This window comes from Streptomyces sp. NPDC041135 (assembly GCF_055592085.1).
In genome coordinates, this window is sequence record NZ_JBVIYZ010000002.1 from 617647 (window position 1) to 673517 (window position 55871).

The following is a 55871-nucleotide window of genomic DNA, read 5'->3' on the forward strand; positions in this document are numbered from 1 at the left end:
TTTTTTTTTTTTTTTTTTTCCTTTTCCTCTTTCTTTTCTTTTTTCTTTTTCTCTTCCTTTTCTCCTCCAGTTCCCTTCTTGCTTCCCCCCTATGGCTGGGGCGGCCCCCCGGCCCAGGGCCGGCTCAGGCCGGGAGGCGCTCCGCGAGCTGCTTCGCCTTCGCGGCCGCCTCCGCGAGGGCACGGTCGCGGGAGGCCTCGAACAGCGGGACCAGCTCGGCCATCGCGGGTACGTGCGGGGCCATGGTCAGCTCCGGGACGATGAAGTCCACCGACAGGCCCATGGCGTCGCCGAGGACGGCCTTGAGGTAGTTCTGCACGTACTCGTACGGCTCGCGCGGGGTGCCCGGCGCGTAGGAGCCGCCCCGGCTGGCGACGACGGTCACCGGAGTGCCCTTGGCGGACGGGGACTCGCCCGCGGTGCGGCCCATGAGGATCACGTTGTCCAGCCAGGCCTTGAGGGTCGAGGGGATCGAGTAGTTGTACATCGGGGCGCCGATCAGCACCGCGTCGGCCTGCTCCAGCTCCTCGATGAGCCGTATGCGCTCGGCGAAGGCGGCGGCCTGCTCGGGCGTGTGCGCGGCCGGGTCGGCGAAGCCGGCGGTGTGTCCCGCGGCGGTGATGTGCGGGACGGGGTGCACCGCCAGGTCGTGGTGGACGACCGTGCCCTGCGGGTGCTGCTCCTCCCAGTGCGTGCGGAACGCCGCCGTCACGGCGCGCGAGGCGGAGGCCTCGCCCGGGAACACGGAGGAGTCGATGTGCAGCAGGGTAGCCATGTGGATCTCCAGGGGGAGGGACGGGCGGCCGACACCGGCGGGGGAGCGGCCGCTGTTTCGTACTCGACTATGTCTAACACAGGAGCTTACTTTTTTTCAGCCACCTACGGCGAAGGAGTATCCTGATCACATGGCGGCGGAGCGGAATCACGACAGCGCGGCGTGCAAGAGGGTGGACGACGGCATCACCCGTGTCTTCCAGCTGCTCGGAAAGCGCTGGAGCGGCCCGATCGTGGCCGTCCTGGTGGAGCAGCCCGTGCACTTCGCCGACCTGCGCCGGGCGATCCCCGGCATCAGTGAGCGCATGCTGTCCGACCGGCTGGCAGAGCTGGGCGCCGCCGGGCTCGTCCTGCGCGAGGTCGACGAGGGCCCGCCGCTGCGCGTCGCCTACCGGCTGACCGAGGCCGGGGCCGCCCTGGAGCCCGCGCTCAGCGAGCTGGCGGCATGGGCGAAGACCCACCTGCCGGACACCGGGCCGTGCCCCGGCACGCTTCCGCAGCGCCCGGCCGACGCGCAGGTGTGACCGGCGCTCCGGCACTCCCGCCGTACCGGAACCGGAACCGGAACCGGAAAGCCGCGGGGCCGGACGCCCGCACACCGCCCGCCGGGCGAGGTGGCCGGAAGTCGATGCCACTCCGGAGTGAAGCGACGCCGAAAGCCCGCCGACGCTCCCGCTCCGGAGCCAGACTGTGCCGCAGTCGCCCGACATTCCGGAACCAAAGGCGGTTTCATGGTGCAAGGTACTGTGCTGCTGGCATTACGGGAGAATCCGCTGGCTGGGGGTGTCAGTACCGAGCAACTGCGCCGTATCGGCAAGGAGCTGGAGAACAAGGGGCTGGAGCCGCGCTGGGCCGGCAGCGGCGCCGAAGCCCGCGCCGTCCTGCACACGGAGGCCGGACTGGCCGCCGCCGTGGTCGCCTGGGACCTGCCGAGCGGTACCGGCACCGACGCTGAGAGCCCGGGCGGGGCCGAGGTCCTGCGCCGGCTCCAGCGGCGCTTCGAACGGCTCCCCGTCTTCCTGCTCATGAACGACGAGTCCGATCACGACCTCGAACGGCTCCCGCTGTGGGTCTCGGAAGCCGTGGTCGGCTACATCTGGCCGCTGGAGGACACCGCCTCCTTCATCGCCGGACGGGTCGTCGCGGCCGCCCGTGCCTACAACGACAGCGTCCTGCCGCCCTTCTTCAAGGCGCTGCGCCGCTTCGACGACGCACACGAGTACTCCTGGCACACCCCGGCCCACTCCGGCGGCGTGGCCTTCCTCAAGTCCGCCACCGGCCGGGCCTTCTTCGACTACTTCGGCGAGCGCCTCTTCCGCAGCGACCTGTCCATCTCGGTCGGGGACCTCGGCTCCCTCTTCGAGCACAACGGGCCCATCGGAGCCGCCGAGCGCAACGCCGCGCGGGTGTTCGGCGCCGACCGGACGTACTTCGTGCTGCACGGCAACTCGACCGCCGACCGCATGGTGGGCCACTACTGCGTCACCGGCGACGAGATCGCGCTCGTCGACCGCAACTGCCACAAGTCCGTGCTGCACGGACTGGTCATCTCCGGTGCCCGCCCCGTGTACCTGGTGCCGACCCGAAACGGCTACGGCCTCGCCGGCCCCCTTCCGCCCGAGACGATCGGCGCGCGGGCGGTGGCCGACCGCATCGCCGCGAACCCGCTGACCACCGGTGCCGTCTCCCCCCGCGCCGAGTACGCCGTCGTCACCAACTCGACGTACGACGGCCTGTGTTACGACACCGTCGCGGCCGCCCACGCCCTCGCGCCCAGCACGCCGCGACTGCACTTCGACGAGGCCTGGTTCGCCTACGCCCGCTTCCACCCGCTCTACCGTGGCCGGTTCGGGATGGCCGTCGGACCGGACACCTTCGCCGGGCCCGACCGCCCCACCGTGTTCTCCACCCAGTCCACCCACAAGCTGCTGGCCGCGCTGTCGCAGACCGCGATGGTCCACGTCAAGGCCTCGCCGCGGGCGCCCGTCGAACACGAGCGGTTCAACGAGGCGTTCATGATGCACGGCACCACCTCGCCGCTCTACCCCGCCATCGCCTCCCTCGACGTGGCCGCCGCCATGATGGACGGCCCGCAGGGGCAGTGGCTGATCGACGAGGCGGTGACCGAGGCGATCCGCTTCCGCCAGGCCGTCGCGCGGACCGCCCGCCGCGTCGCCCAGGCCGGCGACCGCCCCGGCTGGTTCTTCGGCGTCTGGCAGCCGGACGCCGTCACCGACCCCCGCACCGGCGAGCGCGTCCCCTTCGCCGACGCCCCCGCCGACCTGCTGCGTGAGGACCCGTCCTGCTGGCAGCTCGAGCCCGGCGCCGACTGGCACGGATTCCCGGGACTGACCGAGGGCTACTGCATGCTGGACCCGGTGAAGGTCACACTGACCTGCCCGGGCGTGGACGCGACCGGGCGGACGGCGCCCTGGGGGATTCCGGCGCGGGTCCTGACCGCGTACCTGGCCGACCGCGGCATCGTCGTCGAGAAGGTCGACAGCTACACGACGCTCATCCTGTTCTCCATGGGCATCACCAAGGGCAAGTGGGGGACGCTCCTGGACGCCCTGATGGACTTCAAGTCCCTGTACGACGCGGACGCACCGCTGGAACGCGTGCTGCCCCGCCTCGTCGAGCAGCACCCCCGCCGGTACGGCGACGGCGGCCTGCGCGGCCTGTGCCAGGAGATGCACGAGCACCTCACCCGCAGCGAGCTGGTGGAGGCGCTCGACGCCGCCTTCCAGCAGCTGCCCGAACCGGTCGAGCCGCCCCAGCGCTGCTACCGGCAGCTGGTGCGCGGCAACACCGAGAGGCTGCCCCTCACCGAGGCCGCCGGCCGGGTCGCCGCCGCGATGGTCACCGTGACCCCGCCCGGCATTCCGGTACTGATGCCCGGCGAATGCGTCGGCACCCCGGACGGCCCACTGCTGCGCTACCTCAGGGCACTGGAGGCCTTCGACAGGCGGTTCCCGGGCTTCCACAGCGAAGCCCACGGCGTGACCGTGGACGCCGAGACGGGGGACTACCGGATCGAGTGCCTCCGCGGGCCCGGCTCCTGAGCGGCGTGCACCGCGCGGCTGAGCAGGCGCTGCCCGGACACCCGTACCGTCTGCTCAGCCGTCCGCTCAGCCGCTGATGGAGCCGGGCCCCGCGTAACCTCTTCCCGTGTCAGCCTCTCGTCAGCATCGTGTCGCCGTCCTCGTCCTGGAGGGTGCGAAGCCGCTCGACGTCGGGATTCCCGCACAGGTCTTCACGACGCGCGCCAGCATGCCGTACGAGGTGCGGGTGTGCGGGGCGACGCCCGGGCTCGTGGCCGGCGGCGACGGCCTCGCGTACTACGTCGAGCACGGCCTCGACGCCCTCGCGTGGGCCGACATCGTGTTCGTCCCCGGCTACCGGCACCCGGACCGCGACGATCCGCCGAGGGCCGTCGTCGACGCGCTGATCGCCGCCCACGCCCGGGGCGCACGGCTCGCCGCGATCTCCACGGGAGCCTTCGCGCTCGCCGCCACGGGCCTGCTCGACGGCAGGCGCGCCACGACGCACTGGCACTACACACGCGCCCTCGCGGCCAGGCATCCCCTCGTCCGGGTCGACGAGAACGTGCTCTTCGTCGACGAGGGCAGCGTGCTCACCTCCGCCGGCGCCGCCTCCGGCATCGACCTGTGCCTGCACATCCTGCGCGGCGACCTCGGAGTGGCCGCGTCCAACCACGCGGCGCGGCGCCTGGTCGCGGCCCCCTACCGCAGCGGCGGCCAGGCCCAGTACGTGCCGCGCAGCGTCCCCGAGCCGCTCGGCGAGCGCTTCGGCACCACCCGGGAGTGGGCGCTGCACCGGCTCGGCGAGCCGCTCACCCTGGACGTACTGGCGCGGCAGGCCGGCGTCTCGCCGCGCACCTTCTCCCGGCGCTTCGTCGAGGAGACCGGCTACACCCCGATGCAGTGGGTGATGCGCGCCCGCATCGACCTGGCCCGCGAACTGCTCGAACGCTCGGAGCGCGGCGTCGAGCAGATCGCCGCCGACGTCGGGCTCGGCACGGGCGCGAACCTGCGCCTGCACTTCCAGCGCATCCTCGGCACCACACCCAGCGAGTACCGGCGCACCTTCACCCGGGGCGAATGACCGCCCGCAACCGCGTGGCGAGATACTTTCGAACCATGGCGATCGCGCCACTGTCAGCGGCGTGAGCCGCGAGCGAGCCTGGTGGGGAACGGAAGGGACACCATTCATGACTCGCATCGCCATCAACGGATTCGGCCGCATCGGACGCAACGTGCTGCGCGCACTGCTCGAGCGCGACAGCGCCCTCGAGATCGTCGCCGTGAACGACCTGACGGAGCCCGCCACGCTCGCCCGGCTGCTCGCCTACGACAGCACGGCCGGCCGGCTCGGGCGCCCGGTGACCGTCGACGGGGACGTCCTCGTCGTCGACGGCCGCCGGATCACCGTGCTGGCCGAGCGCGAACCGGCGCAGCTGCCGTGGGCCGACCTCGGCGTCGACATCGTCCTGGAGGCCACCGGCCGCTTCACCTCGGCCAAGGCCGCCCGCGCCCACCTCGACGCCGGCGCGCGCAAGGTACTGGTCAGCGCCCCGTCGGACGGCGCCGACGTCACGCTCGCCTACGGCGTCAACACCGACGCCTACGACGCCGAGCTGCACACCATCGTCTCGAACGCCTCCTGCACCACCAACGCGCTCGCTCCGCTGGCCGCGGTCCTCGACGAACTCGCCGGTATCGAGCACGGGTTCATGACGACGGTGCACGCCTACACGCAGGAGCAGAACCTCCAGGACGGTCCGCACCGCGACGCCCGTCGCGCCCGGGCCGCCGGCGTCAACATCGTGCCGACCACGACCGGCGCCGCCAAGGCGATCGGCGTGGTGCTGCCCAACCTCGACGGCAAGCTGTCGGGCGACTCGATCCGCGTGCCGGTGCCGGTGGGCTCGATCGTCGAACTCAACACGACCGTCGCGCGCGACGTGACGCGCGAGGACGTGCTGGCGGCGTACCGCACCGCCGCGGAGGGACCGCTCGCCGGCATCCTGGAGTATTCGGAGGACCCGCTCGTGTCGTCCGACATCACCGGCAATCCCGCGTCGTCCATCTTCGACTCGGCCCTCACCCGCGTCGACGGCCGCCACATCAAGGTGGTCGCGTGGTACGACAACGAATGGGGCTTCTCCAACCGTGTGATCGACACGCTGGAACTCCTCGCCACCGGCTGACCGGCAGCCGAGGCGGCACCCCGCCGCCGGCGACCGCGCCGCGCGTCGCTACGGCCTGCGGCCGTGGAAGGTGCGGCGCAGGTCGCTCACCCAGGCGTCGGGGTTCTCCCAGGGGATGAAGTGGCCGCCGCGGTCGTGGGCGTTGACGTTGACGTGGTGGAACCAGGCGGCCTGCGGCCCGGCCACGAACGCCCGGACGCGCTCCTCGGCGGTGTGGATGCCGGGCGGGTTCTCGTACGTGACGAAGGTGAGGCCGACCGGGGCCTGCACGACCGGGGTGCGGTCATGGGCGGGGACCCAGGGATAGCGGTTGGCGTTGGCGTAGTAACGCATCGACGTGGCGATGGAGTTGTTCACCCAGTAGATCGTGGCGTGGGTGAGCAGGTCGTTCTTGGTGAAGACGGACTCTACGTCGCCGCCGTTGTCGCTCCAGGCGTGCCAGCGCTCCAGCAGCCAGGCGAGCAGTCCGGCGGGGGAGTCGCTCAGCCCGTGGGCCAGGGTGGCGCCGTCGAGCATGTGCACGGCGAGGTGGGACGCCGAGCGGTGGTCCAGTTCGACGATCCGGTCGCGGACGTCGGCGGGCTGGTCGTCGGTGAGGGGCCGGTTGCGGGCGAGGTCCCAGGCGCGGGGGCCGGTGAAGAAGTCCAGCGGCACCCCCGAGCCGATGTGGATGCCGTACAGCGCGTCAGCGTACTTGTGGCCGAGCTGGCTGGAGACGATCCCGCCGATGTCACAGCCCCCGGCCGCGTACTTCTCGTGGCCCAGGGTCTCGGTCATCAGGGTGTGCCAGAGGTCGGCGACCTTCCAGAAGTTGACGTCCGGGAAGCCGGTGAGCGGGCCGGGGAAGCCGAAGCCGGGCAGGGACGGCACGATGACGTCGAACGCGTCGGCGGGGTCACCGCCGAACGCGGCCGGGTCGGCGAGCGGGTCGATCACCTTCGACCAGTGCCAGAAGGTCCACGGCCAGCCGTGGGTGAGGATCAACGGGATCGGTCGGGGACCGCGGCCGGGCTTGTGCAGGAAGTGCACCGGGACTCCGGAGACGCTCACCCGGTAGTGCTCGTAGGCGTTCATGGCGGCCTCGGCCTCACGCCAGTCGTAGCCGTCCCGCCAGTAGGCGATCAGCTCACGGAGGTAGCTGTCCGGCACCCCGTAGGACCAGTCCTCGTTCCCCTCGTCCAGTGGCGGCCGGGTCGACGCGAGACGGGCCCGCAGGTCGTGGAGGACCTCGTCCGGCACATGGATCGGGGTGGGCTCCAGGGGGAAGGCGTGCGGGGCGGTCATGTCCTGCTTCCTCACCGGGTAGGGGCGGCGTCGTCGGCCTGCCGGGTGGTGCGGCGCCACCCGGGTTCCGACGGCCACTGCTCGCGATCACCTGACACCCCGCCACCCTACGCAGCGCCCTGCCTGCGACGACAGCCTCGGTCCGGCCGCCCGGGACACCACGGCCGGGTCAGGCGAGTGCCGGGGCGGGGGCCGTCAGGTAGGGGCTGATGTTGCGCCAGGCGCGCTCGACGTACTCCTCCTTCTCGCCGACCGGGGCGACATAGTGCAGCGCGTTCTCGGCGGCCTCGGCGCCCTGGAGGCGGGCGATGATCCAGGCGGCCAGGTAGTGCGAGGCCAGGCAGCCGCCGGCGGTGGCGATGCTGCCCCGGGCGTAGAAGGGCTGGTCGAGCACCTCCACGCCCGCGGCGACGACCCATGGCCTGGTGATCAGGTCGGTGCAGGCGGGGATGCCGCCGAGCAGGCCGAGCCTGGCCAGCACGAGCGCGCCGGAGCACTGCGCCGCGATGAGCTGACGCGAGGGGTCCAGGCCCCGCAGGACCTTCATGATCGCCCGGTCCTCGACGACCTCGCGGGTGGCGATGCCGCTGCCGACGATGACGGCGTCGGCGGCGCACGCCTCCTCGAGCGTGGACATCTGCTCGATGACCACCCCGTTCATCGACGTCACCGTGCGGCCGGGGGTGGCGATGGTGACGCGCCAGCCGTCGGTCCTGACGCGGTTGAGCACACCGAGGGCGATCAGGGAGTCGAGTTCGTTGTAGCCCTCGAAGGTGAGGATGGCGATGTGCACGGCGGCTGTCCTTCCGACTGGCTGGTGGGTCCTGACGGTAAGGAGCCGTGAACAGGACAGTCAAAGAATTGTCATGGATACAATTCCGCGCATGGCAGCCTCGCGGTACAAGACGCTGGTCGACGCGCTCGCGTCCGACATCAGGAGCGGGCGGCTCGCCGCGGGCACGCGGCTGCCGACACACCGGAGTCTCGCCGCCCGCGCGGGCATGGCCGTGGTGACCGCGACCCGGGTCTACGCCGAGTTGGCGGCGATGGGGCTGGTGAGCCGGGAGCAGGGCCGCGGCACGTTCGTGCGCGACATCGCCGTGCCCGCCGGTCACGGCGTCGACCAGCAGGTCGTCGCCACCGACGCGGTCGACCTCAACTTCAACTACCCCTCGCTGCCCGGACAGGCCGATCTCCTGCGGCAGGCCCTGCGCGAGGTCGCCACCTCGGGCGACCTCGACTCGCTGCTGTGCTACCAGCCACACCGCGGACGCCCACAGGACAGGGCGTCGATCGCCCGGCACCTGAGGCGTCGCGGACTCACCCCGGACGCGGACCAGGTCCTCATCGTCAACGGCGCGCAGCACGGCCTGACCATCACCCTGATGGCCGCGCTCGACGCCGGCGACGTCGTAGCGGTCGACGCACTCACCTACCCGGGATTCAAGGTCCTCGCGCAAGCCTTCCACCTGGACCTGGAGCCCATACCGACGACCGCCGACGGGCCGGATCTCGACGCCCTCGACACGCTGTGCGCGACCCGCCCGGTGCGCGCCGTCTACACCATGCCGACGCTGCACAACCCGCTCGGCTGGGTCATGCCCGCGACCGACCGTGCCCGCCTGACCGGGATCGCGCGCAAGCACGGCTGCCTCATCGTCGAAGACGCCTCCTACGCCTACCTGGTGGAGAACCCGCCACCACCGCTGGCCGCGACCGCACCGGACATCACCGTCTACGTGTCAGGCCTGTCCAAGAGCGTCGCCACCGGCCTCAGGGTCGGCTTCGTCGTCGCCCCGCCGCCTCTGGTGCCGGCCCTCGAACGCGCCATCCGGGCAACGACCTGGAACACCCCGGCCCTCACCACCGCGATCGTCTGCCGCTGGCTCGAGGACGGCACCGTGGACCACCTGGAAGCACGGAAACGGGACGACGCCCGGGCCCGCCAGGACATCGCCAGGCAGGAGCTCGCCGGCCTGCCCCTCGTCAGCCACCCCTCGTCCTATTTCACCTGGCTCCCGCTGCCCGACGACGCACGCGCCGATCGCCTCACCGCCGCCCTCGCCCGCCGGCACATCTCGGTCAGCACGGCGGAACCCTTCACCACCTCGACGCACCCACCACAGGCCCTCCGCCTCGCCCTCGGCTCGACCGACCTCCACCGCCTCCGCTCGACACTGCGCACAGTGCGACACGTCGCGCTCGAGGACGCGTACACGTGAACTCCCCTGGACCCGCCACACGGAGGCGGGTGACGGCCATGGCGGCGGCGCTCCGGCGGGCGGCGGCTCGTGTGGGATCGTTTGGTTCATGAACAACGACTACGACCGTCTCCGTACCGGCATCGAGTTCATGACGGCCTACGTGTCCGGGGACGAGTTGCTGACGGCGTACGTGAGCGAGCGGCGGCGTGAGGACCTCGCGGCGAACGAGGCCCTCATGGACGGTGCGGCCGCCCTCTGTGCGCTGCTGCTGCGCAAGATGGCCCGGGACACCGGGAAGACCGAGCACGAGCTGCTGCAGGAGCTGGCCCGCGGCACGCACCGGCACGAGCAGCAGTCCGAGGACTGACGGAGCGCTGCGAGCCCGGCTCGAGAGGAGAAGCCCATGGCGACGTTCGTCCTCGTGCCCGGCGGCTGGCACGGCTCGTGGTCGTTCGACCCGGTGGTTCCGCTGCTGGAGCGCGCCGGTCACACCGTGCACGCCCTGACGCTGACCGGTCTGCGGCCCGGCGACGACGCCGCGACGGTGGCGGCGGCCAACCTGGACACCCACGCCGACGACGTACTGCGCCTTCTCGATCGCACTCACCTGACCGGTGTGACGCTGGTCGGGCACAGCTACGCCGGGATAGTGATCTCCGCGGCCGCCGACCGTGCCGGCGGCCGGGTCTCACGACTCGTGCACCTCGACGCCTACGTGCCGCGGAACGGCGAGTCGTGCTGGTCGTCGACCACCGAGCGCTACCGGCAGGCGTTCCTCGCCGGGGCCGCGAGCACCGGCTACGCCGTGCTTCCGCCCGCCGGCGGTGATCCCCGGCTGCGTCCCCATCCGCTCGCCTCGTTCCTGCAGACGGTCCGGCTCACCGGTGCCGTCGACCGGGTGCCGCGCCGGGAGTTCGTCCACTGCTCGGGATGGCCGGACCGTACCCCCTTCACCGCGCTCCGCGCCCGGCTCCAGGCCGATCCGGACTGGCAGGTGCACGACCTCCCGACCGGCCACGACGCCATGCGTGAGGCCCCGGAAGCCGTCGCCGGAATTCTGACGCGAGCAGCCTGAAGCAGGCGGCCCAGAACCCTTCGACCCCGCACCCGATCGTTACCCGGCCCGACCAATCCGCCGACGGCGCAGCACCGGATTCCCTGAGCGACGTGCCGGGCGTCGACCTGGCGCCGTCCTCACGGGTAAGCCGCTGTCGACGTCCCGCGCTCGCGGAGAGTGACGGTCACAACCTCGTGGACAGGGACGGACTCAGTAGTGGAAGAGCCTGTATTCATCGGCCGCAATCCAGTGCGGCAACCGGATCCGCAAGCGCTGCTGCAATCCGTGGCCTGCGGCGACACCGATGCCTTCGCGCTGCTCTACGACGCCGTGGCCGCCCCTGTGCTCGGTGTGGTGCGAGCGGTGCTGCGTGACGTGGCGCAGTCCGAGGAGGTCGCCCAGGAGGTGCTGGTGGAGGTCTGGCGCACCGCACCGCGCTACCGGCCCGAACGCGGCACCGCCATGAACTGGGTCCTCACCCTCGCCCACCGCCGGGCCATCGACCGGGTGCGCTCGTCGGAAGCGGCCGCGGCGAGGGACCACAAGGCGGCGCTGCTGGAGCGGCTGCCGGAGTACGACGAGGTGAGCGAGCAGGTCGAGCACCGCCTGGAGCGGGAGCAGGTACGCCGCTGTCTGCGTACGCTCACCGAACTCCAGCGCCAGTCCGTCACCCTCGCCTACTACCGGGGGCTCACCTACCGCGAGGTGGCCGCCCAGCTGTCCGTTCCGCTGGGGACGGTCAAGACCCGCCTGCGCGACGGACTGATCCGGCTGCGCGACTGCCTGGGAGTGAGCGCATGACCGTCCGCACCGATCCGCACACCCTCACCGGCGCGTACACCCTGGACGCCCTGCCCGACGAGGAGCGCACGGCGTTCGAACAGCACCTGACCGGATGCCCGTCCTGCACCGAGGAGACGGCCGGCTTCGCGGGCGTGGTCGCCAAGCTGGCGGCGGCGGCCGCGATCGAGCCGAGCGCGGAGATGCGGCGGCAGGTCCTGCGGCGGGTCACGACGGTCCGCCAGGCGCCGCCGCTCGCCGGGCTGCCCGCACCGGCCGCCAGGCTGCTGCGACGGCTTCCGCGCCTGGCACTGGCCGCCTGCCTCGCGGCGGCGGTCGCTCTCTGCGGCGGCGCCGTCCTGGAGCACCGGCGAGCCGAGGACGCCGCCGCCCGGGCGGAGCACGCCCGGCAGGAGACCGACGCACTGGCCGCCGTGGCGGGCGCCCCCGACGCCGTCGCACGTCGCCTGCGTCTCGAGGGCGGAGGCAGTGCCACGGTCGTCGTCTCGCACGTGCGTGACAAGGCGGTCCTGCTGGCCGCCGGCATGGACGCCCCGCCTCCGGGCAAGGTCTACCAGCTGTGGTACGACCAAGGCGGCACCATGCGGCCCGCGGGCCTGATGGACGCCCACCGCGCCACTCAGGCGGTCGTACTGGCCGGCTCGGCGAACACGGCCTCAGCCGTAGGGATCACCGTGGAACCCACCGGCGGCTCCCCCCGGCCCACGTCGGCGCCGCTGGCTCTGGTGCCCCTCCAGACGTGACCGACGTGGCGGCCGTTCGGCGGACACGCGCGCCGCTGACCGGCGTGCCCAGTGATCCGTGGCCGACTCAGTGATCCGTAGCCGATGAAGGTGCGGATTGGTCCGGAGAAATGCTCCACTCGATCGGGTTCCCGGCCAATCCGCGCCCCCCTCAGGCACCGGATCACCGGTGTGAGCAAGGGAATCGAGAAACCGCGACGGTCCGGGCGAGCACTACGGCTCGGGCTCGGCGGGCTGAGCGGTCTGCTGGCCGGTTTCGCCGCGCTCGGCGTCGCCGAGCTGGTGACGGCGGCGGTACGGCCGCAGGCCAGTCCGGTCGTCGGGGTCGGCGGCGCCGCGATCGACCACACGCCGGCCGCCGTGAAGGACTGGGCGATCCGCCACTTCGGCACCCACGACAAGGCGCTGCTCCAGCTCGGCATCCTCGCCGTACTGGCCCTGTTCGCGGTGGCCCTGGGCGTACTGGCCCTCCGCCACCGCAGGACCGGCGCCGCGGGGGTGCTGCTCTTCGGCGCGATCGGCGCGGCGGCGGCCACCGGCCGCCCGGACTCCACGAGCCTCGCCGACGCCCTGCCCTCCGTCGTAGGGGCGGTCGCGGGAGCCGGGCTCCTCCACCTCCTCGCCGGACGGCTCACACCGCGGCGCGACGGGGAAGGCACGGGGCAGCCGGCCGGCGAGGACTGGGACCGGCGCGGTTTCGTCATCGCGGCGGCCACCGCTGCCGCCGCATCGGCCGGCGTGGGCGCCGTGGGCCGCGTGCTCACCAGCTCCACCAGCCGGGACGCGGTCGCCTCCCGGGCCCGCCTCACTCTCCCGCTGCCAGGCTCACCGGCCGCCCCGGTACCGCGGGGAGCGCGGCTGCGGGTGGACGGCGTCAGCTCCTTCATCACGCCGGCCGGGAACTTCTACCGGGTCGACACCGCCCTGGTGGTACCGAAGGTGGACGCCACCACCTGGCGGCTGCGCATCCACGGCGAGGGCGTACGCCGTCCGCTGACCCTCTCCTTCGACGCGCTGCTGCGGCGCGAACTGATCGAGCGGGACATCACCCTCACCTGCGTCTCCAACGAGGTGGGCGGCCCCTACGTGGGCAACGCCCGCTGGACCGGCGTCCGGCTGGCGGATCTGCTCGCCGACTGCGGCGTCACACCACCCTCCAGGGGCGGCCGCGCCGACCAGCTCGTCGCCCGCTCCGTCGACGGCATGACCATCGGCAGCCCGGTCGAGGACGTCATGGACGGCCGTGACGCGCTGCTCGCCGTAGGGATGAACGGCGAACCGCTGCCCTTCGCCCACGGCTTCCCCGTCCGCATGATCGTCCCCGGCCTGTACGGCTACGTGTCCGCCTGCAAGTGGATCAAGGATCTTGAACTCACCACCTTCGACACCTACGACCCCTACTGGGTCAAGCGCGGCTGGGCACGCACGGCCCCCGTCAAGACGCAGTCGCGGATCGACACCCCCAAGCCGTTCGCCCGGCCCAGGGCGGGAACGCTCATGGTCGCCGGAGTGGCCTGGGCCCAGCACCGGGGCATCGACACGGTCGAGATCCGCATCGACGACGGCCCCTGGCAGGAGGCACGCCTGGCCGCGGAGGACACCCGCGACACCTGGCGGCAGTGGTCGTTCCCGTGGCAGGCCTCCCCCGGCACCCACACCCTCACCGTGCGGGCCACCGACCGCACCGGCACCGTGCAACCGGACGGGCGCACCCGCACCATCCCCGACGGCGCGGACGGCCGGCACTCGGTCGTCGTCACCGTCGAGTGAAGCCCGCCGCCCCGCTGACCACTGACCGCCGGCGCTCCGCCGAAGCCCGTCGCCCCGTGGCGCACGGGAACCACCTGACCTTTTTTCCCTCATCACGCAGCGATCGCTGCACCCGCGCAGCCAGTGCTGCACCTCATCAACAGGAGAACTCCGTGAACCACCGCATGCGCCGCATCGCCCTCACCGCCGCCGCGGCCGCCGTGCTGCCCCTGGCCCTGTCCGCCTGCTCCGACAGCAGCGGCGACTCCACCAAGTCCGACTCCTCCGACAAGGCGTCCGCCGCCGCCACTTCCGACAACGCGGACATGGGCGGCACCGCCACCAGCGGCGCGAGCAGCCTGGACCAGCCGTTCGGCACCGCCTGTTCCGCCGTGCCGAAGGACGGCGCCGGTTCCTTCGACGGCATGGCCAAGGACCCGGTGGCCACCGCCGCCTCCAACAACCCGGCGCTCTCCACCCTCGTGAGCGCGGTCAAGAAGGCCGGCCTGGTCGACACCCTCAACAACGCGCAGAACATCACCGTCTTCGCCCCGACCAACGACGCCTTCGCCAAGATCCCGAAGTCCACCCTGGACAAGGTCCTGGGCGACAAGGCGCAGTTGACGAAGATCCTCACCTACCACGTCGTCGGCCAGAAGCTGACGCCGAAGGACCTGGAGAACGGCTCCTTCGACACCCTGGAGAAGTCCAGGCTCACCACCTCGGGCTCCGGTGAGTCCTACACCGTCAACGACTCCGCCAAGGTCGTCTGCGGCAACGTCAAGACCGCCAACGCGAACGTCTACATCATCGACACGGTCCTGATGCCGAAGAGCTGATGCCGGCACGCCGATGCCGGGCGCCTCGCGGGCGCCCGGCATCGGCGTTCGTCATGGCGTTCGTCCCACGGGGAGAGATGCCGCCGACCGGCGAGACCCCGGTCGGCGGCACCCGGAGCCGAGCGACCCGACGGTGAGCGTGAGGACCAGGCGGTGCGACGGCTGGACCTGCCTCGTAAGCTGCTGCCATGACCGAGATCACGACGCAGTCGCCCCGCGACGCCTTCGAACTCCTGCTGGCCGGTAACCAGCGCTTCGTCGCCGGTACCCCCGACCACCCGAACCAGGACGCCGCCCGCCGCACCGAGATCGCACCGGGCCAGCAGCCCTTCTCCGTGCTGTTCGGGTGCTCCGACTCCCGCCTCGCCGCAGAGATCATCTTCGACCGCGGCCTGGGCGACCTGTTCGTGGTGCGCACCGCCGGCCACGTCATCGGCTCGGAGGTGCTGGGCAGCATCGAGTACGGCGTGGAGGTGCTGGGCTGCCCGCTGGTCGTGGTCCTCGGTCACGACTCGTGCGGCGCGGTCGGCGCGGCGCGCGCCGCGCTGGAGGACGGCGTCACGCCGCCCGGATACATCCGCGACGTCGTCGAGCGGGTGACGCCCAGCGTGCTGGCGGCGCGGGCCGCCGGAAAGGTCGAGCCGGACGAGATCCTCGTCGAGCACATAAAGCACACCGTCGACCTGCTGCTGGACCGCTCCCGGGTGCTCGCCGACCGGGTGGCCGCCGGTCAGGCCGCCGTGGTGGGCCTGTGCTACCGCCTGAGCGACGGCAGCGCGCAACTGGTCGCGGCCCGCGGCCTAGACGCGCAGGCGGCCGCCGCGTCCTGACCGATCACGTCCCCCGCGCCGGGCCGGCGCGGGGGAGTGGCCCCGAGGTCCGACGGGCACGAACGGCCGTCACCCACGACGGGGCAAGAACGGCCGTCACCCACGACGGGGCAAGAACGGCGGGCACCGCGCAGCTCAGTCGGTGGAGCGGGGCCCCGCGGCGCGGCGCAGGCGGTTGGCGATCGCCAGCCCCAGCCCCTCCTCCGCCGGCAAGGAGGCGATGATGAGGTCGCACCCCTGCCGGTCCAGTTCGCGCAGGAAGCCGTACAAGCCGCGCGCGTAGGCGGCCGCGGAGGCGGGTACCCCCACCACGGTGTGGGCCTTCACCGGGGCGTCCGCGGCGGAAGCGGGCAGCAGGACGCCCACCCGGTGCCCCAGATCCTGTGCCGCCTCGGCCTCGGCGACGACCTTCTCGGGCTCGACCAGGACGACCCGCGCCCGCGGCGCGTAGTGCGACGGATGCTGTCCCGGCACCCTGACCCGGCTCGTCGAGGGAACCGCGAACGGGCGCCCCAGCACCGCTTCCAGATCCTCGCGCGTCACCCCACCGGGCCGGAGGATGCCCGGGGCGTCGCCCGTGAGGTCGACGATGGTCGACTCGACGCCGACCTCGCAGGAACCGCCGTCCAGCACGAAGTCGACGGCATCACCCAGCTCGGTCCGCACATGGTCCGCCGTCGTGGGGCTGATCGAGCCGAAGCGGTTGGCGGAGGGGGCCGTGATCCCGCCGCCGAAGGCCGACAACAGCGCCAGTGCCACGGGATGGTCGGGCACCCGCACGGCGACCGTCTCGAGGCCGCCCGTCGCTTCGAGGGGCACGCGGGGGCCACGCCGCAGGACCAGCGTGAGCGGCCCCGGCCAGAAGGCCGCCGCCAGCACACGCGCCGTCGCCGGTACGTCCTCGACCCAGTCGTCCAGTTGCTCGGCACCGCCGAGGTGGACGATCAGCGGGTGGGAGGGCGGGCGCCCCTTGACCTGGAAGATGCGCGATACGGCGCTGGGGTCCTCGGCGTCGGCACCGAGACCGTAGACGGTCTCGGTGGGAAAGGCCACCAGCCCACCGGCGCGCAGCACACCGGCCGCCTCTTCGATTCCACGGGTTCTTGCCGTCACCCGCACGATTCTAAGTGCCCCCGGGGAGAGCCCACGGCCATGCCGTCAGTCCCCGGACGGCAGCGTCAGCAGCTTGCCCATCGCGGCGAGCACGGACGGTTCGACGCGGTAGTACACCCACGTTCCGCGCCGCTCGGAGGTGAGCAGGCCGGCTTCCCTCAGCTTCTTCAGGTGGTGCGAGACGGTCGGCTGGGACACTCCGACGTCGGAGATGTCGCACACGCAGGCCTCCCCGCCCTCGTGCGAGGCCACGGCGGAGAAGAGCCGCAGCCGCACCGGATCACCGAGCGCCTTGAACATCAGGGCGGCCGTCTCGGCCTCCGCGGCCGTCATCGGACGCTCGGCCAGCGGCGGGCAGCACGGCGCCGCACCCTGGCCGCCGACGGGTTCGAGCAGTGGCAGCGCCTTGGCATTCGACATATGTCTATGTTGACACACGTCTAACCAGTCCCTGGAGCCGCCAACGCCCACCTGATTCGACAGATGTCTATGTTGACGTTCATCAAAGCAGACGCCATGCTGGATAGCGCAAGCCATCGACACCTGTCGAAACACGCGCCGCCTGTCGAACCACGCAAGGAGCCGCCGTGAACGCACTCGCCACCACCCAGCTGCCCGTCGTCGTGATCGGGGCCGGACCCGTCGGTCTGGCCGCCGCCGCCCACCTGACCGACCGTGGCCTCGAACCGCTGGTCCTGGAAGCCGGGCCCAGGGCCGGTGCCGCGGTGCGGGAGTGGGCGCACGTGCGGCTGTTCTCCACCTGGGGCGAGGTCGTCGACCCCACCGCCGAGAAGCTCCTCGCCCCCACCGGCTGGACGCGCCCCGACCCGGCGACCTACCCTTCGGGCGCCGACTGGGCCGACCTCTACCTGGAGCCGCTCGCCGGCGTCCTCGGCGACCGCGTCCGCACCGGAGCGCGCGTCACCGGCGTCTCCCGCGCCGGCCGGGACCGGGTCGTGGACGCCGACCGCGAGCAGCAGCCCTTCGTCGTGCACATCGCCCACGCCGACGGCCGTGAGGAACGCGTCCTCGCCCGCGCCGTCATCGACGCCTCCGGCACCTGGGCCACACCGTCCCCGGCCGGCGGCAGCGGCCTCGCCGCCCTGGGCGAGCGTGCGGCCGCCGACCGGATCACCTACCGCGTCCCGGACCTGAAGGACCCAGCCGTCCGCGCCCGGTACGCCGGCAAGCGCACCGCCGTGATCGGCTCCGGCGCCTCCGCGTTCACCGCTCTCGCCCACCTCGCCGATCTCGCCGAGTCCGACGACGGTACGGGGACGAAGGGCGTGTGGATCCTGCGCCGCGGCATCTCGGGCTCCACCTTCGGCGGCGAGGACGCCGACCAGCTCCCGGCGCGCGGTGCCCTGGGCCTGGCGGCGAAGGCCGCAGTCGACGACGACCACGCCGACGCGGTCACCGGCTTCCGCACCGAGTCGATCGAACGCGGCCCCGACGGCCGCCTGGTCCTGGCCGGTGCGGACGGGCGCCGCCTGGACCCGGTCGACGAGGTGATCGTGCTGACCGGCTTCCGTCCCGACCTCACCTTCCTCGGCGAGCTGCGCCTGGGCCTGGACGAACGCCTCCAGGCGCCGGTCGCACTCGCGCCGCTGATCGACCCCAACCAGCACTCCTGCGGCACCGTCTACCCGCACGGCCACCGCGAACTGTCCCACCCGGAGCAGGGCGTGTACCTGGTCGGCATGAAGTCCTACGGCCGCGCCCCGACCTTCCTGGCGATGACCGGCTACGAGCAGGTCCGCTCCGTCGCCGCCGCGATCGCCGGCGACACCGAGTCCGCCGACCGCGTCGAACTCACCCTGCCCGAGACCGGGGTCTGCGGAGGCGCCGGCCTCTTCGACACCGCCGACGCACAGGGGGCCGATGGCAACGGCTGCTGCGCGCCCGCACCGCAACTCATCCAGCTCGGCACCACCACCGCGGAAAGGGCGGCCGCCGAAAAAGCTCCGGCGGGCGGCGGCTGCCGCGCCTCGTGACCGACCGCGGCATGCGAGGCGGCTGGGCCGCGTCCGGAACAGGGAACCGATCGAAACCCCGTCAGCCGGGCGGGTGGGAAGACGCAGTCGTTCGAATCGCGGCTCGCTCCGACCCGTCCTCTCGTGCGCGGCAGCCGCGCCGCTTCAGTCGCAGCCTCAGGACCCGCCGCCGGACGGAGCTGGTGGGCCGGCACGGCGGTATGCGCCACGGGTGCTTCCTGCCGGCCGAGGGCGCCGGCGACCAGGCGTTCGCCCTGTTCACTGACCTGACCTCAGCGCTGTCAGCGGCGCTGTTCGTGTCGCCAGAGGACGTGTACGACACGGATCGCCGCGAGGACTCCGGCGGTCCACGCCCCGGCGGCCCGCAGAAGCGTGTCGACGTGAGAAGGGAGGGGCCAGACGGCCGTGGGTCCGGCGATCGTCGCGAATACGACGACGCCGAGGAAGCAGGCGCTCAGCAGCGCATAGCCGATCTCGACCGACACCGCGTCACGTTCGGCCTGCGTTCGTCGTCGTGTCTTCGTCATGGCGGAAGAATCGCACCCCGGCCGGCCGACAGTCCATCAGATCAGCCGGCGTCGGGCGGCCTCGGTCGGAGTCGCGGACGTCTCAACGAGCCCCGTACGTCTCCCGGAAGACGTTGCGGTCCGGGGCGCGGCGTCCCGGGTGCGGCCGGTGCTCCGCCGGACGGCCGATCGACAGGAGCAGGGCGATGGCCAGGTCGTCGCGGTCCTCGATGCCGATCACCTTCTTGACCTCGGCCTCGTCCCAGCCGTTCATAGGGGATGTCGCCAGGCCCAGCTCCGTGGCGGCCAGCATCACGAACGACGCCGCGATCATGGCGTCCTTGACGGCGTACTCCCGGAGCAGGCCGCGCCGGCCGAGTTCCTCCTGGAACGACCGCGACGCGGAGGAGAACGCGGTGATGAACTCGTCGTTCCACGCTCCGCGGCGCCGCGCCTGCTCGTAGACGTCGCTGTGGTCCGCACGCCAGGCCTGCGGTTCGGCGACGAAGACCAGGACGACCGGAGCCTCCCGGGGCTGGGGCTGGCCTCCCGTCGCCCGTGCCAGCCCGCGGCGTCCCTCCTCGCCGGCCACCACGACAACGGAGCGGTCCTGCAGATTCCAGCTGGTGGGAGCCTCGACGGCCAGGTCGAGGAGCGCATCGACCGCGGCCTCGGGGACCGGGTCGGGGCGGTAGTGGCGGACGGTGCGGCGCGTGCGGATCGCTTCCGCGACGGACATGGTGGGATGCGTCATGCCACTCACTGTCGGAGAGTGGCTCTCTTTTCGGAAGAGAGCACCTTTTTGTGCGTTACTCTCCGCCCATGACGATGAAGACCACGGTGGAATCATCAGGGCTGCCGGCCGACGTCTACTCCGCGAAGTGTCCGACGCGTCAGGTCCTCGACCACATCTCCGGCAAGTGGACGATCCTGGTCGTGGACGCCCTGCTGGAGGGCACCCAGCGGTACACCGACCTGGCGCGCCGCATCGAAGGTGTCTCGCAGAAGATGCTCACGCAGACCCTGCGCGGCCTCGAAGCGGACGGTTTCGTGACCCGCACCGTCCATCCCGTCATCCCGCCCAAGGTCACCTACCGGCTCACCGACCTCGGTCGCAGCCTCGCGGAGCCGATCGCCGCACTGCGCACGTGGACGGAGACGCACATCAACGAGATCGAGCGCGCCCGGGCCCGGCTCACCGCGCAGGGGGAGTAGCCACCGGGGGGTGCCGCCGCGGACCCACCCGGATGTCCCCGCAGGAGTTGTGCGCCCGGAGGTCTCGCCTCCGCCGGCAGGGGTACTGCGGGTGCAGTACGCCCCCGGCCGCACCAGGGCGGGGCATGACGCAAGGGGACAGGTATGACCTCGCAGACCACCCGGGCCGCCGCGCCGGCCCGTACGCCCGTGCAGATGGCAGCCGCTGTCGTCGGTGCCGTCTTCCTCCTCGTCGGCATCCTCGGCTTCATCCCGGGGATCACCACCCACTACGGGGCCATGGAGTTCGCCGCTCACCATTCGGGCGCCAAGCTGCTGGGCGTCTTCCAGATCTCCGTGCTGCACAACATCGTGCACCTGCTGTTCGGCATCGCCGGCCTGGCGCTGGCCCGCACGAGCGGCACCGCCCGCAACTACCTGATCATCGGCGGCGCCGTCTACCTGGTCCTGTGGCTGTACGGCCTGATCATCGACCTCGACAGCAGCGCCAACTTCGTCCCCCTCAACACCGCCGACAACTGGCTGCACTTCTTCCTGGGCCTGGGCATGATCGCCGCGGGCTTCTTCCTCTCCAACCGGGCCGCCTCCACCCGGACGGCCCGGTAGGGCACCGGGCGAGGCGCGCGACCCGGCTGTCCCCGGCCCTCATCGGCGGCTGCCGACCCCGTAGTACTGGAGATCCTGGACGGTGGCGGTGCGGTGGGCCGGGTAGCGGGTGGTGACGGAGGCCGTGGTGGTTCCCCCGCGGCGCACCACGGCTTCCGTCAGGCCCGGCGCGAGGGGCAGGACCTCGGCGTGCGCGCCGACGGGCGCCGAGTAGGTGTGCGGCTCGCTGCCGACGCGGACGCCGACCGTGGCGGGGGCGGTGAGGAAGGTGAGCACCTCCACCTGGTCGCGCGGGGGAGCGGTGCCCGGGCGCGGCCGCATCAGCAGGGTCTGCCGGGCCGTGCCGGACGCGGACGCGAACTGCACCCGCGAGGTGACGTATACGGTGTCGCGCACGATCTGCGGCCAGGCGCCGGTCTTGAACCGGGTCAGGTAGTAGGAGGAGATGTCCAGATAGGTGTGGCCGTTGTGCAGGGACGGGGCGAACTGGCTGCCCTCGGAGTAGTCGTTCCAGGTGGTCAGCTGCACCCAGTCAGCGCCGTCGGAGATCGCGTGGTCCCAGGTGGCGCGCAGCGTCGCGGTGTTGCCCGCCTCGTCGTAGATCCCCTGGTTGGGCCGGGCGTCCTGCACGGACACGGCCTGCATCCACTTCTTGCCCAGGGAGTGCGCGAGCCGGATGTCGCCTGGCACGTTGTCCTGCTGGGTGTAGCTGCGGTTGCCCCAGGACGAGAAGGCGTAACTGATCGGCGCGAACTGCTGCGCGTGGGCGCGGAAGTCGAGGAAGACGGGGACCAGCGCGGTGGCGACGCCGCGTGCGCGGAGTCCGGCGAGGACCTGACCCCACCAGGCGGGCTCCTGCGCCTCGGCCTTGAACGGGGAGACCACGAGCCGCCCGTCGGCCAGCCGGTAGGCGGACGGGGACGCGGCGAGCCGGGCGAGCTGGTCGGCGAGCGTCTGCGGGTCGGTGTGCAGGGAGGTCATGTCCGGCATCAGCACGACGCGGAAGCCCGGGTCCACGCGTCGTGCCGCCTCCAGCAGCAGGTCGACGCGCCGGCGGTTGGGGCCGGTCAGGGAGAGGACGTCGACGGTGAACCCGTCGATCCCGGCGTCCCGGGCGGTCCTCACCTCCTGTTCCAGGTTGGCGAGTTGCCAGTCACCGGCGCTCGGAGGCACCGGCAGGGGGCGGTCGCGCAGCAGGCCGCCGTAGGACGCGTGTCTGCCCTGTTCGCCCTGGGGCGTGAGGTAGTTGCGGGCGTAGTAGTCGTCGTTCGCGGGGCGGTTGTCGAGGGAGAGCGGGTACGGCGTGAAGTAGTGCGCGAAGACCATGTTCGGGCTGTGCCGGAGCACGTCGGCCGGCGGCAGGTCGAAGGGGAGCGCTGTCGTGTCCGTCCGCGCGGTCGGGGTCGCGGAGTGCTGCCGGTCGAGGGCGAGCCCGGTGCCCGCGACCAGTCCGATCAGCGCCAGCCCGAGCAGCGCCCCGAGCAGGGTGCGCCGCCGGCGGCCCGACGGCCGCGCATGCCGGTGGGACTGACGAGCCTGGTGGTCTGTCATGGGTGTCCTCCAGGGACGCCGCCGATCCGAACCCGTACGAACCCGTAGGGGATTGTGGCCTGTCGGCGGCGCGACCGCCACCGATCCGGGCGCACCGGCCGCCGACCCGGCGGGGTCCGAGGTACGTTGACCAGCCCTGAATCCCGTGACACCCGGTTCCCGCCAAGTCGCGGCGATGGTTTCCGGACAGGCTCGGCCGTGCACCCGGAGGGTGCGGGAGCGTCAGGGGGTCGTCGCGCCGAGCCGGTCCGCCTGGTGGGACTGGAGGTAGACGTCCACGGCGTCGTCCCGCATGGCCCGCCACAGATCGGCGCCGGCGCCGCGGTCCAGCAGGACGACCGACTGGCCCGAGATGGTGCCGGTGCCCTTGGCGGGGGCGTTCATGAACACCATGTTCCCGGGGCGGACCTTCCTGTTGTCCCACAGCAGGGCACGCAGGTCACCGTCGCCGAGCCGGTCGTCGACGCTCACGGCGGCGGTGAGGTCGTCGAGCACGGTGGTGGCCTTGAGAGGGTTGGAGAAGGTGGACGGGCGCAGGACCTTCGCCATCAGCGTGCGCAGGAAGTACTGCTGCCGGTGGGTGCGGTCGAAGTCGCCCCGGGGCAGGTGGTGCCGCTCGCGCACGTACGTCAGGGCCTGCGTGCCGTTCATGTGGCGGCTCGCGCCGTCCACGACGAGGTTCACGCCGCCCACGGAGTCGGTGAGCTTCTTGAAGCCGTCCCAGTCGATCACGGCCAGGTGATCGACGCGCACCTTCGTCAGCCGCTGCACGGTGTCGATGAGCAGCGGGGGACCGCCCCAGGAGAAGGCCGCGTTGAGCTTGGCCTTGCCGTGGCCGGGGATGTCCACCCAGGCGTCGCGGGGGAGCGAGACGACGTAGGCGCCGGAGTGGCCGGCCGGCAGGTGGACCAGCATCATCGTGTCGCTGCGCTGGGCGCCGTACTTCCATTCCGGTGCCTTGGCGTCCCGGCCGGTGGTGGGCAGGGCGGAACGGCTGTCCACGCCGACGAGGAGGAAGGTCTGGCCGCCGGCGGACGGGCCGGGCTGCGCCGCGGAGGGAACCTTGGTCGGGAAGACGCCGGAGATCCGGTCGACCCTCGCGGTGTAGTGGTGGACGGCCCACCAGGTGGTGCCGCCCGCCAGCAGCAGGCCCACGACGAGCAGGACGAGGGCCCCGAGCAACACGCGTCGCGCGCGGCTCCTGCGGCGGGCCGGCCGGGCCGGGCGCGCCGGATCGGTCGTGGGTGAACCGGCTCCCGGCTCACCGGAGTTCGCTGTTGCGACGCCGGTCGCGAGATCGTCCGCCCCCGTCCCCGGTCTGCCGCCGCCCGTCGCCTCGGCCGTGTTCTTGTCGCCCACCACGTACCCCCACCTCGCGCGGTGCGGCCCCATCCGCACCAGGGCGCACACTGTAGCCAGCATGTTCGACATGCGTACGCGATTCCGGACGACTGTGGCCGTGACGCAACTCGCGCACCCGCCGTGCGAGTTCGTATCCCCGGATACCGGTCGGTGACGTTCGCGTAAACGCTGCCATGCGGGCACAAGTTTGCCGTACTGTTCATCATCGTGCCGCATGTTCGACGAACGGACGTTCGTTACATCCGGCCCATCGTGCCACGGAACGTGCCTGGGGGGGTACATGTGGGATGTTCAGGCTGTTGAGACCGATCGAACGCGCGACGTCCGCTCCCGCGGACGGACGTCACTGTGGAGGGGACGCAAATCCCGCTGGTACCTACCCGCTTCGCTGATCGTCGACCTGGCGGGCGCGGGAGTACCGGTGACCCTGACCTGCCGGGCCCTGGACCAGCCGTGGGCGGTGACCGGCGGTGTGGTGGCCGCGCTCGCCTGGGCGGGCGTCCAGCTGTTCCGCTCCCGCTACGCCGCCCGGACCCTCGGTGAGAGCCGGGGCACCCTGCCGGTGCTGCACGACTGGTTCATCCTGCTCGGAGTCCTCGCGGCGGTGCACGCCGCGACGGGCGTGCGGCTGCGGGCACCGCTGTGCCTGGCGGCGCTGACGCCCGCGCTCTTGCTCACCCTGGCGTGCCGCAAGCTGGTGCACAGCCATCTGTCCCTGGTACGCCGCCGGGCGCAGGCGGTGATCAAGGTGCTGGTGGTGGGGGAGCCCGTCGCGACCGACGGTGTCACCGCACACCTCGCCGCCCGCACCGACCACCCGTTCGTGGTCGTCGGCGCGGTGCCCGTGGGCGAGGGCCGGCCGGCCTCGGGTGTCCGCACCGGCGGGCAGCTGGCGGCCACCGAGCCCGCCTCCGCGTCCCAGGACGCGGAAGCGGTCGTCGACGCGGTGCACGGCCTAGGCGCCGACCTGGTGCTGGTCGTCCCGGGCGCCACGCTCTCCGGGGAACGGCTGCGTCGGCTGTCCTGGGGGCTGCACGACGCCGGGGTGGAGATGTTCGTCGCGCCCGGCCTGGTGGAGGTGTCGGTCAAACGCCTGGAGACCCGGTCCGCCGCCGGCCTGTCGCTGCTGCGGGTGGCCCCGCCCGTCCGGCACGGCGCGCAACTCGTGCTCAAGCAGCTCCTGGACCGCGGTGCGGCCCTGGCCGGGCTGATCGCGCTGGCCCCGCTGCTGGCGCTGGTGGCGGCGGCCGTCAAACTCTCCTCGCCGGGGCCGGTGTTCTACCTGCACGAGCGCATCGGACGGGCCGGGCGCCCGTTCGTGATGTGGAAGTTCCGCACCATGAAGGTGGGCGCCGACCTGGAGAAGGCCGCGCTGAGGCACGAGAACGAGCACGACGGCCCGATGTTCAAGATGCGCCGGGACCCCCGGGTCACCCGGGTGGGCCACCTGCTGCGCCGCACCTCGCTCGACGAACTGCCCCAGCTCATCAACGTTCTCAAGGGTGACATGTCCCTGGTAGGTCCGCGTCCTCCGCTCGCCGACGAGGTGGCCCGTTACACGCCCGTCGAGCGGCGGCGGCTGTCCGTGCGGCCCGGGATGACCGGGCTGTGGCAGATCGGGGGACGCTCGGACCTGTCCTGGGACGAGACCGTCCAGCTGGACCTCAGCTACGTGGACAACTGGTCGTTCACCAGTGACGTCGACGTCATGGCCCGCACGCTCCGCGCCGTCGTCGACGGCCGCGGGGCGTACTGAGACGCCCGCCCGTGGCAGCACGGCACCCCGGCGCGCACGGCGCGCCGGGGTCACCCGACGGGGCGGGGCGATCAGCTCCCGAGCGAGTTGCGCCAGTGGGCGTAGGTGGCCGCGATGCCGTCGCGGAGCGGGATCGCCGGCTTCCAGCCCAGACCGGACAGCCGGGAGATGTCGAGCAGCTTGCGCGGGGTGCCGTCGGGCCGGGTCGTGTCCCAGGAGATCCGGCCGGTGAAGCCGGTGACGTCGGCGACCGTCCCGGCCAGTTCACGGATGGTGAGGTCGCTGCCGCAGCCGACGTTGACCGGTTCGTCGCCGTCGTAGTGGCGCAGCAGCACCGCACAGGCCGCGGCGAGATCGTCCACGTGCAGGAACTCCCGGCGCGGGGTGCCGCTGCCCCACAGCACGACCTCCTCCCGCCCCTGCGCCGCGGCCTCGTGGAAGCGGCGGATCAGGGCCGGCAGCACGTGCGAGGTCTCCAGGTCGAAGTTGTCACCGGGACCGTAGAGGTTGGTGGGCATGGCGCTGATGTAGGACGCGCCGTACTGACGCCGGTAGGACTGCACCTGGACGATGCCCGCGATCTTCGCGAGGGCGTACGCCTCGTTGGTGGGCTCCAGCGGCCCGGTCAGCAGGGCGTCCTCGGTGATCGGCTGCGGGGCGTGCTTGGGGTAGATGCACGACGACCCCAGGAAGAGCAGGCGCCCCACCCCGGCGGCGTGCGCCCCGGCTATCACACTCAGCTGGATCTGGAGGTTCTCCTCCAGGAACTGCACCGGCTGGGTGCTGTTGGCCATGATCCCGCCGACCTTCGCGGCGGCGAGGACCACGGCGTCCGGGCGCAGCGCGGCCAGTTCGGCGGCGGTGCGCGCGGCGTCGCGCAGATCCAGTTCGGCACGGGTGCGGGTGAGCACCTCGTGCCCGTCGGCGGTGAGCCGGCGGGCCACGGCGGAGCCCACGAGGCCCCGGTGGCCGGCGACGAAGACACGGGCACGTTCGGGCAGCAGCGATGCGGTCATGGACCGGATCATGCCAGGCGCCACGTGATCGGCAGGCCAATGTCGCCAAGATCGGCTGAATTGCCGGTACTTCACGACATAAGAACCCCGTGTGCGGGGCGCACGGAACGGTTCCGGTCCCTCGGGGGGCCGGCAGGGAGGGGAAACACCGTATGACCAAGACCGCGCTGATCACCGGGGTGACCGGACAGGACGGCTCGTACCTGGCGGAGTTGCTGCTGTCCAAGGGATACCGGGTGCACGGCCTGGTGCGGCGGTCGTCCAGCTTCAACACCGAGCGGATCGACCACATCTACCAGGGCCCGCAGGAGGCCGAGCGCAGTTTCGTGCTGCACCACGCCGACCTGTCCGACGGAGTGGCGCTGGTGAACCTGCTGCGCGACATCCAGCCGGACGAGGTGTACAACCTCGGCGCCCAGTCCCATGTGCGGGTCTCCTTCGACGCGCCGCTGTACACCGGGGACGTGACCGGACTGAGCACGCTGCGGCTGCTGGAGGCGATCCGGGCCAGCGGGGTGCAGACCCGCATCTACCAGGCGTCGTCCTCGGAGATGTTCGGCGCCACACCGCCCCCGCAGAACGAGGGCACCCCCTTCCACCCGCGCAGCCCGTACGGCGCGGCGAAGGTCTTCGCGTACTGGACCACCGTCAACTACCGCGAGGCGTACGGAATGTTCGCGGTCAACGGCATCCTGTTCAACCACGAGTCCCCGCGGCGCGGCGAGACCTTCGTGACCCGTAAGATCACCCGCGCGGTGGCCCGCATCCGGGCCGGCCTCCAGGACCGTCTCTACCTCGGCAACCTGGACGCGGTCCGGGACTGGGGATACGCGCCCGAGTACGTCGAGGCCATGTGGCGGATGCTCCAGCACGACGAGCCGACGGACTACGTGGTCGCCACGGGAGTTCCCGCCACCGTGCGGCAGTTCCTGGAGACCGCGTTCACCCACGCCGGACTCGACTGGAACGAGCACGTGCGCTACGACCCCAAGTACGAACGCCCCAGCGAGGTCGACGCGTTGATCGGCGACGCCACCAAGGCGCGCACGACCCTGGGCTGGCGACCCACCGTCCTGGTGGAGGAGCTGGCGCGGATCATGGTGGACGCCGACATCCGGCAGGTCGAGGCCCAGCTCGCGGGGGCCACCATACGCATTGACCGCTGAACACACCTTTTTTGGCGACAGATGAGTCAAGTCCGCACCATCCCGTGTCATGTACTCGTATGGTTCGCGGGCAAACACGTTCGTGCGGCCCGTCGGACTCTGGGGAATCCGGCGGGCGCGTCCAAGGCAGAGGACCCGCGGGGCGGGTCCGGAAGCCGGGGGGTTCATGCATAGATCCAGAGGGCTCAGTACTGCTCTCGTCCTGTCCACCGCGGCCGGCCTGGGCCTGGTGGCCCTGCCGCAGCCGGCCGCCGCGCTCACCCCGCCCGTCGCCTTCACCGCCGACGATCTGCCCACCTGGCAGACCAACGGCATCGTGTGGGCCCTGGCGGAGGCGGGCGGCACGGTCTTCGCGGGCGGCACCTTCTCCCAGGTACGCCCGCCCGCAGGGGCGGCCGGCACCGCGCAGAACGCGGTGAACTTCGCCGCGCTGGACGCGGCGACCGGCGCACCCACCTCCTGCAAGCTGTCCTTCACGATCGGCAGCGGCACCGCGACCGTACGGGCGCTCGCCGTCTCGCCGGACAAGAAGACGCTCTACGCGGGCGGTTACTTCGGCGCGGTCAACGGCATGCCGGTCAGCAGCCTGGCCGCCATCGACATCGCCACCTGCACACCCAAGGCGGGCTTCCACCCGAGCGTCTCCGCTACCGTGCGGACGCTCGCCGTCACCGACGACACCGTCTACCTGGGCGGTGACTTCTCCACCGTCGGCGGCAGCGCACGCGCGCGGTACGCGGCGGTCGACGCCACCAGCGGGGCCGTGAAGCCGTTCCAGGCCGACGTCGACGAACCCGGCAGGGCCGTCGCGGTCACCCCGGACGGCAGCGACGTCATCCTCGGCGGCGACTTCTTCACCGTCAACGGCGCCACCTCGCACGCCCTGGCCGTCGTCGACGCCACCACGGGCGCCAACGTCCGCACCTATCCCGGCTTCATCGAGAACAACTCGGTGGTCAAGGCGCTCGACACCGACGCCACCGGCTTCTACACCGGCAACGAGGGCACCGGCGGCGGCGTCTTCGACGGGCGCATCGCACTCGACCTGTCCACCCTGAACCAGCGGTGGCGCGACACCTGCCTGGGCGCCACCCAGGCCGTGCGGTCCTACCAGGGCGTGCTGTACAGCGCCTCGCACGCCCACGACTGCTCCAGCGTCGGCGAGTACCCGGACGGGCGCCGCCACCACCTGCTCGCGGAGCCGACCACCGGCACCAACAAGCTGGGCTGGTTCCCCGACACCAACGACGGTCTCGGCGAGGGCATCGGACCGCGCGCCATGGTGGTGTCCGCCACCACCGGCAACACGTACATGTGGGTGGGCGGCGAGTTCACCACCGTCAACGGCGCCGCGGCCCAGGGCCTCACCCGCTTCGCGGCCACCCCGGACACCGGGGCGCCCACGGTGCCGTCCGCCAGTGCCGAGTCCGTCAAACCGGCCGAGGCGCACGTCCGCTGGCGCGCGAGCCTCGACACGGACGACACCCGGCTGACGTACAAGGTCTACCGCAACGGCGGTACCACGCCCGTGTACACGGTCGACGGGGACTCCGTCGAGTGGGCGCGCCCGCAGCTGTCCTTCACCGACAAGAACGTCACCGCCGGTACCACCTACAGCTACCGGGTGACCGCCACCGACGGCGCGGGCAACACCTCCGCCCTGTCGGCCGCGGCCACCGTCACGGTGCCGACCTCCGCCCAGAAGTACCCGGAGAAGGTGCTCGCCGACGGCGCCGGACTGTACTGGCGCTACGACGACTCCACCAGCCCGTTCGTCGGCGACACCTCACCCGGCGACCAGAGCGGTATCCAGCTCAACGGGCCCTCGCTGCGCCAGACCCCGGCCGCCGTGACGGGACCGTCCACCGCCATCGGCCTCGACGGCACGGACCAGATCGTCTACGGCGACAAGCGCACGACGGTGCCGGGCCAGTACTCCATCGAGACCTGGTTCAAGACCACCACCACCCGGGGCGGCAAGCTCGTCGGGTTCGGCGACAACACCACGCGCGCCAGCGGCAACTACGACAAGCACGTCTACATGCGCGACGACGGCCGCCTGGTCTTCGGCGTCTGGACGGGCACCACCCGCACCATCACCACACCCACCGGGTACAACGACGGCACCTGGCACCACGTCGTCGCCACCCAGGGCTCCTCCGGGATGGCGCTCTACGTGGACGGCAGCCAGGTCGGCACCCTGGCCGAGAGCAACAACCAGAGCTACAGCGGGTACTGGCACGTCGGCGGCGACAACCTCAACGGATGGCCCAACCAGCCCTCCAGCAGCTACTTCGCCGGCCAGATCGACGAGACCGCCATCTACCCCTCCGTGCTGAGCGCGGCCCAGGTGCAGAGCCACTACACCGCGGCCTCGGCCCCGGCCGACAGCGTGCAGACGGTCCGGACGTCGGCCGACACCTACGTCAACGCCGGCGCCACCGGCACCACCTACGGCACCTCCACCTCGCTGGCGGTGCGCGGCAGCGCGGCGTACGAGACGTACCTGCGCTTCGACCTGCCGGCGGCGCCGGCCGGTACCGTGCTCAAGAGCGCCCGGCTGGCGGTGAAGACCACCACGCTGAGCAGTGCCGGCAGCACGGACGACATCGCCGTGCGGCCCGTCACCGGAAGCTGGACGGAGGCGGGCACCACCTACGCCACCCGGCCCACGGTGTCCTCCACCGCCATCGGCACCCTCAGCGGCGCCTCCGACGTGTCGACGCTGTACTCGGCGTCACTGGACACCTCGGCGCTGACCGCCTCCCTCGGCGCCTCCTACGACGTCGCGCTCACCAGCACCGGGACGGACGCCCTGTGGCTGTGGTCCCGTGAGGCACCGGCCGCGGAGAACACCCCGCAACTGGTGCTCACCTTCGGGGCGCCGTAGACACCACGCGTTCCCCTCGCGCGGGGCGCCGGTCCACACCGGCGCCCCGCGTCCCACCCGGACCCGCCGCCGTGCGGGCCGCTTCCGTACCGAGGCCCCCACCGGGGCCGCAGGAGCCCTGATGCACACTCCGACCCTCCGGCGCCCGAGGCCCGGCGCCGTCACCGGTGCCCTCGCCCTCGCCCTCGCCGCGCTCCTCACACTCGCCGGCTGCGGCTCGTCGGGCGACGACGGGGCCCAGCCGCGGGCGAACCGCACCCTCTCCGACGAGCAGGCCGCCGCCGTCCCCGACGACCAGGCCGACCCCCAGCCCGCGGGCGCGCCGTCCGCCACGCCCGAGGGACCGGTGCTGCCGGACCCGAAACTCACCCCGGCCACCGGCTCGTTCACCACCAAGGAGAAGAAGTACCTGCACGGCCGGGTGCCCGTGAACATGGACCCGGCGGCCGTCCTCCAGCTCGGCCAGGAATCCTGCCAGCGCCTGGCCCGCACCGCGGCCCACGACCGGGACGCGGCCGTCGGCGCCCTCATCGCGGGGGAGGTGCCGGGCGCCCGCGACGCGATCACCCAACTGTGCCCGAAACAGCGCCCCCTGCTGGACGCCGCCGCGACCGGCTTCGCCGACGGCACGCGCAAGCAGCCGCGGCCGGGCACCTACCGGGCGCTCACCCACGCCGCAGGCTGCACCTGGAAATCCCTCGGCGCCGACGGCAAGGTCCTGGCGTCGGGACCCGGCACGGGCGCGGGCAAGAAGGGCAAGGTGACCGCGCGGATCCCGGCCGGCACCCGCACGTTCGTCTCCTCCGGCTGCTACGCCTGGCTTCCCGCGCGGACCCGTTCGTAGACACCGAGCAGCGTGTCCAGGACCGCGTCCATGGAGAACGTCCCGACGGCCAGTTGCCGGGCCGCCGCCGCCGCGGTCCGGCGCGCGGACGGCTCCAGCAGGTCGAGCACCGCCGGGGCGATGCCGGCCGGACCGCTCACGACCCGGCCGGCCCCGGCCCGCTCCACGTCGCGTGCCAGGCCGTTGGAGCCGGTCACCACGACCGGGGTGCCCACGGCCAGCGCCTCAAGCACCGACATCGGGAACGGCTCGTCGACCGAGGGCAGCACATAGACGTGCGCGCGGCGCAGCTCCTCCGCCATGCGCGTCCCGGTGAGCGGTCCCGGGCAGCTCACCCGGTCCGCGAGGCCCAGCTCCTCCACCCGCCTCCGTACGGCGGCCAGTTCGCCCTCGTCGGGGCCGGCCACCACGAAGCTCGCGTCCGGGTGCCGGGCCAGGACGGCGGGCGCCGCCTCCACCAGGTCGACCGGGCGCTTGCGGGCCTGCAAACGGGCCGCGAACAGGATGCGCGGCGCACCCGTGGGCGGGACGCCCTCCGGCTGCGCGGGCACGCCGTTGACCAGACGCACCGCCTGCCCCAGTTCCGCGCCGCCCACCACCGCGCGCAGGTCCTTCAACTCCCGTCCGGTCAGGTGCAGTACGGCGCCGGCGCGCCGCAGCACCCGGCGGACCGCGACCGCGTCGAGCAGCCGGGCGGACAGCCGCTCGCTCGGGTCGACCATGCCGTGCGTCTGCAGGACCAGCGGCCGCCCGGCGCGCAGCGCCGCCAGCGCCACCGGCAGGGTCACCAGGTCGCGGGCGAGATGGACGTGGACGACGTCGGCCTGCCGCACCAGACGGTGGGCGCCGGCCAGGAGCCCGGGCGAGGTGAGGCCGCTGAAGCCCACCGGCAGCACCCTGCGGGCCCGATGCAGCAGGGCCGGGACGCCCTCGACCTCCGTGGGCAGCGGCTCGGGGAAGCCGTCGGCGAGGGCGGTGAGACGGACGTCGTGTCCGCGCGCCCGCAGCCCCTGGCAGAGGTTGACGGCGACCCGGACCGGCCCGCCGAAGGCATGGGTGGTGCTGTGCAGGGTGACCGCGTGCAGCACTCTCACACCGGCTCCTCGACCGGGCGGCGCCGGTTGTCGGCGGTGTGCAGGGTCAGTGCGGGCAGGTCCTGGTGCACGACCGCCCCCGCGCCGACGACGGCGCAGCGCCCGACCTTCACCCCGGCCAGCACCGTGGCGCGGGCCGCGATCCAGGCCCCGTCGTCCACGGTGATCGGCGCGTTGCGGTACCGGAAGTCCGCCGCGCGGTGCTCATGGCTGCCGGTGCACAGCAACGCCTCCTGGGAGACGCACACGTGGGCGCCGAGCGTGACCGGTTCGAGGTTGAGGATCCACGCCCCCTCACCTATCCAGGTGTGGTCGCCCACCGTCAGCTTCCACGGCCACAGCACCCGCACCCGGTGCCGCACGAGCACCCCGGTCCCGATCCGGGCCCCGAAGGCGCGCAGCAGCGCCGTCCGCAGCCGCGCCGGGGTGAACCACGCCATGAACACCGTGTTCAGCACCGCGAACCAGAGCGCCTGGACGAGCACGCCGCGCCCCTTGTCGTATCCGGCCAGCGTGAAGGCCCGGAGATCCCGCATCGGTCCCACCCCCCAAAGGCGCCTCCCCGGACGCCACTTCGCCCCACTCTAGTAGCTGACCGTTCACCGCAGGCCACGGGTCGGTAGACTGCGCCGGGGATCTTTCTCGGGGGCGGGGGCGCCATGACGCAGCAGACCGACCGGAGCGCTCGGGCGGCGTCCAGGACGACGCCGGCGGGTTCGCCGCAGCGCGCTGCCACGGCCCCCTCCCCACGCACCGCCACGGCCGCGTCGGTGCCGGCGTTCTCACCGCGCACCCTGCTCTCGCGGGCCCTGTCGGTGCCGCTGGTGCTCGGCTTCTCCGTGTTCCTGCCGCTGCTGGTGCTGGTGCAGCCGGGTGCCGGACTGCACGACTCGGCGCTGTGGATGCAGCTGGCACTGACGGTGTACTCCGGCACCCGGCTGTCGGCGATGATCCTGACCAACCGCCGCAAGCTGCTGGCCGGTTCGTTCTGGCTGTTCGTCTACATGGCGATGGGCGTGGCCCCGCTGGCGCAGGCGGTGCTGGGCCGCACACCCACCCCCGTGGTCGGCGCGCGCACCGATCTGACCGAGGCGATCTCGCTCGTCCTGATCGGCTGTGCCGCCTTCGACGTCGGCTCGCTGCTCGCCCGCCAGAAGCCGGGCGGCGTCAGGGACGAGCGACTGCGCCCCGCACTGGTGCACCGGCGCCGGCTGTACCTGCTCACCGTGCTCGCGTTCGCCGGCTCCGCCGTCCTCGTGGCGAAGCTGGGAGGCCCGGCGGTGTTCTTCACCAGCCGTCAGGAGATCATCAGCAGCGTCCAGGAGGCGGGGCTCTCCCAGGCCGACTCACAGGCGGGCCAGGCCATCGTCCGCGGCTTCGGCACCGTGCCCGTCCTGATCGCCTGGCTCGTCTACACGCGCTGGCTGGTCACGTCGCGCCGGGCCCGCCGGTCGGCGCCGGTCATCGCCACGTGGCTGGCCCTGGCCGCGGTCAACGCCGTCGTCAACAACCCCATCTCCAACCCGCGGTTCTGGTTCCTGACCGTCCTGTTCTCGCTGCTGTTCACGCTGTTCCCGGTGAGCGCCGCCTTCTACCGGGTCGCGCTGAGTCTGGGCGCGGTGATGGCACTGATCATCTTCCCCTTCGCGGACCGCTTCCGGTACGACGACGCCAACTACCGCCCGCTGGAGACCTCCTCACCGCTGGAACCGCTGACGGTCAAGGACTACGACCAGGTCGGCATGTTCGCCAACACCATCACCTACGTCCGGTCGGGCCCCGGGCACACCTACGGCCGTCAGCTGGCGGGCTCGGTGCTGTTCGCGGTTCCCCGGACGGTGTGGCCGGGCAAGCCCCTGGACACCGGCGTGCTGGTCGGCCAGTGGATGGGCGCGACCAACACCAACCTGTCCTCGCCGCTCTGGGCTGAGCTGTGGACCGACTTCGGCCCGGTCGGCATGACGGCCGGTTTCGTCGGCCTCGGCTACGCGGCGGCACGGGTCGACCGTCGCTACGCCCGCCGGGCGGTGCGGCGCGCACCGCCGGGCAGTCTGATCGCGCTGACCGTGCCCCTGGTCGCCGGCTACTCCTTCATCCTGCTGCGCGGACCCCTGCTCCAGGCGTCCGGGCGGGTGGCGATCGCGGTCTGCTGCATCGCGCTGATCACCACGTTCCGCCAGGACCGGGCCGACGGACTGCGCTGACCGCCTTGGCGGGGGCCGGTCACGGGCGGCCGCTCACCGGCCGCCGACGCGGCTCGCCGGCCTCCCTCAGCCCGGGGAGACCGCCGTGGCCGCCGCGGCCGGGGGCCGTTCCCCGGCAGGCAGGCGGCCGACGCGCAGCCAGGCCGCCGCCGCCTTGAGCGCGGAACCCGCGGCCAGTCCCCAGGCGGCGCCCAGGGCCGTACCGGTGAGCAGGTATCCGCCGAGCATGAGGACGACCGACAGCAGCGAGAACACCACCTGCACCGACAGGGTGGCGCGGGGGCTCAGCACCCGCAGGGTCACCAGCGCACAGGTCCCGATCCCCATCACCGCGTACTGGGCACCCGAGGCCGGCAGCAGCGCCGACGCGGAGTGCCAGGTGGCTCCCAGGAGCTGCCGTCCCGCGTGGTCGGGCAGGGCGTGCAGCACCAGGCCCCAGGCGAGACCGACCGCGCACAGCACGGCACCGAGGACGGCGGCCGCGCGGGCCGTGGCGCGGCGCCCGCCGAGCCGGTTCAGCAGCGGCGGGCCGAACGCGTTGACGGAGTTGAACAGCACGTTGAGCGGCCCGAAGAGCGTCGTCGCACCGCGCAGCGCACCGACCGCGAGCGGCGCGGCGAACAGCCCGAGCCCCAGCACGGCGAGCTGGCTGGAGGCGTTGCCGACGGCGAACTCGACCACGAACCGCCGGCCCAGATGCCCCCGGCGCACGAAGGGCCGCAGATCGGCCCGGACGCCGCGCACGTGCGGCCACAGCAGGCGCAGGCCGAGCAGGAGCGCGGGCAGGGCGGACAGCCCCCACACGGCGACGAGCACGCCCGGCGCGCTGTGCCGCGGCTGCACCAGCAGCGTGGGCACCACACACACCAGGCGCAGGGTGTCCGCCGCCAGAGCGAGAGCGGGCCGGCGCAGGGCGGAGAAGGCGTAGCGCAGCCCGTCCTGCATCAGCACCGGCGGCAGGACCAGCCCGAGGGCGAGGAAACCACCGCCCGGCCCGCCCCAGCCACCGCTCACCGCGGCGGTGAGCGTGCCCGCGGCGGCCAGCACCAGGCCCGCGGCGGTCGCGGCGAGCGCGGTGAAGGAGACCGACGACCGGCAGGCCGCACCGGTGACCTCGGCGTCGCCGCGAGTGAGGACGACGGTCTGCCCGACGTACGCCATGTTCAGGCCGAGCAGCACGGTGAAGGTCAGGTAGACCATCGAGAAGGTGGCGAACCCGTGCGCGGTGGAGACCCGGGCGGCGATCACCAGCACGGCGATGTTGGTCAGACTGGACGCCGCCTGGTCGAGGACGGAGGCGAGGACCGCCGTGACACGTCGGGGCGGGCGCGCCGGGCCGTGCGCGGGCGCCGGTCCGGCCGAGGCCGTCACCGGTCTCCCGAGCGAACGGTGCGCAGGGCGACGGTGTCGCCGCCGTCCCCGTCGTCGTGGTGGAGCGCGGGCTCGGGCCGGGGAGCGCGCGGTGCGGGGTGTCCCGCCGGGCCGCCGTCGCCGTGGCGCCGCTTCTCCCGGCGGACGGAGGGCACCGCGGAGCGCCGGTGCGTCTCGGCGTGCGTCACCGCGCCGAGCACCGTGCCGCCCGCGCCCACGATGAGTTCCCGGATGCGCACCAGGTCGGCGCGGTGCACGGTGCGCGGGTCGCAGACGATGAGCACCCCGTCGACCCGGTCGACGAGCGCGAGCGCGTCGGCGTAGGCGAGGACGGGCGGGGCGACGACCACCACCGTGGCGTCGGGGTCGTCGGCCTCGGCGATCAGCTGCGTGGTCCGCGTCGAGGTCAGCGCGCGCGGCACGTTGGGCACCCGCTCACCCGGGACCAGGCCGAAGGTGCCGGACTCGCCCGCGTCGACCACGAGGTGGTCGCTGCCGGGCCACCCGCCACCGGGCTGCTCGGCGGTACGGCTCCAGCGGGGCCGGGAGGCGGCGGACACGTCGAGCCGCCCGGAGAGCGAGGGCGAGCGCAGGTCGGCCTCGACCAGCAGCACGTTCTTGCCGGTCTCGGCGAAGGCCGCGGCGAGGTTGACCGCGACCGCCACGCTGGACTCCATCGCACCGCGCGGCGCGACGACGAGCAGCCGGCGCCGGTCGGCGAACCGGTCGTCGTAGGCGAGCCGGAAGGCGATCGAGCGGTACTCCTCGGACGCGCGGGAGTCGGTGCTGCCGACCACCAGGGCGCCCGCGGAGCCGCGCGGCAGGTTGCCGAGGACCGGGCCGCGCACCGCCCGGGCCACGTCCCCGGCCGAGCGGGGCGCGGGGTCGAAGATCAGCCGGACCCAGGCGCCGAGCAGGCCCAGGCCGACACCGGCGAGGCCGCCGAGACCGAGCGAGAGCGGCAGGCCCGGCCCGTCGGGGGCGCCGGGAACGGTGGCGTTGCGGATGACGTTGCCCGGCGTCATGTCGAGCGCCTTCAGGCTGGTGATCTTGCTGCGCAGATCGGTGATGCGGTTGAGCAGGTTGGCCTGAACGGCGTAGGCGGAGTCCGCGGCCGAACCGTCCGGCAACTGCTTGATCCGCTCGGAGAGTTCGTCGTTCTGCTTGGCGACCGGATTCAGCTGGTCCTGGAGGCTCTTCAGCATCGCCCCGCGCACGGACTCCCACTGGTCCTTGCGCAGCTCGATGTAGGCCTGGGTGAGGGCGTTGGCCCGGCGGGCGGCCTGCTTCGGATCGGAGGCGCTGTAGGTGAAGTGCAGCACGAGGGTCTGCGGCGGGTTGGTGACCTGGAGACCGTGCTGGAGCCCGTCGATCTCGGCCGCGTGCAGCCCGAGGCGCTTCGCGGCTCCCTCGGCGACCGTGCGGCTGAGCGCCGTCTGCCGCTCGGACCCCATGTTGAGCGCCTTGTCACCGGACAGGGTCGGCGCGAAGGGGTCGCTGGTGGGAGCGCGCAGCACGATGTCCGTGGTGGCCGCGTAGCTGTCGGCGCCGTTGACGCCCAGCCAGCCCCCCGCCAGCAGGCCGACCGCGACACCGCCGCCGATCAGCCAGCGGTAGCGCAGCAGTTGGCGGAACTGCTCGCGCAACTGCTCCGGCTCGTCCTCTCCTCGGACGGGGACATGTGCGTCGCTCACCTGGCCGGACCCCCCACAACCTCGTCGATCAGCGCGTCGATCCGCGCCAGTCCCGCCTCCCGGGACAGGTGGGCCGTCACGTGCCGCGGGCCCGCCGCGCCCAGCTCGTCCGCGGTCGACGGATCTTCGGCGAGTCTACGCACTGCTGACAGGAACTGATCAGGATTCTCCGGTTCCACCAGCACGCCCGCACCGGAGCGCAGGACTTCGCGGGCGGTGCCGCCCTCGGCGGCGACGGAGGCGACCACGGGGCGGCCGGTGGAGAAGTAGGAGGTGAGCTTCGACGGGACGCTCATGTCCAGCACGGAGGCACGCTGTGTCACGGCGAGCACGTCCGCCGCGGCCAGCACGTCGGGGAACTCGCCCTCGGCCACCGCCGGCAGGAACTCCAGGTTCGGCGCGCCCTCGGCCAGCCGGGCCAGATGCTCGCGCTGGCTGCCGTCGCCCATCAGCACGATCCGGACGCCGGGGTCGCGGCGCGCCGCCTCCACCAGCACCTCCAGGCCCTGTTTGAGACCCATGTTGCCCGCGTGCAGCACCACAGGCCGCTCGGGTCCCCAGCCCAGCCGCTCGCGCGTCCTGGCCCGGGGAGCCGACGGCGGCTCCACGTGCGCCCAGTTGGGCACCAGGCGGATGCGGCCGGGGTCCACGCCCATCGCGCGCACCCGCTCGACGAACGTCTCGTGGATCACGCCGACCAGGGCGGCGCGCCGCAGCACCCACGACTCCGCGCGCTGGGCCAGCTCGGCGGCCCGGCCACCGCCCTGGATGCCGGACTGCGCGGCGGCGGCGCCCATGAGGTCCTGGACGACCGGGACGTACGGGACACCGTGCCGGGCGGCGATCCGGGCGCCGAGCACCCCGCCGGCGAGGCTGGGCAGCTGGGCGAGGACGGCGTCCACCCGTCCGGTGCGGGGCGGCGCCACCATGCCGTGGGCCAGTATCGAACCCTCGAACACGGCCCGGCGCAGAGCGCTCTGCCGCGGTGGGACGCTGTGCCGGCGACGGTGCACGGTGACGCCTTCACGCCGCTCGGTGGTCCGCCACACTCCCCGGTACGCGGGGTCGAGACGCCAGGACGGGTAGTGGGGCAGCCCGGCCAGGACGTGCGTGTCGTGGCCCCGGCTCGCCCAGTGCTCGGCGATGCCGGTGGCGTACGGCCCGATGCCGGTGTGCTCGGGCGCGTAGTTGGTGGACACCAGCAGCAACCGCCGCCGCGCCGTGCCGGGTCCGGACCCGCCGTCACGGAGATCACCGGTACCGGCCTCCGGTCCGGAGGTGTCCGTCCCGGTCGTGTCCGGTCCGGTGGTCTCCGGCCGATGCCCGGATGCGTCCGCACGGGCGGGCACGGTTCGTTCCCCGCCAACCGGCTCGTTCTGGGTCTGCGTCATGCGACGAAACCTTTCCCCCCGGCCGCCTCGGGCGGCCTCCGCTGTCTGTGTGCACCCCACGGGCGTCCGGCCCCCCGGACACCGGAATCCCCCCGGATTCCGTCCCGCGCCCGGAAGCGAGCGACGGAACACCCTGATTGTTCACCCTTCCTGCACGATGCAGGAACGCTATCGTCAATTTCTGCGCGCTTCGGTGGGGTGGCGCGCGCGGGGGGAAACCGTCGAACAAGGGGGGCATTCGTGCCATCGAGCAAGCGATACCGCGTGGGCTACGCGCCGGGCGCCTACGATCTCTTCCACATCGGACACTTGAACATCCTGCGTCACGCACGTGCCCAGTGCGACTACCTGGTGGCGGGGGTCGTCTCCGACGAGATGGCGGAGCGGGCCAAGGGCAGGCGGCCGATGATACCGCTGGTGGAACGCCTGGAAATCGTCCGCAGCATCCAGTACGTGGACGCCGCCTTCGTCGAGACCGTGCCCGACAAGCTGGAGACGTGGAAGCAGGTCCGCTTCGACGTGCTGTTCAAGGGCGACGACTGGCGCGACACGCCCAAGGGCGAACGGCTGGAGCGGGACATGGCCACCGTGGGGGTCGAGGTCGTCTACTTCCCCTACACCGTGCACACGTCAAGCACCCAGCTGCGGCGCGCCCTCAACGCGCTCGACGGGCACCGGCTCACCGACGAACTGCGGACAGCTCCCTGAACCACTTGGTGAGGAAGGCCACGAGGAACAGCGCGGCGGCGGCGGCCAGTCCGGTGTACACCCACCGGAATGTGTCACCGCCGCCGAGCAGCAGGAAGACCAGGCAGAACACACCGTGGTCCACGGGCAGCAGCGCCACCGCCCGGGCCGTCGAGGGCGCGGGCCGCTCGCCCGGAGCGGCCTTCGGCTTGAGCTGCTCGGTCAGCAGTCCGCCGAAGAACGTCACCACGGCGACGAGTTGGAAGCCGAGCGGCACCAGCAGCCAGGGGTCGGCCCCGGTCCCGAAATGGCCGGGATGCCGGTAGAAGGAGATGAGCACCGCCGTGTGCAAGGCGGTGATCTTCGCGCAGTCGACCACGTGGTCCAGCCACTCACCCGCCGCACTGCCTCCGCCGCGCAGCCGCGCGAGCTGACCGTCGGCGGAGTCGAAGGCGAACCCCACCGCGAGTCCGGCCCAGACCACGAGGCCCGCCGCCCAGGTGGGCGCGGCCAGCGCCACCACCAGCACGGCGGCGAAACTGAACCCGGCGCTGATCAGCGTGACATGATTGGGCGTCAGCCCCGCCCGGAACGCCCCGGCGGCGAGATACCTCCCCACCGGCCGGTTGACGAACCGCGAATACAGCGACACGCCCTTCGCGCTCTTCTGCGCGGACTTCAGCTGTACCAGCACCGACGCCGTACCACTCATAGATCCCCCCGGACCTCATCGCCCCACCGGTGACTCCCCGGGCCACATCATCACAGGAGCGGTGGGCGATGGCCAATGATCGGGGGTCCGAGGTGTCCGGCGCGGCGGCATCAGGTCCGGATCTGACCCAACTCCCGTTCCGCGAAGGCGCGGAAGCTGTGCGGTGGGTGGCCGGTGAGGCGTTGGACCGTGTCGGTGGTGCGGTCCTCCGCGCCGTGGGCGATGGCATCGTCCAGCGCCCCGAGGATCGCGGCGAACTCGGTGGGCATCTCGGCGGCCAAGCGATCGCGCATCAGCTCGGGGGTCGTCGGCTGGTGGGTGACGGTCCGGCCGGTGACCTCGGTGAGGATGGCGGCGACGTCGTCGTAGCTCAGGGCTTGCGGCCCGGTGACGATCAGTTCGGCGTCCGGGGCCCGGACGTCGGTCAGCGCGCGTACGGCGACGGCGGCGATGTCCTCGGCGTCGACGAAGCCGACACGGCCCGCGCCCGTTGCCGTGCGGATCGTTCCGTCCGTTCGGATGGACCGGGCGTGCGGGTGAGAGCCGGTGACGTTCTGCATGAACCAGGACGGCCGCAGCACCGCCCACTCGGGCACCAGGCCGGGCAGGGTCTCGTGGACCTGCCCCACGGCGGGGCCTCCTCGGGGGATCGCCGACGAACTGAGCAGCACCGCGCGGCGGACTCCCGCACCGCGGGCCTGCCGCAGGAACGGCAGCATGACTGCCGCCGGGTCGGGGGAGCCGGGCGGCGGGACGAGATAGACCCGGTCGGCGCCTTCGAGCGCGCCGGCGAACGACGAGGGATCGTGCCAGTCGAAGCGCACGGGTCGGGAGCCGTCCATGGGGGTGGCCTGCCGACTGGCGGCCTTGACGGGCCGGCCTGCGGCGACCAACTGGGCGACGACACGGCTGCCGGTGGTGCCGGTGGCCCCGGTGACAAGGGTGACCTCCTGGGATGCGGTCATCGGGCGTTCCCGGCGGCGTGGGTGGTGAGGTCCTGGACGGCGAGCGGGTTCCAGTAGTCGCGGTACCGGGTGATCAGGCCGTTCTGGATGGTGACGACGGCGACGTATGACATGTCGAAGGGCTTGCCGGTGTCCACCAGACGTCCCACACCGCGCATCTCGACCACGATGGTCTCCGGGGTGAGCGTCTGGTGGATCTCGACCTGGGGGAAGTCATGCAGGTCGATGTGGTCGGGGTAGTCGCGCATGTACTCGGCGACGGCCGCCTTGCCCTCCAGCCGTCGCGGCCAGCCGTCCGGTGCGAAGGGGAACTCGAAGATCCCGCTCTCGTCCCACAGGTCGACCCAGGCGGCGATGTCCTTGTCCAGCAGGAGCCGCAGGCCGTGGCGGTACAGGTCGGCCGGTGCGGCCGGCGCCGCCGGCGCGCTGCTCGTGTTCATGGGTGCTCCGTCCTCTATGATGCGGACCCGAGGTCCGGTTCATGCCCAACAATACGGACCCTGGGTCCGCTTTGTAAACGGAGGCACGCACCTCATGCCCGAGCGCAAGCCACGCGTGGACGCCGCCCGCAACCGGGAGGCCGTCCTCGCGGCCGCCGATGAGCTGTTCGCCCGCTGCGAGAGTCCGGGAGCGGTCACCATGGCCGACATCGCGGCAGCGGCCGGCGTCGGCAAAGCGACGCTCTTCCGCGGCTTCGGCGACCGCACCGGCCTGATCCGCGCGCTGTACGAGACGCGGCTCGCACCGATCAGGCTCGCCGTCGAGGAGGGAGCCGCCCCCTTGGGCCCCGGCACCCCGCCGCTCGAGCGCGTCCCCGCCCTCCTCGACGCCCTGCTGTGCTTCAAGCTCGACAACCGCCACCTCGCGCTGGCCCTGGAGGGAACCGGCGAGGACAGCCCTTACGCGGCGGGGCACTACGAGAGGTGGCACAGCACGCTCCAAGCCGCGCTGAAGCAGATTCCCGGGCTCGCCGACGGCGGTTTCACCGCCCACGCCCTGCTCGCCGCCACGCGCGCCGACCTGGTCGAACACCTCGTCGGCCAGGAGCGGGCGACTCGTGAGCAGATACGCGCCCGCCTCGCGGCCTTCACCGCCAGAGTCCTCGACTCCCGCCGGCTCGCGGGCTGACCGCCTCGACGTGACGCCCGGCCCCGCGGCCGCTCGACGGCGCCGACGCAACAACGGGGATTTTGGGGTACACGGGCCCCATGTTCTTCTTCAGTAACCGGATCGGCTGTGTAGGTTCCCTGGTCATCAGCGTGATCGCGACCGTCATCCTGTACCTGATCCTCGCGCGCTGACGCACCCGCAACGCGACCCACGCGCTGACCGTCATCATGGTCCGAGCCCGAGCCCGGCCCGAGTGCCCGGTCAGCGGCTGATGGAGACGGCGAAGGGCTCGAAGCCGCGTCGGCGCAGGATGTGGGGCACGACCAGGATCATGGCCTCGGTCGCCCGGGCCGTGGTGATGTCGCCCAGGTCCTCGATCCACGTCGGCTGCCAGCCGAGGTCGCCGAGCAGGCCGGTGACGGTCCGCTTCGCGTCCGCGTCGTTGCCCGACACGTAGGCGGTCGGCGGGGTGGCCAGGACGTCCGGGGCGGTCATGACCATGAACAACATGGTGTTGAGGGTCTTGACCACACGGGTGTCGGGGAGGCCTGCCTGAAGGTGCTCGGCAAGGCTGCTGCCGGGATAGCACAGGTCGCCGGGCAGACCACCGGCGTCGCGGGTGGCGTTGGAGACGTCGACGAGGATCTTTCCGGCGAGTTCGGCGCGCAGGCCGGTCAGGCGCTCCAGGGCGCTGTCGCCGGGCGTCGCGTTGATGACGATGTCCGCGCGGCCGGCGGCGGTGCGCTGGTCGGAGACGGTGACGCCGGAGCCGAAGCCGTCGTGGGCGGGCGGTCCGGTCCGCTCCTTCGGGTTACGGCGGCCCAGGATGACCTGGTGTCCGGCCGCGGCGAGTTTGCCGGCGAGGCCGGCGCCGACGCGGCCGGCGCCCAGGATCGCGATGGTGGTCATGAGGTGACGCTCCTTGAGAGGTCGGGCAGGGCCCGGGGTGGAGGGGGGAACGGGAGCAGGCGGTCCCGCGGTCACACGATCGGCGACAGGACGTCGAGGGCGGCGGCGTGGACGCCGGGGGCGGCGGCCAGGAAGTCCCGGCTGCTCGTGCTCCACGGCTCGCCCCTCAGGTCGGTGACGGTGCCCCCCGCCTCGGACACCAGCAGGGCACCGGCCACCAGGCCGGAGCGGACGTCGGAGAACTGCCAGAACGCGTCCGTGCGTCCGGCGGCCACGTGGATGAGCTGCATCGTGGCGGGTACGGACATGCGCACTACGAGCGCGTCGGTGAGCATGGCGGTGACCGACCGGCCGATCCGCTGGTAGGTGTGCCCGTCCTCGCCCGGCCTGGCCTGACCGGTGCCGACGAGCGCGGCGCCCAGGTCGGTCTTGGCGGACACCGTCAGGGGCCGGTCGTTGAGCCGGGCACCGCCGCCTGCGACGGCGGTGTAGGTGTCACCGGTCAGCGGCAGGTGGACCACGGTGAGGACCGGCCGGTTGTCGCGGACCAGCGTGGCGGTGACGGCCCACTCGGCCATGCCGTGGACGTGGTTGATGTTGCCCTCGGCGGGGTCGACGACCCACCACTCCCCGGGCGGCAGCTCGCCGCCGGCCAGCTCGTCCTCGGACCACCGCGACCCGGGCCGGGCCTTCAGCAGCGGCTCCCGCAGCACCTCCAGCACCGCGTCGTCGTTGGCGTGGATCTCCTCGACGACCTCGTCCAGGCTCACGCCCCGGGCGTGCGAGGTGTAGCGGTCGCGCAACGTGACTCCGGCGGTCTGCACCGCGGCGGTGACATCGGACATGAGCGTCGTACCGGCGTCGGAGGGCATGGCTGAGCTCATGGCGGACTCCCTGAAGTTCGGTGGTCGCGGGGCGACTTGTCCGCGCCCGCACAACGACGGTAGATCGCCCGTCGATTAACAACAACTGCATGTCATTCACTCGTAGAGTTACTCAGATGCAATTGGATCTGAATCTGCTCACGGCTCTGGACGCGTTGCTCGAAGAGGGAAGCGTCGCCGGCGCCGCGGCCCGCCTCCACGTCACCGCACCGGCGATGAGCCGCTCCCTGGGCCGCATCCGCAAAGCCACCGGCGACCAGATCCTGGTCCGCACCGGCCGCAGCATGGTGCCCACTCCTCGTGCGCTGGCCCTCCGCGCCCAGGTCCACGCCCTCGTGGAGCAGGCCCACCAAGTCCTGTCTCCCCACCAGCAACTCGACCTCGCAGCACTGGAACGGGTCTTCACCGTCCGCTGGCACGACGCCCTGACCGCCGCCTGCGGTACGGCCCTCGTCACCGCCGTCCACCGCCAGGCCCCCGGCGTCCAGCTGCGCCTGCCCGCCGAGTCCGCCACCGACACCCCCGAGCTGCGACGGGGCGAGGTCGACCTCGCCTCCAGCTCCAGCCGGCCGGTGCTCCCCGACATCCGGCACCGCCTCATCGGCCGCGACCAGCTCGTCGTCGCGGTCCGCCCCGGTCATCCCCTCACCGAAGGCCCGCTCACCGTGGAGCGTTACGCGGCCGCCGAACACCTCACCCTCTCGCGGCGCGGACGGCTGCGCGATCCGGTCGACGACGCCCTGACCACGTCCGGGCACGAACGCCGCGTCGTCGCCGCGGCGCCCACCGTCGCCTTCGCGCTGCAACTGGCCCCGAGCACCGACCTGGTGCTCACTCTCCCCGACGCGGTCACCCGCGCGGCCCGGGAGCGACTCGGCCTGATCACCCTGCCGCTGCCGGTGCCGATGCCCACCGTCCCGCTGTACCTGCTGTGGCACCAGCGCTACGCCGACGACCGCGCCCACACCTGGCTGCGCGACCTGGCCACCGAGATCGTCCAGACACTGTTCACACCGCCCGGCTGAGGACCCCGCACCCACCGCTCGTCCCCGCCGAATCCGCGGCCGCGGCCCGTCACGGCCTGCGCACCAGCCCCGGGTCCTGCGCTCCTGAGCCGTCGGTGGGCCGGGCGGCGGCGACACGGGCCGGGTCTCCAGCGGCCGGGACAGCACCTGGGAGAAGGCGAATTCGGCAGCGCCGGGTGCGCGAATGGATCTTCGTACCAGGAAGGCGTTGACCGCCCTCATCAGAGGCGCGATCGCCCTCGGCGGCTGGGCCCTCTACGCGCGCGCCGTCGGCGGGCACTTCTCCGTCACGCCGTTCTTCCTCGCCTTTGTCCTCGTGTTCGTGGCGATCGCCGGATACACGTGGTGGTGGTACGGGGACTCGGAGAAGGCGATCGCGTCGCGCTCGAAGGCCGACGTCATAAAGCGTCAGCGCGGTGACCGCGGATCGACCGCGGCCCCTGCCGCGACCCCCGTCCCCGCCGCTGCCCCTGTCCCCGCCGCGGCCCCCTGCCCCTCCCTCCGCCGCCGTCGCCGCGCCGGCGGCGGAGCTGCGACTGCCTCGCTACCTCCGGAGCCTGATGCCCCACATGGCCGCCAGGGGATGGGTGATGCCGCTCGTCTTCGCGATCATCACGTTCCTGTTCTGGGCCTACAGCAGCAGCCGGCTGGACCGGGCTCCTCAGACGCATGCTCTCGAGGCCTACTGCTTCGCCGCGGTGACGGTGGTCTGCGTGCTGGCCCGGTTGTGGGTGGGGCGGCGTGTCCGGCAGTACCGGACGGCGGAGTAGGCCGGGTACCCGCCCGCACGTTCTCGCCGCCGAGGCGAGCCGGTTCCGGCGGCCGCGCGTGGGGGCGTTGGGCAGCGACCGCCTGGGTGAGCAGATGCTCTCCAAGCGGATCGCTCTGCCCGTCTTCGCCAGTGACCCGTCACGCAGTCGCGCGGCGAAGATGGGACACGGCGCTGCCGCGGTGAAGGGGTCGACGTCCGCACGGGCTGAACCGTGATCCCGCGGTTGCCGCTGTGCGGTGGATCGCCCGGCCGGGTGGTGGCACAGATGAGTTCCCGGCCGAGGTGCTACGGGAGCAGTTCCAGGGTGATGTGCGGGGACAGTGCGCGCAGGAAGTCGGGGGCGTCGAAGATCTTGCCTGCGGCGGCGACGCCGGCCGTACGGGTGCGGCCGGTGAGAACGCGGTCGACGGCCTCCGCGACCAGGGGAGCGGTGACAGCGTAGATGTCCTGGCCGCGGGCCACCGCGCGGCGTTCCACGCCGCCCGACCGTACGACCGCGTCGACGAGGAAGGTCTGGTCGGACCGGCCGTCTTCGTCGGCCGCCGTCGGAGCCGGGGTGTCCGGGGACGCGATGTCCCGGACGGCCTCGGCCGTCATGCAGGTCGTCACCTCCGGGATGGCCAGGTGGCTGGGCACGGTCACCACGTCGGCCATCGTGAACTCCCCGATCACCGGTCGCGGACCCACCGGTTCGGGGAAGCGCCATTCGAGAGTCGGCGGGGCGTCGGTGCGGTACTCCCACCGGCCGTCCGTGAAGCGCATGCGCCGCGCACCGCGCCGTTCCCGTGAGACCGCGCCGGAAAGCCGCGTCCCGGCGGTGGGGTGCCAGCTGCTCAGGCCGTACGCGATGTGTGCCTCGTCGGCAGCGGTCCAGTCACTCATGGCCGCGGTGACCAGCAGGTCACCGAGACCGCCGAAGAATGCCATCGCCGGGACGATCACCGCGCCCGCCTCCCGTGCCCGGTCGGTGAAGTGCGCGAAGGTGTCGATGTTGGCCTCGATCTCCGCCGCCACGTCCAGGTACGGGATCCCGGACCGCAGGGCCGCCTCGATCACGGGGGCCGTCGTCGAGGCGAACGGCCCGGCGCAGTTGATCACGGCCGCGGCGCCGGCCAGCGCACGGTCCAGCGACTCCGGGTCATCGACCGACGCCGTACGGGCCTCCAGCCCGGTCTCCAGGGCCAGCGCCCCCAGCTTGTCGGCAGCACGGCCGGACAGCACCGGGACGAAGCCGCGCTCCACCAGCTCCGCCACGACGAACCGCCCGGTATGTCCGTACGCGCCGAACACCGCCACCGTCTGGCCCGACCTCATAAGCCCGCTCCCCGCACTCGTCCGTACCTGGGCCGACCCGCTGCCGAACCCCGTTGGCCTGCGCTGCCGCGCCCTGCCAAGGAGATCCTGGCGCGGAGCGACACCCACGGACGAGTGTCTGTAACGACATGACCCGTACACTTCCGGACATGCCTACCGTCGCGCTGGCCATCACCGATGGCATGCTGCCCCTCGAACTCTCCCTGGCCTGCGAAGTCTTCGGCGCCGACGTGACCCACCTCGTGGACCCCTGGTACGACTTCTCGCTCTGCGGACCGAGTGCCGTACAGGCCGGCCGCTTCCGGCTCGAGCCCGACCACGGGCTCGACCACCTGGCACGGGCCGACACCGTGATCGTCCCGGGCTGGGCCGACACGGACCAGGACCCGCCGGCCGAACTCCTCGACGCGGTACGCGAGGCTCACGCGGCAGGCGCACGCGTGGCCTCCCTGTGCACCGGCGCCTTCGTGCTCGCGGCCGCCGGACTGCTGGACGGCAAGCGCGCCACCACGCACTGGGCGCACACCCGGGAACTGGCCAGGCGCCACCCGGCGGTCACGGTGGACCCGGACGTCCTCTACGTCGACAACGGCACCGTGCTCACCTCGGCGGGCAAGGCCGCCGCCATGGACCTGTGCCTGCACCTGGTACGCCTCGACCACGGCTCGTCGATCGCCAACAAGATCGCCCGGCGCCTGGTCGTGCCGCCCCACCGGGACGGTGGCCAGGCCCAGTTCATCGCCACCCCCGTCCCCGAGCCCGGCGACCATCCGCTCGCCGGTCTCTTCCCCTGGGTCCTGGCGCGGCTGGACGAGCCGCTCACCGTCGAGGACCTGGCCCGCCGGGCCCGGATGAGCTCACGCCACCTGGGCCGCCACTTCAAGCAGGTGACCGGTACGACGCCGCTTCAGTGGCTCCACGCCCAACGCATCCGCCACGCCCAGGAACTGCTGGAGACCACGGACGACACCGTCGACACCATCGCCACGGCCACGGGCATGGGCACCGCCACCACGCTGCGCCGCCACTTCGCCCGAACGGTGGGCGTACCGCCGGACACCTACCGCCGCACGTTCCGCTCCCGGACCCACCCCGCCCCCGGCCCCGGCCCCGGCCACTGACGAACCTCGGCGCCCGCGCCGGAAAGGTGGCACCTACGCTGTGGGCATGCTCCTGGTACACGGCGGGGAAACCGCGATCGACGCTCCCGAACCGCGCACGGGGGGAGTGCCCCTCGTTCCGGACGGATGGAGCTGGCCGAACTGCCGTGAGTGCGGCGGGCCCCTGCAGTTCCTCGCCCAGCTGGCCCTCGATCCGGGAACGATCGCGGTCTTCTTCTGCCAGAACGACCCGGGCATGTGCGACGACTGGAACGCCGGCTCCGGCGCCAACCGCGCCTTCATGTTCACCGGTCAGCGGCTGTCGGCGGCCACCGTCCCCTCTGCGGGCGAGACGCTGCTCGGTGCGGTGACCGCTCTGCGTCCCCACCCGACCGGCATCCCGACCGCGGAGCCGGTTCTGGGACGGCTGGGTGGTGAACCCGAGTGGCTGCAGAACGACGAGACTCCCGCCTGCCCCTCCTGCACCGTCCCTATGACGTTCACGGCCGAGCTGGAAGAGGGTTCCGACCACGCGACCTCGGCCAACTTCGGCGGAGGCGGCCGCGGTTACGTCTTCCACTGCCGCCCCTGCGGCGAGGCCGCCTTTCTCTGGCAACGATGAGGACGAAGGACGACACCCTGCGCGACCCAGAAGTCCGCGGGCCCGGGCCGCCGTTCATGCCGTCGTCTCCGCTACTCGGGGGCGATCTCCGCGATAAGGCCTTCGACGAGGGTCCTGATCTGGTCGCGGATCGGGCGGACGCCTTCGACGCCCTGGCCGGCCGGGTCCTCGAGCCGCCAGTCCAGGTAACGCTTGCCGGGAAAGACGGGACAGGTGTCGCCACAGCCCATGGTGACGCAGACGTCCGACTCGCGGACGGCGTCGACGGTGAGGATCTTCGGCGTCTCCTGGGAGATGTCGATGCCGACCTCGGCCATGGCTTCGACGGCGGCCGGGTTGACTCCGGCACCCGGGTCGGAACCGGCGGAACGCACCTCGACGCGGTCCCCGGCCAGGTGGGTCAGCCACGCGGCGGCCATCTGGGAGCGGCCGGCGTTGTGGACGCAGACGAACAGGACGGACGGCTTGTCGGCCATGGTGATCGTTCTCTCTCGTTCTCTCTCGTCGCACGGCGGACCGGCCGCCCGTGACATCAGCTCTCGCTGGTATCAGCGAGTGATGATGTGAAAGTATCAGCGCATGCTGACTTCAGTCGATCCTGATGTGATGCGGGCGCTGGGCGACCCGCTCCGCCTGAAGATCGTCACCCTGCTGGCGCGCGAGATGCTCTGCACGACGCACCTGGTCGAGGAGACGGGAGCCAAGCAGACCAACCTGTCGAACCACATGAAGGTGCTGCGCGAGGCCGGGATCGTGGAGACCGAGCCGTGCGGCCGCTTCACCTACTACAGGCTGAGGCCGGAGATCCTGGCCGGTCTGTCCGAGCGGTTCGCCCAACTCGCCGCCTGCGGACGCACCGCCGCCGACAACAAGAGGGCCTGCCCGTGACGTCCGTCGAGCCCACCACCCTCCCTGCCGAAGGAGCCGGCCCGGCCGGGGACGCCTCGATCGTCAGGAAGCTCTCCACCCTCGACCGCTACCTGGCGCTCTGGATACTGCTCGCCATGGCCGTCGGCCTGGGCCTGGGCCGCCTCGTCCCGGGCCTGGACGACGCGCTGGCGACGATCGAGATCGGCGGGATCTCCCTGCCGATCGCGCTCGGCCTGCTGGTCATGATGTACCCGGTCCTCGCCAAGGTCCGCTACGACAGGCTCGACCGCGTCACCGGCGACAAGAAGCTCATGGTCTCCTCGCTGGTCGTCAACTGGATCGTCGGACCGGCGGTGATGTTCGCGCTGGCGTGGCTCTTCCTGCCGGACCTGCCCGAGTACCGCACCGGCCTGATCATCGTCGGCCTGGCCCGCTGCATCGCCATGGTCGTCATCTGGAACGACCTCGCCTGCGGCGACCGCGAGGCCGCCGCCGTCCTCGTCGCGCTGAACTCGGGTTTCCAGGTCGTGGCGTTCGGTCTGCTGGGCTGGTTCTACCTCGACCTGCTGCCGCGCTGGATGGACCTCGGCGACGGCCAGGGCCTGGACGTGTCCGTGTGGCACATCGCGCTGAACGTCATCATCTTCCTCGGCGTCCCGCTGCTGGCCGGCTTCCTCACCCGCCGCACCGGCGAGCGGAAGCTGGGCCGCACCGACTACGAGACGACCTTCCTGCCGAAGATCGGCCCCTGGGCGCTGTACGGGCTGCTGTTCACGATCGTCGTCCTCTTCGCCCTGCAGGGCAGGACCATCACCTCGCAGCCGCTGGACGTCGCCCGCATCGCGCTGCCGCTGCTCGTCTACTTCGCGATCATGTTCTTCGGCACGTTCCTCCTCGGCAGGAGCCTGGGCCTGGCCTACGACCGCACCGCGACGCTGGCCTTCACCGCGGCGGGCAACAACTTCGAGCTGGCCATCGCCGTCGCCATCGCCACCTTCGGCGTCACCTCCGGCCAGGCACTGTCCGGCGTCGTCGGCCCGCTCATCGAAGTACCGGTCCTGATCGGCCTGGTCCATGTCGCCCTCGCCTGGCGAGCGAAGTTCACTCCCGGCGCGGTGACGACGACCCGATGATGCGAGGACTTGCACCGGTGTGCGGGTGGGCTCCGCTGCCATGTCATGCCAGTTCCGCAGCAGTTCACTGAGGTGCGGACGCGCTCTGACGCTCAGCGACACCTGGCGCTGACGCGCCGGCACCCGGGGCCGAGCGGTATGGGACAGATACCGCTCGCCCCGGCACCCGCCAGAATCCCGCCCCCCGGCCCGACCACCGCATGCCCGCGGGATGCCGCAGGGGAGCGTCCGGATCAGAAGGCCGTGTGGTCGAACCAGCGGTCGAGGATCGTGGTGTCCCCCGAGACGTCGAACGCCGCCTCCTGGTAGGACCGTCGGCCGTAGAGCAGCAGCAGGAGATCCGCCGCCTGCCCCCGCACCGCGGCCGTGTCCGGGACGGACTCGGCGACCGCGCCGGACAGCAGCCGGAAACCGGCCGGCTCCAGCCGCACCCGCCACTCCTCACCGGCCGCCTCCGTGGCCCGGAACGCGATCGTCTCGCCCTCACCGCGCAGCTTCGTCACCCCGGGCGCGAAGACCCCCGCGTGGGGCAGGTTCACCAGGAACTCGTCCACTCCGTCCGCCGCCACCACCGGGTCGACGTCGGACTCCCGGCCGACCGCACCCTCCGCGTCCACCCGGTGCACCAGCGTCTCGAACAGCATCCGGCGCGCCCAGAACCGCGCGTGCCGGTCCTCGCCCCATGTCCACATCGGCGCGCCGGGGTCCGTGTCCCGCAGCACGGCCGCCACGTCGGGTACCCCGGCCGTCACCCAGTCGGGGTAGTCCCGTGGGTCGTCGGGCAGCCCCAGCTCCACCTCCCGGCTGCGGGGAAACTCCTGCACTCGCTGGGACAGCAGCGTGCAGAACCAGCGCTGCAGCGAGCCCACGTGCCGGGTCAGCTCAGCCAGCGTCCAGTCGGGGCAGGACGGCACGGCACCCGCGGGGTCGGCGCCGCGCACCGCGTCGGCGAACCGGCGGGTCTCCCGCTCGATCTCGGCCCGGTAGGTGCCGTACGGCAGGGGGTGCCCCGCGTTGCTCGTCGTCGCCATCTGCTGCCGCCGTTCTGTCACGGTACGAATGTCGGTGACGGTCAGTGTGGCCGCTGGAGTGCACTCGAAGGCAAACCGGCCCGTGTGCGTCACCGAGCACGGCCGGGCAGGGCTCACCCGGGCGGCTCAGCCACCGCGCCCACGGAACCCTGCCCCGGCGGCTCACCGGCGCTTGATCACCTTCACGGGTTGGCCGGGGCGCCAGAGCCGGATGACCAGCACCTGCTCCTCCTGGTCCACTGAGGTGAGGACGGCCTCGGTGAGGTCCAGACGGAAGGCATGGAAATCGCCGGGCGGTTCCGTACCGGTCGTCATCGCCTGCTTCTCCTCACGGTCGACGACCTCTGTGGCCACTCCGGCGATCTTGGCATCGCCGTCACCCGGGTGGGCGTGGATCGCGCACCGGCCATCGCGTCGGAGGTCACGTGCCTTCACCGCACCGAGCATCGAGCCGAAGGTCAGCTCCCGTCCCCGGAAGTCCACCTCACTGCCGCTCACCCGGGGCGAGCCGTCCTTGCGGAGGGTCGCGAGAACGTGCGTCTCATGGGCCTCGAAGCGGGCCCGGACCTGCGCGGCCAACTCGGCCGCCTCGTCCTCGAACTGTTTCCACGTCGCCATGCACGCAGTCTCGAAGCAGCCACTGACAGCCGTCCCCCGGCTCTCGTCGTGCCCGGCCGGAGCCTCGCTCGCTCACTCCGGCCCGTCACTCGGTCACTCGGTCACGGCAGGATCTCGACGTAACCGTCGGTGCCGTGGACGCGGATGCGCTGCCCGTCCTGGATCAACCGGGTGGCCCGCTCCACGCCCACGACGGCCGGCAGGCCGTACTCACGGGCGATCACCGCCCCATGGGTCATGAGACCGCCCACCTCCGTCACCAGGCCTGCGATGCCGACGAACAACGGCGACCAGCTCGGGTCCGTGAAGGCTGTGACGAGGATGTCGCCCGCTCGGAGATCGGCTTTCGCCATGTCGAGGATGACGCGTGCCCTTCCCTCGACCGTCCCGGCGGAGACCGGCAGGCCGATCAGGGCGCCGGCCGGCACGTCGTCGCGCCGGTACGCCCCGTTGACGGCCTCACCGTCCGATGTGAGCACCCGGGGCGGGGTGAGCGCGTGAGAGGACCGGAAGGCGTCCTCGCGCTGCCGGATCAGCTGGTCGTCCACCTGGTGGGAGCGCACGACGCCGTCCAGTTCCTGGAACGTGAGGTAGAAGACGTCCTCCGGCTCGGTGAGTACGCCGGCCTGCACCAGGCGCTCGGCCTCCGCCAGCAGGGCCCGCTTGTAGACGAAGTAGCGGCTGATGATGTCGTACTTCGGATACTCCCGGTAGCCGATGAAGGTGCGGACCCGGTCGATCATCCGCTTGGTCTCGTCGGCCTTCCGGTCCCCGTCCGGCAGGGCCCGCAGGCGGGAGAGTACGTCCTGCTCCTTCTTCCGCGCCTTCTGCCGCCCTTGCTCGAAGCGCCGTCGCGCGGCACCATGCCCGAAGTTCCGCACGTTGTCGAGGATCACGGGCACGAGCGTGGCGGGGCGTTCGCGCCAACGCGGTCTCGTGATGTCGATCTCGCCGACGCAGCGCATGCCGTACCGGTCGAGGTAACCCTCGATGGCGTCGCGCGCCTCGCTCCCGCCCGCGACCTTCGCCAGCTCGTCCAGGAAACCCTCGTCCTCGACGCCCTCCAGGAAGGCAACCACCTCTGGCCGCGGGCGGATCACGTCCGCGACGTCGAGCAGCGCCAGGCCCATCTCCGACGTGATGTTGCCCGGGGCGGACAGCGTGAGGGTGTCGGCCGCGTTCTTCTCGCCCAGCCACTCCTCCAGCTTGTCGTTGAGCCACCACGTGGCCTCCATCCCCGTCGTGAGCGCCTGAAGGCTCAACGGATCTGCGAGGACGCGCTTGTGCTCCTCGAAGGCCTCCAGCAGGAAGTCGAACAGCGCCGGGCCGCTCTTCGTGCGGATGCCGAGTTCCAGGGCGGCGAGGGACGCGCGGCTGCGCTCGACCAGTTCGGCGACGATCGCGGGATCGGTCTCGATCGGGGCGGGCGTATCTCCGGCCGGCGGCCGGCCGGGATTCGCGTCCGGGAGCGAGGGGATGAAGTCGTCGCGGTCGAGGACGGTCTCCAGCGCGTCCCTGACCAGCGGATCTCCCCTCCCCATGACGTCCAGGAGGCCGGCGCGGCTCGCGGGTGAGGCCAGGCGCCGGGTGATGTCGACGAACAGCCTCCCGCCGGCCTCGTGCATCGGCACCATGGCCGTCAGCTGCCACATGGAGAGCCCCAGGGGCTTCATGGGGTCGGTCATCATCTGTCCGTGACCGACGCTGACGTAGACGTGGTTGTCCTGGTCGACGGCCGGGGGCACGGGGAACAGCGTGGTGATCGGCCGGCTCTGCACGATCCGGAAGCCGTCATCCGCCAGGCACCATTCGATGTCCTGCGGACGGCCGAAGTGCGCCTCGATCCGCCTGCCCAGGTCCACGAGCCGCACGACCTGCTCATCCCTCAGCGTCGGCTGCTCCTGCCGCCGTACGTCGACCGCCACCTGCCGGGTGCCTCCACCGGCCGGCAGGGCGTGCAGTGCGTGCCGCTTGGCGGCGATCGCCCTGCCGACGACCTGGCCGTCGCGCACCTTGAAGACGTCCGGGTTCACCAGGCCGGAGACCAGGGCCTCACCGAGGCCGAAGCCGGCGTCCACGGTGGCGACCTTCCGGTTGCCCGTGACGGGGTCGGCGGTGAACAGGATGCCGGCCGCGTCCGGGAGGACCATCCGCTGCACGACCACCGCCATACGGACCGTACGGTGGTCGATGCCGTTGCGCAGGCGGTAGGTGACCGCCCGCTCGGTGAACAGCGAGGCCCAGCACCGGCTGATGTGCCGGAGGATCGCCGTCGGCCCCACCACGTTGAGGTAGCTGTCGTGCTGGCCGGCGAAGGAAGCCGTCGGCAGGTCCTCCGCCGTCGCGCTGGACCGCACGGCGTAGGCGGCGTGCTCGCCGAGGCGGGCGAGTGCGCCGGTGACCGCCGCCGCGAGATCAGCCGGAACGGCGACCCCTTCGACGGTCCGGCGAACCCGCGCGCTGAGCGTGCGGATCGCCTCACGGTCGTCCGGGTCCAGACGCGACAGCTGGTCGAGCCGGTCGTCGATCGACGGAACGTCCGCCATGACCCGCCGGAAGGCCTCCGTCGGCACGCAGAAGCCGTCCGGCACCCGGACGCCCTCGATCCGCGACAACGCGCCCAGGTGCGCGGCCTTGCCCCCCACGACCGCGGCCTGCGTCTCGTCGATCTCGTCAATCCCTGGCAGATCCGGCACGTACTCCTCGATCACTGAGGTCCTTCCATGGCGGCCGAGCCCGCGGCCACGGGCTCGGCCGTCGATTCTGCGCCGCGACCCGGGCCTTGCCGCAAGCCCCCCAGTGCGCTATATGTTGGGAGTGGCGAGGAGAGGTGTC

The 55871-nt window shown here is 72.2% G+C and carries 53 protein-coding genes; 28 read left to right on the top strand and 25 right to left on the bottom strand.

The window, feature by feature from the left end; all coding sequences use genetic code 11:
* Positions 1–124 precede the first annotated feature (124 nt).
* Positions 125–775: an FMN-dependent NADH-azoreductase gene (locus ACZ6CZ_RS06990; protein WP_469015858.1), complete on the bottom strand. Its 651-nt coding sequence runs from the start codon at positions 773–775 to the stop codon at positions 125–127.
* Between the two features lie 130 nt (positions 776–905).
* On the opposite strand from ACZ6CZ_RS06990, the gene ACZ6CZ_RS06995 reads away from it, so the two are divergent.
* The 4 genes from ACZ6CZ_RS06995 to gap all read left to right on the top strand — a co-directional run bounded on the left by ACZ6CZ_RS06995 (position 906) and on the right by gap (position 6004).
* Positions 906–1298, top strand: a complete 393-nt coding sequence (locus tag ACZ6CZ_RS06995) for a winged helix-turn-helix transcriptional regulator (RefSeq protein WP_469015861.1) — start codon at positions 906–908, stop codon at positions 1296–1298.
* A 207-nt stretch (positions 1299–1505) separates the two neighbouring features.
* Positions 1506–3836, top strand: a complete 2331-nt coding sequence (locus ACZ6CZ_RS07000) for an Orn/Lys/Arg family decarboxylase (protein WP_469015863.1) — start codon at positions 1506–1508, stop codon at positions 3834–3836.
* Between the two features lie 106 nt (positions 3837–3942).
* A complete protein-coding gene (locus tag ACZ6CZ_RS07005) occupies positions 3943–4899 on the top strand; it encodes a GlxA family transcriptional regulator (protein ID WP_469015866.1) in 957 nt (318 codons plus the stop codon).
* Positions 4900–5005: 106 nt separating this feature from the next.
* Complete coding sequence (gene gap / locus ACZ6CZ_RS07010; protein WP_469015868.1) at positions 5006–6004, top strand: type I glyceraldehyde-3-phosphate dehydrogenase; 999 nt, start codon at positions 5006–5008, stop codon at positions 6002–6004.
* A gap of 48 nt (positions 6005–6052) precedes the next feature.
* Here the strand turns inward: gap and ACZ6CZ_RS07015 are convergent, their stop codons facing one another.
* Entirely contained in the window at positions 6053–7288 is a 1236-nt protein-coding gene (locus ACZ6CZ_RS07015) for an epoxide hydrolase family protein (protein WP_469015871.1), read from the bottom strand.
* Positions 7289–7457: 169 nt separating this feature from the next.
* The gene (locus ACZ6CZ_RS07020; RefSeq protein WP_469015873.1) at positions 7458–8081 is read right to left on the bottom strand and encodes a DJ-1/PfpI family protein; all 624 of its coding nucleotides are present in this window, start codon (positions 8079–8081) and stop codon (positions 7458–7460) included.
* A gap of 91 nt (positions 8082–8172) precedes the next feature.
* Here ACZ6CZ_RS07020 and ACZ6CZ_RS07025 point away from each other — a divergent pair, with 91 nt between their 5' ends.
* The 8 genes from ACZ6CZ_RS07025 to ACZ6CZ_RS07060 all read left to right on the top strand — a co-directional run bounded on the left by ACZ6CZ_RS07025 (position 8173) and on the right by ACZ6CZ_RS07060 (position 15511).
* Positions 8173–9510 (top strand): aminotransferase-like domain-containing protein, encoded by a 1338-nt coding sequence (locus tag ACZ6CZ_RS07025; RefSeq protein ID WP_469015875.1) that lies wholly within the window; start codon positions 8173–8175, stop codon positions 9508–9510.
* Positions 9511–9598: 88 nt separating this feature from the next.
* On the top strand, positions 9599–9859 hold the full coding sequence (locus ACZ6CZ_RS07030) for a hypothetical protein (protein ID WP_469015878.1): 261 nt from the start codon (positions 9599–9601) through the stop codon (positions 9857–9859).
* 36 nt (positions 9860–9895) lie between these two features.
* Positions 9896–10567, top strand: coding sequence for an alpha/beta fold hydrolase (locus ACZ6CZ_RS07035; RefSeq protein WP_469015880.1), 672 nt, complete (start codon positions 9896–9898; stop codon positions 10565–10567).
* A gap of 198 nt (positions 10568–10765) precedes the next feature.
* On the top strand, positions 10766–11350 hold the full coding sequence (gene sigK, locus ACZ6CZ_RS07040) for an ECF RNA polymerase sigma factor SigK (RefSeq protein ID WP_469015882.1): 585 nt from the start codon (positions 10766–10768) through the stop codon (positions 11348–11350).
* Positions 11347–12093, top strand: coding sequence for an anti-sigma factor (locus tag ACZ6CZ_RS07045; RefSeq protein ID WP_469015885.1), 747 nt, complete (start codon positions 11347–11349; stop codon positions 12091–12093). Before sigK ends, ACZ6CZ_RS07045 begins: the two co-directional genes overlap by 4 nt.
* An 84-nt stretch (positions 12094–12177) precedes the next feature.
* Complete coding sequence (locus ACZ6CZ_RS07050) at positions 12178–13863, top strand: molybdopterin-dependent oxidoreductase (protein WP_469015888.1); 1686 nt, start codon at positions 12178–12180, stop codon at positions 13861–13863.
* A gap of 152 nt (positions 13864–14015) precedes the next feature.
* Positions 14016–14681, top strand: coding sequence for a fasciclin domain-containing protein (locus ACZ6CZ_RS07055; RefSeq protein WP_469015891.1), 666 nt, complete (start codon positions 14016–14018; stop codon positions 14679–14681).
* A 188-nt stretch (positions 14682–14869) separates the two neighbouring features.
* On the top strand, positions 14870–15511 hold the full coding sequence (locus ACZ6CZ_RS07060) for a carbonic anhydrase (protein WP_469015893.1): 642 nt from the start codon (positions 14870–14872) through the stop codon (positions 15509–15511).
* 135 nt (positions 15512–15646) lie between these two features.
* On the opposite strand, the gene ACZ6CZ_RS07065 is transcribed toward ACZ6CZ_RS07060, so the two are convergent.
* Together ACZ6CZ_RS07065 and ACZ6CZ_RS07070 are read right to left on the bottom strand one after the other, a co-directional pair.
* Positions 15647–16624 carry an L-threonylcarbamoyladenylate synthase gene (locus tag ACZ6CZ_RS07065; protein ID WP_469015896.1) on the bottom strand — a complete coding sequence of 326 codons (978 nt, stop codon included), beginning with the start codon at positions 16622–16624 and terminating at the stop codon, positions 15647–15649.
* A gap of 45 nt (positions 16625–16669) precedes the next feature.
* Positions 16670–17044: an ArsR/SmtB family transcription factor gene (locus ACZ6CZ_RS07070; protein ID WP_469015899.1), complete on the bottom strand. Its 375-nt coding sequence runs from the start codon at positions 17042–17044 to the stop codon at positions 16670–16672.
* A gap of 167 nt (positions 17045–17211) precedes the next feature.
* Between ACZ6CZ_RS07070 and ACZ6CZ_RS07075 the strand changes: the two genes are divergently transcribed.
* Positions 17212–18618: an FAD-dependent oxidoreductase gene (locus ACZ6CZ_RS07075; RefSeq protein WP_469015901.1), complete on the top strand. Its 1407-nt coding sequence runs from the start codon at positions 17212–17214 to the stop codon at positions 18616–18618.
* Positions 18619–18899: 281 nt separating this feature from the next.
* Here the strand turns inward: ACZ6CZ_RS07075 and ACZ6CZ_RS07080 are convergent, their stop codons facing one another.
* Together ACZ6CZ_RS07080 and ACZ6CZ_RS07085 are read right to left on the bottom strand one after the other, a co-directional pair.
* Positions 18900–19145 carry a DUF6332 family protein gene (locus ACZ6CZ_RS07080; RefSeq protein ID WP_469015904.1) on the bottom strand — a complete coding sequence of 82 codons (246 nt, stop codon included), beginning with the start codon at positions 19143–19145 and terminating at the stop codon, positions 18900–18902.
* Between the two features lie 82 nt (positions 19146–19227).
* Entirely contained in the window at positions 19228–19878 is a 651-nt protein-coding gene (locus tag ACZ6CZ_RS07085) for a nitroreductase family protein (protein ID WP_469015906.1), read from the bottom strand.
* Between the two features lie 68 nt (positions 19879–19946).
* Here ACZ6CZ_RS07085 and ACZ6CZ_RS07090 point away from each other — a divergent pair, with 68 nt between their 5' ends.
* Together ACZ6CZ_RS07090 and ACZ6CZ_RS07095 are read left to right on the top strand one after the other, a co-directional pair.
* Positions 19947–20339 carry a winged helix-turn-helix transcriptional regulator gene (locus ACZ6CZ_RS07090; protein WP_469015908.1) on the top strand — a complete coding sequence of 131 codons (393 nt, stop codon included), beginning with the start codon at positions 19947–19949 and terminating at the stop codon, positions 20337–20339.
* A 144-nt stretch (positions 20340–20483) separates the two neighbouring features.
* A complete protein-coding gene (locus ACZ6CZ_RS07095) occupies positions 20484–20945 on the top strand; it encodes a DUF4383 domain-containing protein (RefSeq protein ID WP_469015911.1) in 462 nt (153 codons plus the stop codon).
* Between the two features lie 39 nt (positions 20946–20984).
* Here the strand turns inward: ACZ6CZ_RS07095 and ACZ6CZ_RS07100 are convergent, their stop codons facing one another.
* Positions 20985–22496, bottom strand: a complete 1512-nt coding sequence (locus ACZ6CZ_RS07100) for a glycoside hydrolase family 71 protein (protein ID WP_469015913.1) — start codon at positions 22494–22496, stop codon at positions 20985–20987.
* A gap of 222 nt (positions 22497–22718) precedes the next feature.
* The gene (locus ACZ6CZ_RS07105; RefSeq protein WP_469015916.1) at positions 22719–23681 is read right to left on the bottom strand and encodes an LCP family protein; all 963 of its coding nucleotides are present in this window, start codon (positions 23679–23681) and stop codon (positions 22719–22721) included.
* Between the two features lie 457 nt (positions 23682–24138).
* On the opposite strand from ACZ6CZ_RS07105, the gene ACZ6CZ_RS07110 reads away from it, so the two are divergent.
* Complete coding sequence (locus ACZ6CZ_RS07110) at positions 24139–25614, top strand: exopolysaccharide biosynthesis polyprenyl glycosylphosphotransferase (RefSeq protein WP_469015918.1); 1476 nt, start codon at positions 24139–24141, stop codon at positions 25612–25614.
* Between the two features lie 71 nt (positions 25615–25685).
* Here the strand turns inward: ACZ6CZ_RS07110 and ACZ6CZ_RS07115 are convergent, their stop codons facing one another.
* Positions 25686–26630, bottom strand: a complete 945-nt coding sequence (locus ACZ6CZ_RS07115; protein ID WP_469015920.1) for a GDP-L-fucose synthase family protein — start codon at positions 26628–26630, stop codon at positions 25686–25688.
* A gap of 152 nt (positions 26631–26782) precedes the next feature.
* Here ACZ6CZ_RS07115 and gmd point away from each other — a divergent pair, with 152 nt between their 5' ends.
* The 3 genes from gmd (at position 26783) to ACZ6CZ_RS07130 (ending at position 31530) form a co-directional block, all read left to right on the top strand.
* On the top strand, positions 26783–27796 hold the full coding sequence (gene gmd, locus ACZ6CZ_RS07120; RefSeq protein WP_469015922.1) for a GDP-mannose 4,6-dehydratase: 1014 nt from the start codon (positions 26783–26785) through the stop codon (positions 27794–27796).
* A 166-nt stretch (positions 27797–27962) separates the two neighbouring features.
* On the top strand, positions 27963–30686 hold the full coding sequence (locus ACZ6CZ_RS07125; protein ID WP_469015925.1) for a LamG-like jellyroll fold domain-containing protein: 2724 nt from the start codon (positions 27963–27965) through the stop codon (positions 30684–30686).
* A 121-nt stretch (positions 30687–30807) separates the two neighbouring features.
* Positions 30808–31530: a hypothetical protein gene (locus tag ACZ6CZ_RS07130; RefSeq protein WP_469015928.1), complete on the top strand. Its 723-nt coding sequence runs from the start codon at positions 30808–30810 to the stop codon at positions 31528–31530.
* Here the strand turns inward: ACZ6CZ_RS07130 and ACZ6CZ_RS07135 are convergent.
* Positions 31497–32624 (bottom strand): glycosyltransferase, encoded by a 1128-nt coding sequence (locus tag ACZ6CZ_RS07135; protein ID WP_469015930.1) that lies wholly within the window; start codon positions 32622–32624, stop codon positions 31497–31499. The genes ACZ6CZ_RS07130 and ACZ6CZ_RS07135 overlap by 34 nt on opposite strands.
* Complete coding sequence (locus tag ACZ6CZ_RS07140; RefSeq protein WP_469015932.1) at positions 32621–33160, bottom strand: WcaF family extracellular polysaccharide biosynthesis acetyltransferase; 540 nt, start codon at positions 33158–33160, stop codon at positions 32621–32623. The genes ACZ6CZ_RS07135 and ACZ6CZ_RS07140 overlap by 4 nt, the downstream gene beginning before the upstream one ends.
* A 123-nt stretch (positions 33161–33283) precedes the next feature.
* Between ACZ6CZ_RS07140 and ACZ6CZ_RS07145 the strand changes: the two genes are divergently transcribed.
* Complete coding sequence (locus ACZ6CZ_RS07145; protein WP_469015935.1) at positions 33284–34828, top strand: hypothetical protein; 1545 nt, start codon at positions 33284–33286, stop codon at positions 34826–34828.
* A 66-nt stretch (positions 34829–34894) separates the two neighbouring features.
* Here the strand turns inward: ACZ6CZ_RS07145 and ACZ6CZ_RS07150 are convergent, their stop codons facing one another.
* Genes ACZ6CZ_RS07150 through ACZ6CZ_RS07160 form a run of 3 tightly spaced genes read right to left on the bottom strand, consistent with a single transcriptional unit; the run spans position 34895 to position 39095 of the window.
* Positions 34895–36199: an MATE family efflux transporter gene (locus ACZ6CZ_RS07150; protein ID WP_469015937.1), complete on the bottom strand. Its 1305-nt coding sequence runs from the start codon at positions 36197–36199 to the stop codon at positions 34895–34897.
* Complete coding sequence (locus tag ACZ6CZ_RS07155) at positions 36196–37893, bottom strand: P-loop NTPase family protein (RefSeq protein ID WP_469015940.1); 1698 nt, start codon at positions 37891–37893, stop codon at positions 36196–36198. The genes ACZ6CZ_RS07150 and ACZ6CZ_RS07155 overlap by 4 nt, the downstream gene beginning before the upstream one ends.
* Positions 37890–39095 (bottom strand): glycosyltransferase, encoded by a 1206-nt coding sequence (locus tag ACZ6CZ_RS07160; protein ID WP_469016586.1) that lies wholly within the window; start codon positions 39093–39095, stop codon positions 37890–37892. Before ACZ6CZ_RS07160 ends, ACZ6CZ_RS07155 begins: the two co-directional genes overlap by 4 nt.
* A 429-nt stretch (positions 39096–39524) precedes the next feature.
* Here ACZ6CZ_RS07160 and ACZ6CZ_RS07165 point away from each other — a divergent pair, with 429 nt between their 5' ends.
* Positions 39525–39992, top strand: a complete 468-nt coding sequence (locus tag ACZ6CZ_RS07165) for an FAD synthase family protein (RefSeq protein ID WP_469015942.1) — start codon at positions 39525–39527, stop codon at positions 39990–39992.
* On the opposite strand, the gene ACZ6CZ_RS07170 is transcribed toward ACZ6CZ_RS07165, so the two are convergent.
* From ACZ6CZ_RS07170 to ACZ6CZ_RS07180, 3 genes are all read right to left on the bottom strand, one after another.
* Positions 39964–40683: a CDP-alcohol phosphatidyltransferase family protein gene (locus tag ACZ6CZ_RS07170; RefSeq protein WP_469015945.1), complete on the bottom strand. Its 720-nt coding sequence runs from the start codon at positions 40681–40683 to the stop codon at positions 39964–39966. The genes ACZ6CZ_RS07165 and ACZ6CZ_RS07170 overlap by 29 nt on opposite strands.
* Positions 40684–40793: 110 nt before the next feature.
* Positions 40794–41648, bottom strand: coding sequence for an NmrA family NAD(P)-binding protein (locus ACZ6CZ_RS07175; protein ID WP_469015948.1), 855 nt, complete (start codon positions 41646–41648; stop codon positions 40794–40796).
* Positions 41645–42088, bottom strand: a complete 444-nt coding sequence (locus tag ACZ6CZ_RS07180) for a nuclear transport factor 2 family protein (RefSeq protein WP_469015951.1) — start codon at positions 42086–42088, stop codon at positions 41645–41647. Before ACZ6CZ_RS07180 ends, ACZ6CZ_RS07175 begins: the two co-directional genes overlap by 4 nt.
* Positions 42089–42182: 94 nt before the next feature.
* On the opposite strand from ACZ6CZ_RS07180, the gene ACZ6CZ_RS07185 reads away from it, so the two are divergent.
* Positions 42183–42776, top strand: coding sequence for a TetR/AcrR family transcriptional regulator (locus ACZ6CZ_RS07185; RefSeq protein WP_469015954.1), 594 nt, complete (start codon positions 42183–42185; stop codon positions 42774–42776).
* Positions 42777–43019: 243 nt separating this feature from the next.
* On the opposite strand, the gene ACZ6CZ_RS07190 is transcribed toward ACZ6CZ_RS07185, so the two are convergent.
* A complete protein-coding gene (locus ACZ6CZ_RS07190) occupies positions 43020–43667 on the bottom strand; it encodes an NADPH-dependent F420 reductase (RefSeq protein WP_469015956.1) in 648 nt (215 codons plus the stop codon).
* Positions 43668–43738: 71 nt separating this feature from the next.
* Positions 43739–44551 carry an inositol monophosphatase family protein gene (locus tag ACZ6CZ_RS07195; RefSeq protein ID WP_469015958.1) on the bottom strand — a complete coding sequence of 271 codons (813 nt, stop codon included), beginning with the start codon at positions 44549–44551 and terminating at the stop codon, positions 43739–43741.
* Positions 44552–44667: 116 nt separating this feature from the next.
* Here ACZ6CZ_RS07195 and ACZ6CZ_RS07200 point away from each other — a divergent pair, with 116 nt between their 5' ends.
* Together ACZ6CZ_RS07200 and ACZ6CZ_RS07205 are read left to right on the top strand one after the other, a co-directional pair.
* Positions 44668–45576, top strand: a complete 909-nt coding sequence (locus ACZ6CZ_RS07200) for a LysR family transcriptional regulator (protein ID WP_469015961.1) — start codon at positions 44668–44670, stop codon at positions 45574–45576.
* A 569-nt stretch (positions 45577–46145) separates the two neighbouring features.
* On the top strand, positions 46146–46346 hold the full coding sequence (locus ACZ6CZ_RS07205; protein ID WP_469015964.1) for a hypothetical protein: 201 nt from the start codon (positions 46146–46148) through the stop codon (positions 46344–46346).
* A 287-nt stretch (positions 46347–46633) separates the two neighbouring features.
* On the opposite strand, the gene ACZ6CZ_RS07210 is transcribed toward ACZ6CZ_RS07205, so the two are convergent.
* Positions 46634–47662: a saccharopine dehydrogenase family protein gene (locus tag ACZ6CZ_RS07210; RefSeq protein ID WP_469015966.1), complete on the bottom strand. Its 1029-nt coding sequence runs from the start codon at positions 47660–47662 to the stop codon at positions 46634–46636.
* Between the two features lie 149 nt (positions 47663–47811).
* On the opposite strand from ACZ6CZ_RS07210, the gene ACZ6CZ_RS07215 reads away from it, so the two are divergent.
* Complete coding sequence (locus ACZ6CZ_RS07215) at positions 47812–48783, top strand: helix-turn-helix domain-containing protein (RefSeq protein WP_469015969.1); 972 nt, start codon at positions 47812–47814, stop codon at positions 48781–48783.
* A 46-nt stretch (positions 48784–48829) separates the two neighbouring features.
* Positions 48830–49384 carry a YwqG family protein gene (locus ACZ6CZ_RS07220; RefSeq protein WP_469015972.1) on the top strand — a complete coding sequence of 185 codons (555 nt, stop codon included), beginning with the start codon at positions 48830–48832 and terminating at the stop codon, positions 49382–49384.
* 71 nt (positions 49385–49455) lie between these two features.
* Here ACZ6CZ_RS07220 and ACZ6CZ_RS07225 read toward each other — a convergent pair whose 3' ends face one another.
* Positions 49456–49860 (bottom strand): arsenate reductase ArsC, encoded by a 405-nt coding sequence (locus ACZ6CZ_RS07225; RefSeq protein ID WP_469015975.1) that lies wholly within the window; start codon positions 49858–49860, stop codon positions 49456–49458.
* Between the two features lie 103 nt (positions 49861–49963).
* On the opposite strand from ACZ6CZ_RS07225, the gene ACZ6CZ_RS07230 reads away from it, so the two are divergent.
* Positions 49964–50272 carry an ArsR/SmtB family transcription factor gene (locus ACZ6CZ_RS07230; protein ID WP_469015978.1) on the top strand — a complete coding sequence of 103 codons (309 nt, stop codon included), beginning with the start codon at positions 49964–49966 and terminating at the stop codon, positions 50270–50272.
* Complete coding sequence (gene arsB / locus ACZ6CZ_RS07235) at positions 50269–51387, top strand: ACR3 family arsenite efflux transporter (RefSeq protein ID WP_469015981.1); 1119 nt, start codon at positions 50269–50271, stop codon at positions 51385–51387. Before ACZ6CZ_RS07230 ends, arsB begins: the two co-directional genes overlap by 4 nt.
* 233 nt (positions 51388–51620) lie before the next feature.
* On the opposite strand, the gene ACZ6CZ_RS07240 is transcribed toward arsB, so the two are convergent.
* The 3 genes from ACZ6CZ_RS07240 to rph form a co-directional block, all read right to left on the bottom strand.
* Positions 51621–52439 carry a maleylpyruvate isomerase family mycothiol-dependent enzyme gene (locus ACZ6CZ_RS07240; RefSeq protein ID WP_469015983.1) on the bottom strand — a complete coding sequence of 273 codons (819 nt, stop codon included), beginning with the start codon at positions 52437–52439 and terminating at the stop codon, positions 51621–51623.
* A 141-nt stretch (positions 52440–52580) separates the two neighbouring features.
* Entirely contained in the window at positions 52581–53036 is a 456-nt protein-coding gene (locus ACZ6CZ_RS07245; protein WP_469015986.1) for a pyridoxamine 5'-phosphate oxidase family protein, read from the bottom strand.
* A 101-nt stretch (positions 53037–53137) separates the two neighbouring features.
* Complete coding sequence (rph, locus tag ACZ6CZ_RS07250; RefSeq protein ID WP_469015988.1) at positions 53138–55747, bottom strand: rifamycin-inactivating phosphotransferase; 2610 nt, start codon at positions 55745–55747, stop codon at positions 53138–53140.
* Positions 55748–55871: the final 124 nt, after the last annotated feature.

Excerpts from the sequence above, each read along its gene's own strand:
- ACZ6CZ_RS06990 (WP_469015858.1), bottom strand. The coding sequence starts at position 775 with ATGGCTACCCTGCTGCACATCGACTCCTCCGTGTTCCCGGGCGAGGCC.
- ACZ6CZ_RS06995 (WP_469015861.1), top strand. The coding sequence starts at position 906 with ATGGCGGCGGAGCGGAATCACGACAGCGCGGCGTGCAAGAGGGTGGAC.
- ACZ6CZ_RS07000 (WP_469015863.1), top strand. The coding sequence starts at position 1,506 with ATGGTGCAAGGTACTGTGCTGCTGGCATTACGGGAGAATCCGCTGGCT.
- gap (WP_469015868.1), top strand. The coding sequence starts at position 5,006 with ATGACTCGCATCGCCATCAACGGATTCGGCCGCATCGGACGCAACGTG.
- ACZ6CZ_RS07015 (WP_469015871.1), bottom strand. The coding sequence starts at position 7,288 with ATGACCGCCCCGCACGCCTTCCCCCTGGAGCCCACCCCGATCCATGTG.
- ACZ6CZ_RS07025 (WP_469015875.1), top strand. The coding sequence starts at position 8,173 with ATGGCAGCCTCGCGGTACAAGACGCTGGTCGACGCGCTCGCGTCCGAC.
- ACZ6CZ_RS07030 (WP_469015878.1), top strand. The coding sequence starts at position 9,599 with ATGAACAACGACTACGACCGTCTCCGTACCGGCATCGAGTTCATGACG.
- ACZ6CZ_RS07035 (WP_469015880.1), top strand. The coding sequence starts at position 9,896 with ATGGCGACGTTCGTCCTCGTGCCCGGCGGCTGGCACGGCTCGTGGTCG.
- ACZ6CZ_RS07045 (WP_469015885.1), top strand. The coding sequence starts at position 11,347 with ATGACCGTCCGCACCGATCCGCACACCCTCACCGGCGCGTACACCCTG.
- ACZ6CZ_RS07050 (WP_469015888.1), top strand. The coding sequence starts at position 12,178 with ATGAAGGTGCGGATTGGTCCGGAGAAATGCTCCACTCGATCGGGTTCC.
- ACZ6CZ_RS07060 (WP_469015893.1), top strand. The coding sequence starts at position 14,870 with ATGACCGAGATCACGACGCAGTCGCCCCGCGACGCCTTCGAACTCCTG.
- ACZ6CZ_RS07070 (WP_469015899.1), bottom strand. The coding sequence starts at position 17,044 with ATGTCGAATGCCAAGGCGCTGCCACTGCTCGAACCCGTCGGCGGCCAG.
- ACZ6CZ_RS07080 (WP_469015904.1), bottom strand. The coding sequence starts at position 19,145 with ATGACGAAGACACGACGACGAACGCAGGCCGAACGTGACGCGGTGTCG.
- ACZ6CZ_RS07085 (WP_469015906.1), bottom strand. The coding sequence starts at position 19,878 with ATGACGCATCCCACCATGTCCGTCGCGGAAGCGATCCGCACGCGCCGC.
- ACZ6CZ_RS07090 (WP_469015908.1), top strand. The coding sequence starts at position 19,947 with ATGACGATGAAGACCACGGTGGAATCATCAGGGCTGCCGGCCGACGTC.
- ACZ6CZ_RS07095 (WP_469015911.1), top strand. The coding sequence starts at position 20,484 with ATGACCTCGCAGACCACCCGGGCCGCCGCGCCGGCCCGTACGCCCGTG.
- ACZ6CZ_RS07100 (WP_469015913.1), bottom strand. The coding sequence starts at position 22,496 with ATGACAGACCACCAGGCTCGTCAGTCCCACCGGCATGCGCGGCCGTCG.
- ACZ6CZ_RS07110 (WP_469015918.1), top strand. The coding sequence starts at position 24,139 with ATGTGGGATGTTCAGGCTGTTGAGACCGATCGAACGCGCGACGTCCGC.
- ACZ6CZ_RS07115 (WP_469015920.1), bottom strand. The coding sequence starts at position 26,630 with ATGACCGCATCGCTGCTGCCCGAACGTGCCCGTGTCTTCGTCGCCGGC.
- gmd (WP_469015922.1), top strand. The coding sequence starts at position 26,783 with ATGACCAAGACCGCGCTGATCACCGGGGTGACCGGACAGGACGGCTCG.
- ACZ6CZ_RS07125 (WP_469015925.1), top strand. The coding sequence starts at position 27,963 with ATGCATAGATCCAGAGGGCTCAGTACTGCTCTCGTCCTGTCCACCGCG.
- ACZ6CZ_RS07130 (WP_469015928.1), top strand. The coding sequence starts at position 30,808 with ATGCACACTCCGACCCTCCGGCGCCCGAGGCCCGGCGCCGTCACCGGT.
- ACZ6CZ_RS07140 (WP_469015932.1), bottom strand. The coding sequence starts at position 33,160 with ATGCGGGATCTCCGGGCCTTCACGCTGGCCGGATACGACAAGGGGCGC.
- ACZ6CZ_RS07145 (WP_469015935.1), top strand. The coding sequence starts at position 33,284 with ATGACGCAGCAGACCGACCGGAGCGCTCGGGCGGCGTCCAGGACGACG.
- ACZ6CZ_RS07170 (WP_469015945.1), bottom strand. The coding sequence starts at position 40,683 with ATGAGTGGTACGGCGTCGGTGCTGGTACAGCTGAAGTCCGCGCAGAAG.
- ACZ6CZ_RS07175 (WP_469015948.1), bottom strand. The coding sequence starts at position 41,648 with ATGACCGCATCCCAGGAGGTCACCCTTGTCACCGGGGCCACCGGCACC.
- ACZ6CZ_RS07180 (WP_469015951.1), bottom strand. The coding sequence starts at position 42,088 with ATGAACACGAGCAGCGCGCCGGCGGCGCCGGCCGCACCGGCCGACCTG.
- ACZ6CZ_RS07185 (WP_469015954.1), top strand. The coding sequence starts at position 42,183 with ATGCCCGAGCGCAAGCCACGCGTGGACGCCGCCCGCAACCGGGAGGCC.
- ACZ6CZ_RS07190 (WP_469015956.1), bottom strand. The coding sequence starts at position 43,667 with ATGACCACCATCGCGATCCTGGGCGCCGGCCGCGTCGGCGCCGGCCTC.
- ACZ6CZ_RS07195 (WP_469015958.1), bottom strand. The coding sequence starts at position 44,551 with ATGAGCTCAGCCATGCCCTCCGACGCCGGTACGACGCTCATGTCCGAT.
- ACZ6CZ_RS07200 (WP_469015961.1), top strand. The coding sequence starts at position 44,668 with ATGCAATTGGATCTGAATCTGCTCACGGCTCTGGACGCGTTGCTCGAA.
- ACZ6CZ_RS07205 (WP_469015964.1), top strand. The coding sequence starts at position 46,146 with ATGGCCGCCAGGGGATGGGTGATGCCGCTCGTCTTCGCGATCATCACG.
- ACZ6CZ_RS07210 (WP_469015966.1), bottom strand. The coding sequence starts at position 47,662 with ATGAGGTCGGGCCAGACGGTGGCGGTGTTCGGCGCGTACGGACATACC.
- ACZ6CZ_RS07215 (WP_469015969.1), top strand. The coding sequence starts at position 47,812 with ATGCCTACCGTCGCGCTGGCCATCACCGATGGCATGCTGCCCCTCGAA.
- ACZ6CZ_RS07220 (WP_469015972.1), top strand. The coding sequence starts at position 48,830 with ATGCTCCTGGTACACGGCGGGGAAACCGCGATCGACGCTCCCGAACCG.
- ACZ6CZ_RS07225 (WP_469015975.1), bottom strand. The coding sequence starts at position 49,860 with ATGGCCGACAAGCCGTCCGTCCTGTTCGTCTGCGTCCACAACGCCGGC.
- ACZ6CZ_RS07230 (WP_469015978.1), top strand. The coding sequence starts at position 49,964 with ATGCTGACTTCAGTCGATCCTGATGTGATGCGGGCGCTGGGCGACCCG.
- ACZ6CZ_RS07245 (WP_469015986.1), bottom strand. The coding sequence starts at position 53,036 with ATGGCGACGTGGAAACAGTTCGAGGACGAGGCGGCCGAGTTGGCCGCG.